This window comes from Photobacterium sp. CCB-ST2H9, assembly GCF_023151555.2.
Lineage (GTDB): Bacteria > Pseudomonadota > Gammaproteobacteria > Enterobacterales > Vibrionaceae > Photobacterium.
This window is the reverse complement of sequence record NZ_CP100426.1, coordinates 57672-115342: the sequence shown is the minus strand read 5'-3', so window position 1 is coordinate 115342 and position 57671 is coordinate 57672. Positions and strand designations below refer to the sequence as shown.

Here is a 57671-nt window from a genome sequence, read left to right as displayed (position 1 = left end):
AGTCCGGGATTCTGCGTCATACCAGACTGACAAAAAAAGGAGATGAACATTCATCTCCTCGATTTTTCAGGATAAAACCATCCTGAATATAGTTGACTTTAGCTGGTTCCAGACTCAGCCAAAATCAAAGTCAAATGTCTGGTAAAAGGCATTGCCTGTATCAGCAACCAGCCAAAGCAGAACCACCACATGGTGACCTTGTTTATGATCAGGTAACACCAGTTGATGATGAATTTTCGCAGGTAAATCATGCTCCCAATAAGGTGCTTCAGGGTAGATATCTTCAAAAAATGGCTTTGACTCCAGTTGGTTGCGGGTAATCACCTGATCTGAATCCCAGCCGTCTCTGGTAATAAAAGCAACATAGCCACGGGTTTTATGCGCCATGGTATAACGCCACTCAATATCAATCACTTTCGAAGCCGGAACCGTCAAGCGCGGCCAGGGCGTTTTGCCTTCAGCGATCAATTGCTGATCTGTATAGTTCAGTTTCTGGCGAACATCTTCATGACCACCACTCAAAATCAGACCATCAACCGGAGGCTGAAAGCTATTGACGTCGGTCGATTCATAAAATGCGGCACCACCTTCTTGCGCAGGAAAGTTTTTACCGCCTTCCAGTTCAACAACATGCCACTCCCCTAAATTCCACCAGCCTTGCTCAACCGCATAAGCACCGCGAGACGGCGGGTTAATGACATATCCATGTTTCGGTTTTAATTGATTAATATTCGAAACGGGCTGATTCATAAGTCACCTGACGTTGTTTGTGGATTTCTCTATAGGTATAGAACGCCAGAAAAAAATAAGCACATGAGCGCATACATTTCTTGAGGAAGGGTGAAGTGACTCGCAGCGCTTCAGAACTCGACACTCACCCTACGCTTATCCGTCTTTGCACATCAAAACCAAAGACGGCTGTTTTTTATTTCAGGGCATGGACTTGTTGCGTCAGGGTCTAGAGCTGAGCTTTTAAGAGTTTAATTTCCTCCGCCTGCTGACTGATCAATTTTCGGTTGTATTCACCGGCATATTCATTAGCGAGTATCATTTCTTGTACATTATCAATACATCTATCCGGAAATACAACGGCACCATTGCATAGCTTCATTTTGCCCCCACAACAGCAAAGGTATTATTCTCCGCCACTTCTTCTCTATGAATATCATGGTCGCGAGCAGGATCACCCACACTGATACCGACCGAGCTCTCTCCGGTGACGACCATATTAGTACCTATTGCCGTTGAGTTGATTCAGATGGCATGCGCGCCATCTCCCTCAAGCCGTAGAGAGCTTCTCTTTTGCATGACCATTACCCCAAGCAGTTGCATGATCCCCTTTCGCCTGTGCACCAAACCCTCAGGCTGTGGCAAAGGTTCCGGAAGCTTGAGCAAATCCCCAGGCGGTTGAACCATTGCCGGACGCAATAGCGCTTCTTCTGTTTAAACCAGCCGCTTCAAAACCTCAGGCTGTCGAATAGTCACCGGTCGCTTTGGCAAATATTCCCCAGGCCGTACTACCTTTCCCGGATGCAACGGTCGATGATCCTGACGCAGTACTCAATTCTCCGGATGCAATCGGCGCTTCATAATAATGATTATCCACATATGCATGACCAGAGAATGCAATGATGAGTGAAGCAAGCAGCGTTTTTTGATTCATTTTTCATCTCTTCGAATATGTCAAACCCATATGAGTAACGGCGTATATACTTATAGTCCCACGAACTCAATACACCAAGACGCATCTTTTGTTTTCATTGGCTGAAGATCGCTGATGAGGCACGGGAGCGGCGAAAAAATATCCAGTGAGTTTACGGGTTAAGTGAAGGGAGATTCGGGTGCTGTTGGTGGGGGGGAGATAAAAAATCACCGCCGGATGGCGGTGATTCCTCATAAGAAATAAATAAATTAATTAGTTACATTCACTATCGCTGTTGCTTCTTTAGTTAAATTTCCATACTCATCATCAAGACCTGCCGCAATTCCAATTTTATGACTCCCGGTAGATTTAGCATAATATGAGAATAATAAAGTCGTATTATTATTAATCCAGTCAACACTCGATGCTCTTCCACCATTTTCTATATATGTTTCCCAACTTTTAATTGGACGATTAAAAGTTACTGTACCTTGAATTGTCTCACCCACTTTCATTGAATTCTTACTTAATACAATTGATTTCATCAACGGGGAAGCAATCACATTGAGATTAGTGTTCTTTAATTTACCTGGCATTCCATCATCTTCAGCAACATAGCTTCCATTCTTTAAATAGATGGTGACATTGGTATCTTCTCCGCTTGGTGTCACATATTCGACATACCAAGTCATATTATTTCTACCACTGCTTACATTTTTGAAATAGCCATGCTCACTTCCTAGATCAGCAATTGCCTCAAAATCATCAACAGTAATATCCGTCACGGGCTCTGAGAATTCCATCGTCACCTCAACTGTTTGATTCCCTCCGACAACAGTGTTTTCAACATACATATTGTTAACAACAGGCACACTCCACGGCTCAACAACAACATTAGAGACCGGATTACTGACTTCATTTCCAGCATAGTCAGTGGCTTTAATCATCAAGTTATGAGTGCCCACGGCCGCTTTAAAGTCGAAGGTATAAACGCCACTCACTTCTGCCGGCTTGGTGTAATCAGACGGATTTGTGCCATCATCCAATGTCGCAACAACCATGGTGCTGTTCAGGTTTGCGTCCTGAATCTTGGCGGATAAACGGAAAGTATATTTACCATCCGCACCAGGCTGTACAGGTAGCTGTTCAGTCTGCACATCAAGAATGATTGGACTCGCCATATCAATAATCAGTGGTGACATGGTCACTGGCGTACTTTCCCCTTTCAGGGTATAGCTCGGCAGTGAACGGCCCAGATTATCCAGAATCGTCAGTTTCAAGTGATATGGCCCCTGCATACTCTCTGCCAGCGTCGCAATATTAGTTGCAGTTGTCAGACCTTTGAAATCACCGGTCAGGGTAATCGGACTCAGACCCGCAGCCTGTGGATCCAGTGTCACCACATACCCTTTCACTTTTGCACGAGAATTCGGATCCGTAACAGTACTAATATTGAACGTCTGCGTGTTACTAGACAGGACGATATTCGAGCCTTTCTTCTGAATACCCAGCAACTCCAGAGTTGCTTGCGGCTTGATAATATTGACGGTGAAATCTTTTAATGCCTTCTGACCCACTTTATCGTATGCAGTGAGAGTAACTCGGAAACTGTCATTATTACCCAGCAGTGCAGGGTCAAATGTCAGTTGCTCAATAGTGTCATCTCCAGAGTATTTATCTACAACGATAGTATCACCAAGTCCTTTTATTGCATATTTCACCTGACTGAGGCCACTTGCTTCGTCGGAAACATCGAATCTCATTAACACATTACCATTGCTATCAGAGCCAATACTATATGCATCTTCAATGACTGGAGGAGCCTGATCGATGCCTAGTGACAGCTTAGCCACAGCTAGATTTTCCCAAGAGTCACTCACCGTTACCAAGACTGGTACATCAGTCGCTACATAATCTGCTGGAAGTTGTCCCGTAAAAGTAGTGCATCGATAACTAGGATCATCAACACATTCATTTACATTGCTGCCAAAATTACCTGGCTCAGTATTGAAGTCAGTTTTAGTATTACCCGTGTTAGTTCCGCCTAATTCAACTACGACATTGCCGAGTCCAGCCTCAGGCCCTAAACCTATTTTCAAGCTGAATATCAATGTTTTAGAGTTAATATAATCATCGTTTTTCATATCCGTGATCACGACTGTTGGCATTGTATCTGGTACATACAATTTAATGGTTGAATCCACATCCAGAACTGCATTCCCTGCTATATCTTTCAGGCCATTGATTTTCACAAAATGTTCAATATCACCACCACGGACTAAATCATTATATTTGCCAGTAAATGTGTATGTAATCGTCTTATTGCCGTTACTGCGCTGAATAGCCGTCGGCTCGTACTCTTTCAAGCCTTTCAAAAGCTTCACAGATGCGGTGTCATCCATACCAGATAAGGTATCAGTGACCGTAATACTCAAAGAAAGCATTTTCACACCATCAACCGTATCCACAGCTTCTTTCTTCAGCATAAAGTTGTCTTTATTCGCGATCACTGGCGCATCAATATCCACCATATTGAACGAGAAGATTTGATCAACTTTGGCGTTATTACTCGCTGTGGTGAGCGTAATCAATACCGGATTATTCGCCATATTGCGATCAATGTTGTCGAACTGACACACTGGCGTAGCGGTATTGGTGTATACCTTGTAGTAACCCGATGTATCGTTCTCCGGAGCTTTGTCGCTGGTGTAATTTTCACGCAGCCAGCATTCCAGTTTATTCAGGACTGCACCTTCTGCATTCTGAATGCCAAATTCAGCTTTCAGGCTCTGACCAAACGTAGACGTACCGAAGTTCGCTGGTTTCAGAACGGTCAGGCTGTAACCTTCACGCTGAACGGTCAGTGGTCGTACTACGGTTCTTTTCTGACGTGGTCTGCCTTTGTTCACCTTCGTTTTGTTGTACACATCCACCACCAGATTATATTTACCATCGTTGGCAATCTGGGTATTCAGACTGGCTTTACGCTGTGTTTCGTTGCCTGCAACCGGACTGAAGACAATGGTTTCGCCCTGTTCAGTCCCCACGCGAAACAGTGTTGCTTCCACTTTATCAATGCCACTTTCCGGATCGATCGCATCCAGGTACAGATCAATCGTCCCGGCTTCAGTAATGGTCTGCGCCGGAGAAATTTCTTTATTATCGCTCTGATAGCGCGCGGTCAGCGAAGCATCAGGCGGTGTGGTATCGACCTGAATGGCAAAGGTTGTTTTATCCTGCAGATTGCCACGAATATCTTCAGCATTGATTTTCAGGGTGAAATCCTGCTGCATATTGGTTTCAATCTCATTTGGATTGGTTGGCTGCGTGCCAGCCACGCCCGGCGGTGGCGTTGTTCCGGTGTAAGTCCAATAAACGACTGAACCCGGTTTGATTGGATCTGTGCCCTCGTCCTGAACGGAAATACCGAACACATAGCCTGGCTCAACATAATCATTCACTTCATCAAAATTGTTCAGTGTGATTGCCGGACCTTCATTATCGAAGTAGGTGGAGACCGCATTTGAGCGGCTCTCGAAGCCATATTTATCCGTTGCTTTAACAAAGACTTTGATCTGATGACCTTCGCTGATATTGATCAGCGACGTATTCGCCTTTTGCAGATCAATATTGATATTGGTCAGCCCTTCCGGCTTGAACGGCTCCACCAGTTTGACGTCACTGGCGCTCAGTTCTTGCCAGAAGCTGATATTTTCCACACTGGAATCATCGGTAATGCTGGCAATATTGGCGATGAAATTCGTGCCCATGATATTGCCGGACAACTCAGGTGCTGTACCGTCTTTCAACGTAGGCGTCGCGATCGCTGGCCCCATTTTGTCAATCTTGAATGCAAAAGTGCCCTCACCCTGATTCGGCGGGTAAGCAGTATCTCTCGCTGTGATATACAGCGTGTAGGTTTTACCATGCTCGAGATTTTTTGCGACCAGCTGCATTTTGGTGTTGGCTTTCTCACCCAGCAAATAGGCCGGCACCGTTGAGCAATCCGTGCCACAAGGCGCCAGATCAATCAGTCCCGCACCGGTATGCAGTTTGAGTTCAATATCCCCCAATGCACTGACATTACCGATACCATTATTCAGCACTGCGAGTGGCGACCACTCGCTGTTACCGCCCAGCAGTTCCATATCAGAATCCAGCACTTCCGGTGCCTGATAATCGACATTCACCCGGAAACGTCCGACATTCGGATCGGTGGCAGGAATGAAATTGCCCAGTTTATCCGCACCTTCGGTGATCAGCGTCCACGAACCGGCATCCAGATGTACCGGCTTCGGAATTTCCAGATCATCGGCACACTGCGTATCCAGACACAGGTACATGGTGACGGTGTTACTCTCAGATTTTGATTCTTCCTGCGTCACCACACGCTCTTTCGTCCCGTTACGGAAAATGAAACGACGCTTGGCCGGATCCTCACCCACTCTTTCATCCACCTCAAACTTCAGGGTTTGTTTAAAGTTGGTGTTGATATAGGTGTTGTCCGGCAGATTGTCGGCTTTAAACGGCGGAATGAAGGTATATTTCGGCGGATCGTTATCGATGATAAAGATAGTCGCTTTTTTCGCCTGGCCATTATAGCCATGGCTGTTGCCTTCACGGTCAGTCGCACTCAGCAACAGATCCAAACGGGCAATGCCCGGATAATCGTTGGCCGTGTCTAAACCAAACTGATGCTTCTCTGTGTAAGCGTCGTTATCAATTTTATTGACCGTGATCCCGGTTGGCGTGGTCGCATTCGTCTCCGTGTCCAACCCCCAAAACAATTCCAGCTTGGTGGGTTGTGCACTTTTATCCAGGCCGGAAGGATCGGTCACATTCACAATCGCGCTCAGATCCCCACTCACATACCACTTATTGAATAACTGAATGGCATTACTGGCCAGCGGATCCAGACTGACCGCTGGTGGTTCCTGATCGACCGCTTCCACAGGCGAGTTAAAGACCTTCTGGCTTTGCAGCGTCGGGTCTGCTTTCGCGAAGCGGTTGGCATAGTACATCGCCACTTTATCATCGACTTTGCCGGTAAAGTTTGTTTTCACAAAGTCGTAGAAATGCTCGCCCAGTTTCTCGCGGTAATAATTTTCGCCCAATGGGTCATTGGCAAAATACAGCTGCTGACCGGCAGCATTCTTCCCATCCGGTTTCCCGTCTCCGACGATATCGGTGTAATACAGTTTTGCCAGATCCGTGCTGTTCTGAACCGCACTCGCGTTGGCAATATCACCCATGGCTTCCAGCAGGAAACGGTACAGATATTTATTGGACGGCGGGTTTGGAATCGTCAGCAACTCATCATTATTCGCGTAATAGGTAGTCGTTGGGTTGAAGCCAAAGAACTGACTGGTCTGCTCACCAAACATAGCATTCACATCAGAGAGAATACCCTGAGCAGTCCCTTGTGTTTTATTTGATTTATCAAACAGGTAATCAAAGAATCCGGACTGGAAGACCGACAGCTCCGTGACGATAAATTCACGGTCACCAGACTCGCCGCCAACAATGCCATAACTGCGCAAACCATGATCAACTGTCAGATCCAATTGAGTCAACGACTTCTTGTTCCATTTGTAGAAATCAGCTTTGCCTGTCACCGTGACCCGGTGAATTTCACCTGAAAACTGTGAGTGCATCTGGCAACTGGCCGTATCTTTCAGTGTACCGCCGCCTGATTTCGCGGGTTCAGCCAGCATGGTGCACGACGCAACGGACGCCCACTGACCGGAACCATTTAAACGTTCGACGACCGCATTTGCGTTAATATACGGTGACGTCACCTTGATCGTAGGCAGATTGAAGGTTGATTTAAACTGGAATTTATAAGGGACTGAGGTATTGCCAGACCCGTCTTCTGTAACAATGGTGATGGTTTGCGCATAGCCTTCATCAACCCGGGCAAAATCTGCCCCAAAAATTTCTTTGACGAACGGAATAAAATAGTGAGCTTCACTGATACGCCCGTCAGCGTCTGGTGCCGGGTAAACTTCATGCGGAATCTGGTTCAGGCTGCTTTTCACCGTTCGGGTGATTTTCGCCGACTCGCCAATCTTACCGGCTTCATAAGTCACGATGACATTCAGTTCTTCAGCCGAAGAACTGGTCACTTCTGAGTTGCCTGTTGCGTCAGAAACACTCAGCGTCAGATAGGGAATCTGATTCTGATCCAGGACCAGCGTCGTAAAGTCTGCAAAATCGACTTCCGGATGGACACCTTTCAGCCCTTGCTGGGCATATGCATAATTCAGGTTCAGGTACTGTTTTCCGTACAGATCCTGGAAATATTCTTGCGTCAGGTTGTCCTGATACTCGCCGGTATCTGCGTCGAAGAACTTCATTGCGACTTCAGGAAACGCGACGCTTTGCGTGGGTGCTGTCGTATCCGACAAAATCAGGTGCTGTTCCTGACTTTTATTCCCATTCCCATCCGTTGCGGTGAGGAAGAAAGTGGTCTGTCCGCCAATGAACAACCCCCGGTCGAAGTTTTGCGTAAATGCACAAACATCTTCCTGAGTGTCCGGATCTTTTTGCATCGTGCAGTTCAACACTTCCGGCGCACCGGCATTCACAGCGATCGTCGCGCTTGAAATCACTGAACCTGCATCTTTGATGGTTCCGGTCAGGGTATAGAATGCCTTGTTGACCGGGTTAAACGTCGCCGGAGAAGTTACATGAATCACCGGAGCAATATTGTCCCATTTGAATGGCACGTACTGTGCGTCATTGGCATTTCCCAGAACATCCGCCACTTTCAGGACCAGACGGGCTTCAACCGGTTCCGCCGACAATTTATCGATTTCCCGCGTGTTGACTTTTATCACTACCAGCGTTTCACGCACACCGCTCTCGATCGCTTCCGATTCCACACTGCACAATGCAGACACACCCGTCTTACAATTCTCAGGCTCTCCCCAGCCGTTTTCTGCCGTTTTGGTCTGTAAGAAGACTTCTGCATACTCAATCCCGATGAAATCAGTCACCTTCACAGAAACCAGACCAGCGCCGGACAGCACTTCATTGCCAAAGCGAGCCACTTCCGGTGCATCATCATCAATAGAGACAGGCGCACGCGGCGCATAAATACCACCCGAAGCATTGTTCAGGCGGTTGACCAGCAGGCTGTAATCACTGGAAGGGGTACCCGAGACGTTCAGGTCCGTATTGTTCACAACACGGAGTAAGTGCTGTGCCAAAGTGTTGGTATAGTAATCGACGGTCAGTCGCTGCAGACCGAAAGACAGCGCCGTCGGCAGTGCAGAAATCTCATCTAAAGACCAGCCATCCAACTGACCGGTTGCTCTGATGTCGCGATACTGTAAATCTGCCAGATTAAAGGAGGTATAAATGACCTTTTCACTGTCACTGCCGCCCGATTTCTGCAGCATCTCATAAGCCAGAGAAGAGTAAGCCAGCAAAAAAGCACCATACTGATGCCCTTGCGTGGCCGTCGCACTCCAATTCCCCATCGAGATGTCCAGAGGCTCCACAGAAAAGACATCAAATCCATACTGGCTGTTGACCGCTGCGTTTGCCGAATCAATTGCTGCTGCAGTCTGCTGACCTAAACGCTGAATATTATATTCAGCCAGACCTGCGGCAATGTTCGTTAAAGGTGTCAGCATGACATTTCGGCTTTGTCCTTCAACAAAGTTGACATACGCACGAAATTTCAGCGGACCCCGGTCATTCACAACAACCACATTTTTTGAATGGGGATCTAAATAGCCGCCACCTGCAGCTTCAATATACAGAGGCGCTGAACTGGAGGTCAGAGCAATTGAAAAGCGACCATCCGGATTGGTATTCGTGGCCGCTAATAAACGGCCCAGTTTGCCATTGTTAAATTCATAGACGCTCACCTTGGCATTCGATACCGCAGCATCAAACACCACACCACTGATAATGCCCTGCTGGCGATCTTTCGGATATTCCGGATAGGTTTTTTCTTCGCCACACGCAGAGAGAAATACAATAAGCAGAAATAGAGTGATTCGTCTAAACACAATAGCCACACTGAATTATAGGTCAATAACCTGACATTATATTCACTCCAGAAAACAAGACAATCCAGTAAAAACAACAAGTTATACTTTCACTTTCACTGGATCAACTGTCATAATGACAGGTATTTCATTCATAAAAACAGCCAGACCTGAACCTGAAAAGGCCAAAATGACGCTTTTCCTCAGATGGATTTCACGAAAAAGTAACGTATAAATCTAATTTTTGTGACATGCAACCAAGCGACAGTAATACTCCCTAATTTAGGTAAAACTACAACGCAAAGTGCAATGTCCATTAAGCGAAATCAATCTGTTTGAGTTTGCCTGATTTCATTCCGGCCAGATATGCATGTGTGATATTGATTCACAAAAACAAGGATGGTTCTTTGGCTGAAAATAAAAAAGCACGACTAAACAGAAATGAACCCTGTTCGTCGTGCCCTGAATTTTAGCGAAAGTTAAAGTTGTGATTCAAACCATCAAGGTTTTTTCTTCTCTTTCCTTTCACCGTCCGCATATTGTTCAGATTTATCTAAAATACCCAGCGCACCCAGTCCGGTGATGATATCCAGATTGGTCGTCAGCTTACCGCTGTCATTTCCGCCAAAGTAGTTTTTTGGCATTTCAATTTTATAGTTCTTCAGGTTTTGATACAGAGCGGTCGATACGTCCCTGTTCAATTCCGCCAGATAAACAGCTTTATTGGCGCCCAGTGCATCATACTTCGCTTGCAAGACTTCAGCTTCCGCACGGCCTTTCGCAAGGATTGCTTTCGCTTCATACTCTGCAGCAAGAGCATTGGCTTTTTGAATTTCCAGGTTCGCTTTCGCGATCGCCAGTTCTTTCTGTTTTTCGACTTCGGCTAATTCCTTTTTCTTCTGAACATCCAGAATTTTCCGGTCAGCGGCCCCCTTCGCAATTTCCAGTTCTTTCTGCTGAGAAATTGTCACTAACTCTTTGTTACGCACTGCATCCTGAACTGCGCGTGTCCGCTGAATCTCTTTTTTCAGCTGCTCTGTATCAGACAGCGCTTTGGAGGTTTCCTGCTCCTGAATGGCACGAATGCGCTCCGCCACCAGACGCTTTTTATCCGCCAGAAGTTTCTCTAACTGCTCTTCCGGTTTCGGATCTCCAATCGTGATTTGCGTAACCGCAATCCCATATTGCTGCAGCGGGTTTTCCTGACGACGCGGAACGCCTTTCTCATCCAGAACCGGGATCGTTTTCCAGACCAGTTGTTTTGTGCGCTGAAGCTGATTTGCATTACTCTGACTCGCACCTACCGGTGCCAGATCAGTCTCTTCAACTTCGACTTTACGTCGTTCCGTCATATAAATGCCGTTTCTGAGCTGATCATCCAGTTGCGTTTTAAACTGGTTCAGACCGCCCTGAAAAAATTCCTCGCCCGTGTACTGTGTCGCCGTAATCACGGTCACGTTTCTTGCGTTTTTGACCAGCAGTGCATCAATCAGATTGGTGTTGTTTCTGAATTCACGGTGCATTTTCTTGATCGCTTCCGGATTCTGCGACAGTTTGAACCTGAATGTCACAGGAATCATTCCGACATAGGTGTCCGCAAAACTTGCACGTACCGGAGGTAAGCTCTGCCGGGAATCTTCACCTAGATTATTACCATATGAGACCGTAATGACCTGATCATACATGGTGATTTTAGAAAGAAACGGCGTTCTGAAATGAATACCCGGGGTGGTAAAAACATCCAGCTCACCCGTCAGGTTGTTCTGATGAACATAGGTATAGCCCGCATCCGTCATTAAAATGGAACTATTAACCATGCCCGCAATGACAGCCAGACAGAGAACACCCCCAACGATTTTGGCGACGGACTTTTTCGTGTGTACATGTTCGATCATTTTGCTTTCCATGTTTCAAGATTCTTTAGAAGATCAGACCATGGTTAGATGCGACCAAAACCCAAATAAAATGAATAAAATCAATTATTTATAAAAACAAAAAGCGCGAACAAGTCGCGCTTCAACAAGCAGTCTTCTGAACATCAATGAATCGGTTTAACTCAGGATTTGATTAAACTTAAAGTCAATCACCCAGTACGTTGCGGCATACATCGCTGCCAGTAAAGTGACGGTCAGCCCGACAATCAGTTTGGGGGGAATCACTCGCCGTAGCGGTCGGCTGATGGAGGCCGCCTTCATATTCACTAACTGCAGCTTTTCCTGATCAACCAGTCGATCTTCTTTAATCAGCCGGTAAACCGTATCAGCAATATCGGCAATTTTTTCATTGCCTCGTTCGACACGACCAAACTTGCCTTTAAAACCAACCTGCAGCAGAAAATACAAAAACTCAATCAGATGCCGGTAACGTTTCGGATCCTGACGCAGTCTGTCCAGGATGGTGTAAAACTTATCGCCGCCCGACGTTTCATTATGAAATTCAGCCAGCAGGCTGTGCGTGCTCCAGTTACTTTTCTCGCCCCACTCCTGGCTGTATACGGCCTCATCCACAGCCGAGCATACGCAGTAGCGCATCACCAGCAATGAAGCGCGATCCGTGTTCGCCAGCAGGAGGCGTTTTTCCGCGTCCTGAATTTCACGGCTGATTTGCTCCCGCAAAGCTGTCGGGTCATCCAGCCAGGGAATTGATGGGATGCAGGTCAGGCAAGCCAGCACCCAGGTGAATTCATCCACCAGCTGGTTAATACCAAGTTTCTTGATTTCCAGCTGTTTCACCGCAATATTTCGCGGAACTTCCGGAGCGGGCATGACCTCCATCGGTTTGCCCGGCTCCGACTGAAATAATACGACCGTTACATCATCGTCTGCCGGACTCATAATCTAACCGCCCACAACTGCAGTTCCAGGTTCGGGAAATCTCCCGAAACATGCATCGCAATACCTGAAGAAGAAGACAGCGCTTTCCATTCTTCAGATGCCTTGTCCAGTTCGAAGTAAGTAAAGCCGGCATGATAAGGCAGCTGTCGCGGCACAACCGGCATTGGCTTAATTGCAATGCCCGGCAGCTGGAAGTTCACCAGATCACGGATATTTTCCAGGCTGCCCACTTTCACCTGAGAAACAAAGCGTGTATGCAGGACATCCAGCGTGACGTCTGCCTTCACGGCCAGAATAAAGGTGGTGGTTTCAATGATATCGCGATCGGCGATATTGGCCACCCGAACGCCATAGCCCTGCTCTTTCAGCACCAGCGGAATGGCACGCTGCTCAGACATCACGGTCAGGCTGCTGCGGTTCCGGCTGATCAGCGACCACATACATTCGGTCAGATCACCGTGGTTATAAGGCAGATAGGCTTCAGGACGACGTAAGGATGAGCACAGTGTTGCCAAATCACCTTCTGCCTGCAGCAATACACGATACAGCGCTTCAGGATGAACACCTTCCAGACTGCCGATATGCCAGAACAGCGGCTCTAATTTATTCACCGCCTGCAGCAGCATAAAGTCAGCAACAGAAGAAACGCCCTGCTGATCAACCACACCCAGGCGTGCCACAATGGATTCAGCACGGTGCTTCAGCAGTGATGCAAATTCAGTCACAAATTTAGTCAGTACTGCTGAGGCACGGATATCCAGACAAGTCGGGATAAACTTATCATCCAGAACGACTGTCCCGTCACTTTTCACTTCAGAGATTTTCAGGATTGCAATTGACGTGTATGCCGAGCGATCGTCGCTCTCCAACATCAGACGGAAATTCAGACTGCCGACATGAATCGTGGTGGTGTCTTCACTGTCATACAGGCAGTCCACGACCTGCTGTTCCTGAAGGCAATAACGTGCACCATCGCCGGCATTGGTATAGAGTTCGCCCTGTTCAGAAGGCAGCGGGCAGCACAGATACACAACTTTATCGACAGTCGACGAGTCCACTTCAAGCATTGACGGAGCAGGCGCTTCCGCCGGTAACGCAAACGGCGTACGGTCCTGCAGAATCCCCTCTGCAACCGTTACACCAATTTTGCCCATTTTCAGCAGTTCGTGGTTGATCTCCAGCCGGCTGATGCCCCAGCTCAGCGGTGAACTCAACGCCGTACACAAACTCATCTGCTGGGAATGAAACCGGTCCAGTTGCTGGAAGTGCTGCGGTTTCATAAACATGCCGTCTTGCCAGACCACAGGGTTATACAATGACATAATAACTTCCTTAGAAATAAATCTGTTCTACACCTTTGGTGCGTTCTACCGACAACACGTTATTCACCAGATTCACGTCCAGAAAATAGCTTTTACGCTCTTCTATCGTGTGAATGGTGCGCCAGCTGGTGCCGTTGATATCCCGGAATGCGACCGCAAATCCGACCGCACGCGTTTCCGGCTGAAGTTTCAGAAATTCGGTCAGTTCCTGTCCCGGTTCTAACTGGTATTCGTAGCGTTTGATGTATTCATCACCCAGCGCAGATTTGTCATTCTCAAACAGCGAAAAGAAATCCAGGCTACGAAACAGCACCGGCGAAGACAGTTCATAAATCCGCAAGATAGCCGGTGACGATGATCCGTTCGGCCGGACATTCAGACTCTTGTCCGTTGTGATGTGCACTTCAATTTCAGCCGTTTCCGGAATCAATCCGGCAGTATCTTTAAACTGTTCCCACACTGCACAACCAGACAAAGACAGTGCAACCATTAAACCCAACAATAAATTACGCATTTTGCCCCTGTAATAATTCCCTGTACTTGGTTGCCAGATTCGCATCAGCGCTTTCTTGCGTTTCAGACTGCATATCCGACTGCTGCTGTGCAAAATGGTCCTGATACGCACTCCAGAGACGCTGCTTCTTCAGCCAGCCGCCGCCTTTTTCCTGTTGTTCTGCTTCGAAAGCTGCAGGGGAGAGTGACGTCAGTTGCTGCATGAACAGCGATTTTCTGGCTTGGTTCAGACGAGCCCGATGCGTGGCCAGCTCTTCATGGATATGCTCAACAAGTTCAACCGGTTCAAGAATGGACTGCTGATAAAGCGACAGCATGCTGTCCAGCAAATGGGCCTGAGACTCATCGGCCTCACCAGCCAGTGCCAGTGACTGGCGCAGCTCGGATGTCATCGCATCCAGACAGCCCCGCAAACATAATCCCATCTGCCGGTACCAGTTTTCATCGCAAAGCTGTCTTTGCTCCGTCGACATCCCCAACCCGTCCAGAAAAGCAGATTCAGCCTGCCTGCCAGAGAGGGGCGACATTTCAGTGTGAGCCAGTAAACCCAGGGCAGCCGGCTCAGCAATCGGGGCTGGTTTTTCAGGTTTCGGCGGATGGGACGGGATGCGCTCGGCACGCATTTCAGGCTGAGGTGGTGCTGGTCGCTGTACCGGTCTCTGAACCGGTTTCGGCACGGACGCTACCGGTTCACCACCAAAATTCCAGTCTTCCGGAATCAGGTTCGGCACGTCCATTTCGGAATGAATACTTTCACTGTCATCCAGCATCTGCCGGTGCGGTGGTGTGTAATCCACTTCAGGTTTTGGGATCTCATCTTCAATCAGCGCTTCCGCTTCATCTTCTTCTTCCTGAAGATGGTACAAGGGCTCGGTGGTGTCAGCCTTTTCATCCGGCGGAAAAAAGAGCTCTTCTACGGTCCCTTCAGCAAACTCTTCGGCTTTGGGCGGCAAGACGACATTCAGTGATTCAACGGGGTCGCTGCTTTTCATCTCCGGCATAATGTCTTCTGCCAGATTGATATGCTGGATTTCATTCTCGAAGCTGACCGTCAGCTCATAACGCCCCAATGACACCGTGTCCCCTTCCTGCAACGCAGAAGGCTGATTTTTCAGGGCTCGCTTGTCATTAATGAAAGTCCCGTTGGTACTGATGTCATTCAGGTAGAACTCACCGTTATAGCTGGTAATGAGCGCATGAGTACCAGACAGATACTTGTTATGATCTTCCAGATGGAAAAAGCACTGAGCGCTGCGGCCGATGCTGCCCCCAAGACTGTCAAATTCCATTTTTTTGACCCCTGTATACTCGTCAGGGGCGCTGTTCACGGTGAGAATGAGCGTTTTATGCGTCATAAGCAAAAATCAGAAAAGAAACGATAAGGAAAATTCAACGCCGCCCAAGCCATTATTGACGGGAATGATCAGCGTTGCCTGAGGTACCAACTGCAAATGTGCATCAGGATTACTGCCAATTTTCAGGACGGTCCCTGCATTGAGCAACAACCCAGCCTCAAAGGCATTATTGTCCTGCAGCTGGGTGCCATATTTGAACTCATCGGAATCGACATACCAGCGCTCTGAATACTCACTGTATGCCAGTGAGATACCCGCCCCGATATAAGGCGTTAACCAGCTGGTGACGGGAAACGCATACTGAGGCAATACCCTGAATTCATAATTGTCCACTTCCTGATAGATACCATTCTGGGGTGCAGGAATATTGTCGGAGAGATAATTCAGGCCAAACCACCAGCGCCAGCGTGCGCTGTTATCATCAATGGGCCGGGTATGCACAAGCCCCCATCGCATACTTTGGTTTTCACCTGACTCGCCCTCTTCGGCACTTGAAGTGAAATCATAATAAGCAGCCGTGACACCAAAACGCTCGCCTTTGGATAAAGCCGGAGCAGAAAGTATCAAACCGATGAATAAACAGACTGAATGTTGAAGACGATTCATAATGTTCGCGTTCACTAAATTAAAAACATCTGAAAGATAAACGCATGAAATAATGAATTCAAGGGCTCAATTGGGCCGTCATGAAATTCAGTTAATTTAACTATGGATATTTTCATTTTGACTGAGATTGTTGTCGATTTAACACCCACTTCGCATCCGGAAATGAGCTCATTCAAAACTGATAAAGAAATTATGGTTTTTAATTAATGTGAAATTATTCCCAAAACACTCAAGTTGTTAACATTAAATATAAGCTCTCACATATGGAACAAAAGTCACAATAATATTTTACCTCTTCAAAAACAAGGATTTAATTAAGACACAAAATGCCTTTTCACTTTGTCAGAGGAATGTCAAAAACAAAGAAAACACAAAATAAAACCAATAAAAACAAACAGATAATCCATTATCATTATATCTTTTGTGATCTTAAGCCAGTAAACAAATCATCCACTTAGTTTCGTATGCCCGTTATGCTTAAAATATTCTCAATTCAAGGGGTTTCCGTGAAAATGAACCTCGATATTTTAAAATGGACTGCATAAAGCGACAAAACGTCTGTAGCAGAATGATGGAACAATTTTAAATACGAAAGGTATTAACAAAAAGACAAATTTTTCCGCCTTATAATTTAGTATCTACTAATAAATTAAACTTTAAGTAAGCGATTGGAAAAGGACTATCCAAACGTAAAACTTTCAGTTTCTATTACTTTTGAAGTTGGCTATTTACCATGAAATTCACTGATATTGCACTCAGGCCAATATCGGCGCAGTCGCCCGTTGGCCAGGATCCACGTACACTGGATCTGTTTTCTGATCTCAAAAGAAATGTAAACCGGCTGAGTAGTTTTGTATCCCCTGCACCATGGAAGGAGATCTATTCTACGGCCGAAACACTGTTAACCTCACACAGCAAAGACTTTCGGTGTGCGAGCTACTATTGCGTTGCTGCCTGCCGCATCGATGGCTTAAAAGGTGCCGTCGTCGGCTTAAATGTGCTGAACGATCTAAGCATTGTGTACTGGCATTCGGCTTTTCCAAGTGCCGACAAACCCAATGCCCGGGTTCAGTCTTTTGACTGGGTTGCTGAACAGCTTCCCACTGCGCTGAAAAAAATCAAAGTCAGCCTGAAAGACCTGGCGCTGGTTGAGGCCGGACATCGCTTTGCACTCAGTCTGGAACAGGAACTGCAACACCAGCTGGGCAAGCAGGCACCATCGCTGGGGCCTGTACGCAAACAATTCACCGAGTGGAAAGATCACCTCGAAGAACTGGCTGAGAAAGAAGAATCCCGCCAGCGTAAAGGTACTGCGCAGCCACTGGCTGAAACAGCCGAAGAGGCAACACCGGCGCAGGACACAGCGAAAGAAACTGAAACCAAACCCAGACTTCCCGCCTGGTGTTACTGGCTTGCAACTGTATTTATCCTGGGATGTCTTGTGTTTTCAATTGCTGCTGTTCGTCAGTATCTGTATCAGCGAGATATCCCGGCGGCTTCTGCAGTGCAGCTGGAGAAGATCACCTCAAAATTGATCCATGCGGAGCCATACTTCAAAAACCGCCTGAAGGAGGAAGTACTGACCCGTACCAGTGAACTGATGCAGGACTGGACCGCCTATCCTGAACGTGTTTACAACCATCAGGTGCTGGAAGCACTGGCGAATCATGTGAATTCACTTTATCCGGATTCCATTGCGGCTAAAACTGCGGTGTCTCAGTACCAAGCAGGAAAAACAGCACTGGCCAGTGACTATCAGGCCATAAACGACCAGTTCAAACGTGCACGGACGATTATTGCCAACGCCGCTTTAGTCGACGAAAGCGACAATATCACCGCGGCCTATAAATTTAGTAATACTCTTTTTCCGTTTCTTGGTCGCCTTGATTATTTGGAGAAAGGTCACATTGAGCGTGAGGATATTATCAAAGCGCAAAAAACGCTCAGCGCTTACCAATACCGCCTGATGGAAATATCAAACCAATTCGAACAACAAAACCAATAACAAAAACTGGCAGGTTATATCTTGATTAAAACACTCAAAACACCGAGGGTATTTATTATACTCTCTGCTGTGCTGCTCTCTGTATTGTACGGCTTATTCTCTTATTTCGTGATGGACTTACCTTTCAGTCATTATCTGACTTGGGGTCCGATTGCTCTGGTCTGTACAGCGGCGATCATCGTTTTGATCGGTTACGAGGTCAAAAAACGTAAGTCACGTTCAAACAGCGATATTGAAACCGAAGAAGAGACGCTGAAAGGTCTGCTTGCCTCTTTGCTGAAAGGGTCCAGCCATAAGCCAATCTACCTGATGCTTGGTAATAAAAAATCAGGGAAAACGTCTCTGCTGACTAGTTCGCATGCGATCAAACCCATTGATCAGAAAAACACGCTCCAGACGGATTATTTCCTCTGGTACGAATCTGATCAGGCGATTTTTATCAAACCGGCCCCCCGTTTGATCTATCAGGACACATCCAATACTGACCAGATGCTCTGGCAAGCGTTTCTTGATAAAATCATCAGCATCAAGCCAAGGAAGCCTTTCGCTGGCTGTCTGTATGTGGTTGATCTGGAATTTCTGATCACGCAGGAAGATACACAGCGTGAATATATTCTGGATATCATCAATACCCGCCTGAGTGATATTACAGAAAGAACCTACAGCGCCCTGCCTGCGTATGTGTTCCTGTCGAAAATTGATAAGCTGAAAGGCTTCAAGGAATTCGTTTCACTCAGCCCGCTGAAAGCCCAGTTAGAACACCTGACGATTTCTCTGAAAGATGCCAAGGGCACAATCAACGACATCTTCGACAATGGTTTTTATGCCATTCTGAGCAAGATGGAGCAGAGCACACTGGACTGTGCCGCCATGGAACGTTCTCTGATCAACAACAGTGCGCTGGTCACTTTTCCGAAACAGTTCGAGCTCTGCCATGGTCTGGTCCGGGACACGCTGAATAAAGTGCGGCTGGAAAAAGACGGCTTCCATATGGTGGATCTCCGGGGCCTCTATTTCACTTCCAGTCATCAGGGTGGCCGGAAATACAACCTGCTGGCCAAAGGCTGCAGCAACCATTTCAATGTCCCGATGATTGCTTCCGAGCATGACCAGCTTTCGGAATCGCCGCTGTTCACCCGTTTTATTATTGATGAACAGGTGCTGCCAGAGGCCAACTTTGCCGGTGAGAACAAGCGACATCTCAAGCAACTGATCCGCAAAAGCCGGATGACAATGGCTGCCTGTGTCACTTTGCTGGGTGTAAGTGGTTACTATTTCCTGACAACCACCCAACAGAACATTTCGATCATTAACCAGCTACTCGATGTTTCAGAAAATCCGACAGAAGATGACGCTCAGGCCAACCTGAAAAGGCAGCTGGCGCTCACATCCAGCGGGATTCAGCCGTTGTATCAGGCCTGGGTCGATGCCAGTCGTTTACTGGATGAGAAAATCATTGATATCAATGTCGATAAACTCGACAAAACCACTCAGATTGCTTATCGCCATCTGCTGGACAGTATTCATCTGCAACTGATGCCCCTGATTGAAAAGCATATCAGTCAGGAACTGGCACAGAGCCGTCTGTCTCATCAGGAGAAACTGCACCTGCTGAAGACGTATCTGATGCTGAGCGAAAGTGATAAACGCGATTACAGCTTTTTGCTGAAATCGATCTCCAGAATTGTTGCTGATGATTTTGGTACAGACGGCAGTTACGCCAACATCAAAGATTATCTGGCAGTTTATTTCAAAACCAATTTCCCGTCGCACAACATTAACTGGGATCTGGTGCGGACCACACGCCGTGAGCTGCTGTCTCAGTCGAAAGTTGATATTGCTTACAGCCAGATTCTGAACAGCGGCCGGGATGCCGACCTTGGCCAGCTCAGTATTCCAAGAGCAATCGGTTTTAACTTTGGTGAAATTTTCGACATGGAGAAAAATCACCAGGATGAACTGAACATCAACAAGATTTATACCGCTACCGGTTTTACAACCTTCTACCGCCCGCTGTCTGAATCACTGTCGCAAGACCTGATTGCCGATAACTGGGTGCTGGGGCTGTCGAATAATACCCAGCCGTCGGAAGAAGAACTGAAAGCATTTCAGGCGAAAGTTCGCCGTAAATATACCGATGACTACATTAACATCTGGCGGACAGCCATCAGTGATCTGCGCTTTAAGCAATTCGACAATATCGTCGATATGACCAATGCCATCGATATTATGTCCGGCCCGGCATCACCGCTGAGTACGATCCTGAATCTGCTGTATACCAATACAAAATATTCGCCGGATACATCTGCACTGGCACAGCTTGCGCCGAAAGATCAGCGTCTCAACCAGGCAGTTGATGCATTGAAAGCTACGGCAGAGAAAGCCATTGAGCCGGATTACGAATTGATGAACCGGGTAGAAAAAACCTTTGCCGTCATCAATAACCTGCAGACCAGTGAAACAGAAAACTCTCAGGCCCCCTGGGATCAAGTCATCAGTTCGCTCAGTAACCTCCGGGCTTACCTGAAGCAAATTACGGATGCCCCGAATGTGCAGCAGGCAGCTCTGGCGGCAGCGAAAGCCCGGATGCGTGAAACGGATGCGGATCCAATTGTCCGCCTGAAACAAATCGCACAGAAAACACCGGAGCCGGTGAAAAGCTGGCTGAACGAAATTGCCCATCAGGCCTGGGCCACACTGCTGACCGAGTCAGAGCTGGGGATTCAGGAACTGTGGACCAGTAACGTTTACAGCAAATTTGCCCTGGTCGGACAGAATAAGTATCCGTTCAGCAAGCAGGCAGAAACAGAGATCTCACTGACCGATTTCGAAGAGTTCTTTGCCGCACAGGGCACGATGGACGGCTTTATTAAAGATAATCTTTCTCCGTTTTACGACACCAACCTGTGGCAGGCGAAGCGTGTCGACGGTGAAACCCTGCGACTGTCGCAGGAAATGATCACCCAGATGAAGAACTACACGATGATCAAAAACGTCTTGTTTGACCCGACCTCGAACAAGTTCAACATTGATTTCAGTTCGCGCTTCATCGATCTGGATTCCAGCGCCATTCGTGCGAGTCTGGATTTCGGGGGGGAGTCACTGGATTACTACCACGGTCCGGCAAAAAGTAAGCAGTTTGCCTGGCCACCGGCAAGTAATGAGTTTTTCGTGAACGTAAACATTCAGGACATTACATCAAGCGGAGAACAACACAGAATCGCAAAAGAGGGATTTTGGTCTATCTTCCGGCTGTTGAACGAGGCACAACTCGAACCAACATCCGATGGTGGATTCAATGCTGACATTCTTGTCTCAGGGCGTCATATGACGGTGAAAGTCAAACCGTCAAATTCTAATAACCCATTCCTGCTGCAAGAATTATACAACTTCTCTGTCCCAGAACAGATTCAGTAAGTTGGTAGCCTAGGTTAATCAAAGTCGAGAATAAAGATAATGAGTACTTTACATAGCAACACCGTAGACCGGATTGATAGGAAGATATTATCGAGTCTGCTGATTAACGGACGAGAATCTATCGCGAATATGGCCCGCAGTGTGGGCCTTTCACGAACCGCAGTGGCTGAACGCATTTCCCGTATGGAGAAATCCGGTGTCATTGAAGGGTATACGGCGAAAATCGGGACACAGAAAAGCGCCAACCTGACCAGCTGCTACCTGCTGATTAAATGTAAGAATGGCTGGAAAAAGAAAGTGTGTGACAGCCTGAGAGAGATCCCTGAAATCAAGACCATCAGTGTCGTTGGCGGCGGGTTCGATATTATTACGCTGCTGGAAGCTTCTTCATTACATGTCATGAATGAATTGTGTGATGAAGCCGAGAATATTCCGGGTATCAAAGAGCTGCATACAACCGTCGTATTCCACAGCCCGATCTGCCGGTAAGTGTCATCCCGGCAAACGTTCGCGTTTGGCGAGATTTGATGAGAAAAACCACGACACCCGACTGCCCCTTCAACGCCGGCAGCCGGGTGTCGCTGTATCCATGCTCAGACAGCGCCAATGACGACAACCGTCTGCTTGTCACCCTGTACACTGCCCAGCCAGCTGACCTGACCAAGCCGGTTCGCCCCCTGCGCACCCAACACGCTGGCAGGCAGATCGTCGTTCATCACTTCCATTTTTAAATCCCAGGCCATCGGGTCGCGCAAGACGAAACGCATCAGTTCCTTCAGCAAAATATTCCCCTGCTCGCCGGGTAAAAAGTGGCAGTATTCCTCAAAACTCAGATCATGAAACACCAGGTTAAACTTCCCGGTAATATCGATCAGATGGTCACCCAGGTGATAATCGCGCCCGAGAACGCAATTCACATGCCCCAGACTGTTCAGTTGTGAGGGCGCAATTTTGACTCTGCGCGGCACCCACTGCTCAATGCTGACTTTTTTCAGATTAAAGCAGTGCGCCACCACCCCGGAAACCAGATTGGGTGACCGGGTTCTGGAGGACAGCTGGCCGATATAAGACAGCAGTTTTGCCCTGTCGAAATGAAAGTCACTTTCGTCACTGAGTTCAGAGGATATCCCAACCAGGTTAAACAGATTGCGGGACAACGGATCGACGGCACCGGATTCGTAACGCACATGGTATCTGTACTTTTTCCATATCCGGTAAAGGTGCGATAAATAACGGTGATGAAAGAAGTCGAAGAAATCTTTGACCGGATTATCCTCGCCGTCTCTGCCGGCCAGCTTCTCCGTGTATGCGGTTGGCAGCGGCGAACCGGTCCCGTGCAGTCCGCCGAAGTTCACCGTCAGGCTGGGCACCTCACGGTGACTCCATTGCACAGTTTCAAACTGCGCGATATCAGCGCGCGGAAATCCGAGTTCAGGAGAAATACGAAAGCGAAGAAACTCCTCAGACTGCGTTTTCGCCAGACCGGCCGATTTAAACTGTGCCGGCTCCTGCTTCCTGGCATTCGCTTCAAGCAGATAAACAGCCTGAAAAAAAGCAAACTCATGGCTGGCTTGTTGAATCTTGTCGATCATATCACTGCCTGCTTACCCTGATTGCCATTCCATCGGTAGATTTCACCGGTTTTGACATCCACGACTTCCAGCTCAGAAAAAGAATTGATACTGGAATACAGCGAGAAAAACTCATTCAGAATCGACACCAGCAAATACATGTCCCCTTCATTGGCAAACATGGAGGAATCCATTTGCAGCTCAATCAAATTCCCGCGAATAGGAAGCCCGCGGAAGATCCGCTCGACCGGCTTCATGCTAATGGCTTTAATCCCGTTTAACCGGTTGGCCGAGGCCCGCTGAGACTGACGGTCACTGCGCGAGTGGAAATCGTAAATACTCAGCATCATTTTCAGCACATCGGCATCAATCAACGACAAATAATTGAGCGACATATTGGCAATCAGCTGCCAGTGCAGGCTGCTGTCAATCTGCGGGCTGACAGACACCGTCGGTTTTGTCAGGTTTTTAAAGTCCGCATAGTTCGTTGACTTGTGCGTGGTAAAAGCAATATCACCCGGTGCCAGACGCTGCGGCAATTTACCATTGGTACAGGTCAGCTTGATGAGCACAGTTTCCGTCTCAAGATTCGCCACTCCGGCGTTATGATCAAAGAAGGAAATGTAATGAGACAACCCTTTTCCGGAAACATGTTCCGCCACTTTGACATTGTAGTAATGCTGCTGGCTGTCGATTCCCAGCTGGTGTTCAAAGGATTCAAACGGCAGGTAATCGACCTGACGGCGGTTTTCCTGACTCCAGCCCCGTACCTGATTCACGGAATAAACCTCATGATTTTGCTGTCTCGTGGACTGAGGCCGGACCCGGTATTCCGTTCGCTTGTGATCCAGGCGAATCGGGTCCGCATCCATCTCGAACAGGTTGGCAACGGGCGTACAGAACAACCGCAGGTTCTTCTCGCGAATGGTGACTTCCGAAGGCAGAGACCGGGAGAAATTAAACACCAGACTCATGGTGTTCTGATTCGGTACCCCTTTGAGCCATTCCAGTCCTTCAACATCAAAGAACATGAATTTATCAGGCATTGAGAAATACTCCTGAACCAGACGGTAACCGGAAAATGAATTCGGTCCGTATGGCAGCAGGGCTTCATCATCTGCAAAACCCACTTTCTTGATGCAGGATGCAGGCAGCCGTTTACTTCCGCCACCCGCCAGCTGCACATCAACACTGTCCAGGTACCGGAACAGCCACAAATACAAAATCCGGGAAACGTGCAACTCCCCGTGAATATGGAAACGCAGGGAGTCTAACCCAATACGTGATAGCTCTGAGCCGCTGTCTGTCGACAGTGTCACATTCAGGTGGCTGTTCGATCGTGTGTTTTGCTGTGTGACCGAGTTAATTTCCAGCGGAAACAGGTCAACATCGTAACAGGTCCGGAAAACACATTGCGTGTCATCCACTTGCCTGCTGGCCATTTCATGCCCGCGCGTAATCGTCGTCTTTTGCGACAGACTCCCCGCATGGTGGCTGAACTGAGCAATACACATCGAAGGCACTGAACGCAAATAGTGCGGCCAAAGCAGAGCGATCAGGGATTGAGTCAGTTCCGGAAGTTCATCATCCAGCTTCTGACGCAGCTTACCATTCAGAAAAGCGAAGCCTTCCAGCAGACGTTCAACATCCGGGTCGTTACTGCTTTCTGAGAGAAATTTGGTTAATTGCGGGTGACTTTTTGAAAACTCGGAACCCGCTTCTTTGAGAAACGAGAGCTCGTCCTGGAAATACTTGCTATAGGTCATTTTCGTCGTCTCTAAACAGAAAACTTACCGTCGACACCCACGGATAAGTCGATATTCATCATGGTTTTCTTATCGTTATGCAGCACTTCACCGCTGACAGCAAAATTCAGCTGCAGTGGGTTGTCCACATGGGGGATATACCGGACAACAACGGCGGATAAACGGGGTTCATATTTCTCAATCGTGCTTTTCACACTGTTTCTGATTTCTCTGACAATATTCGATTTGTCCGCCAGGACATCGTTAAAGTCCGGCAGCCCGTAATCGTTGGCAATCATGGCATTACCCGTGTGGGTATTGAGCAAATCTGCAAGGTGATTGTGAATTGATTCAATCAGGTGTTGCGTCGAGCCCACAGCATCGTAACTGTTTTTGGGTTCCCCCAGCTCGATCCGTTCCAGTAACCGGTAACCTTTATCCATAAATCATATCGAGCGGCCTGCTGGCGGATAAGCGAGATGCTTACCTGACAGCGACCGCTCGCCTTCAATTAGTTCTGATCCAGTTTGCCGACCAGAGACAGCTCAAAGCTTGCGCCCATGTATTTGAAGTGCGGACGAACCGCCAGAGAAACACGGTACCAGCCCGGATCGCCTTCAACATCGGAAACTTCAACTCTTGCAGCACGCAGCGGACGGCGGCCACGAACTTCTGCTGGTGGATTTTCCTGATCAGACACGTACTGACGGATCCACTTGTTCAGTTCAATTTCCAGGTCGGTACGCTCTTTCCACGAACCAATCTGCTCGCGCTGCAGCACTTTCAGGTAGTGCGCCAGGCGGTTGATGATGAACATGTACGGCAGCTGAGTGCCCAGCTTGTAGTTGGTTTCTGCATCTTTGCCTTCCGGAGAATTTCCGAAGAACTTCGGCTTCTGAACCGAGTTAGCAGAGAAGAATGCCGCGTTGTCAGAACCTTTACGCATGGTCAGGGCAATAAAGCCTTCTTCCGCCAGTTCAAATTCACGACGGTCAGAAACCAGCACTTCAGTTGGGATCTTGGTTTCAATGCGGCCCATGGACTCAAAGTTATGAACCGGCAGATCGTTCACCGTACCACCGCTCTGAGGACCGATGATGTTCGGACACCAGCGGAATTTCGCGAATGAGTCGGAAATACGTGAAGCCAGTGCGTACGCCGAGTTACCCCACAGATAATGATCGTGGCTTGCAGACACATTCTCGTTGTAATCAAATGCTTTGATTGGGTTATCTGCAACCGAGTACGGAGAACGCAGCATGAATCCCGTGGTACACAGACCCAGGTAACGGGAATCTTCGTGTTCACGCAGACCACGCCACTTGGTGTACTGCGGGCCTTCGAAGACCGACTTCAGATCTTTCAGATTTGGCAGCTCTTCATAGCTGTCAACACCAAAGAACTGAGGACCCGCCGACGTGATGAACGGCGCATGAGACATCGCACCCACGTTTGCCATGTATTCCATCAGCTTGATGTCCGGTGATGCAGCCGTCATCTTGAAATCACAGATCACAGCACCAACCGGTTTACCACCGAACTGACCGTATTCACGGGTATAAATTTGCTTATACAGACCCGATTTCACCACTTCCGGTGCATCATCAAAGTCATCAAGCACTTCATTTTTCTTCGCAGAAATCACTTCGATCTGGATGTTTTCACGGAAATCCGTCTGATCAACCAGATACTTCAGGCCACGCCATGAAGATTCAATCGCCTGCAATTCTTCTGCGTGCAGAATTTCATCAACCTGTGCAGACAGTTTCTGATCGATTTCAGCAATCATCAGATCAACCAGCGACTGGTCAACTTTGTCAGAGATGTTTTTGCTCAGCAGTTCAGAAATGAACGCTTCCACACCACGTTTCGCCACATCAAAACCATCTTCAGATGGCTTCAGACGGGTTTCGTTTAAAATACTGTCTAACAGAGAACCGGATTCAACCAGTTGTGCATCCTGTTCCGGTGTCATTGCTTCAGTTGTCATTCGGCACCTGCTTATTCTTCGTTATTCGTATTGATGCTCAGTTCGCTGAGCAGTTTATTGCGTGAATCTTCATCCTGCAGCACCTGCGCAATGCGCTTACGGAAAGCAGGTACGTTCCCCAGCGGACCTTTCAGTGCCACCAGTGCTTCACGAAGTTCCAGCAGACTGCCCAGTTCCGGGACCTGACGGGCAATCGCTTCCGGAGAGAAGTCCTTCATATTTTTGAAGGTCAGATCAACACCCAGTTGTGCGCCTTCTTCATCGCTCAGACGGTTGGCTACATTCACTTTGACGTTCGGTGCATGCGCACTCAGCACATCGTTGAAGTTGTCTTTGTCGATATTGATCGGATCACGATCTTCAATCGGTGTTTCATTGTCGCGGCCGGTGAAATCACCCACGACCATCATACTCAGGGGCAGCTCTACCTCTTCCTGGGCATCGCCGGTAGCGGGTACGTATCGGATATTAATTCGCTCTTTCGGAGCGACTGAACCATCTTTAGACATAACTTGTCCTTACTTAGCAGCTATATGTTAATGAACGGCTTTCAGCCATTCTCTGTACTTGCCGGGAAAGGCTTCTTCCCGTGAATAAATTTGAGTCAGTGTTGAAGACAGTAACTGCTCCAGTTCTGCATCCAGATGCGGTTCCCAGTAACTCAAATGAACCCGTTCTCTTTCTGGCCAGATGACTTCCAGATGTGGCAGCGCCAGACTGTGAAGACCATTGTTGTGCAGTAATTTGGCCAGTTGCAGATGTAAGAGAAATCTGGCGCGCCCGGACTGAGCGGCATCCAGTTGAGAAGAGGCTGAAACCAGTAACTGACCCAGCTCAGCACCTTCCAGATTGTCGCCGTCCAGATCGCCCAGTAATTCAGACAACCCTTCACTGACCGCACTGCCGGAACCCGCAGGTGCCGCAGCCAGCCATTGTTTCGTTGCCTCGTCGGCAAACGGGGTTGCGTCATCAAATGACAGGGTTTCCACGCCTTCCAGGCGGGAGATAAAACGACGTGTCTCTTCACGGACAGCCTCGGCTGCCTGAACAAACGCCATCTGCTTCAGCATCACCGAAATCAGACGGTGTCCGGTCAGCCAGAACGGCGTATTGCGAAGACTTTTCTCCAGGCGGCGATAATGTTCATCCACAGCTTTGGCTGACAGCGCCGCCTCATAATCACTGATGGTGTCCTGACTCACCGGCAGACGCAGCGGTGTTTTTCCGTCACCGTCATGTGGCGGCAACTCATCCACGGCCATCCAGGTCAGATACCGGCCAACCTGATAAGCCAGCGGCATTGCCGGGTCCTGGTGCAGCAGATGCTCAGCCATCTGCTCCAGCGATTTTTTATCAGTGTCACCACTCAGCGAGACACTCGGTGCCGCTGTCGGTCTGGATACCGGTCTGGCCGTTTTTGGAGGCGGCGCAACAGGTTCCGGCGCCGCTTCAGCTTGCTTCACAGGCTCTGCCGGTTTTTCTGTCGCAGCAGGCGCAGACTGTACCGCCGGTTGCTCTGCCGGTTTTGCCGGAGCGCCCATACTGCGGCTTTGGGTTGCCAAAGCATCCCGGGCACTCACCATTGAGACATCCGACCCTTCGAATACCTCGCCCATCGAGAAGCCGATGTCCTGACACAGCGCCGAACTCGTATCCAGATCCTCGTAAGACGAGTTCTTCAGTTTTGGCGCGACCAGCTCGATTTGCTTGTCCAGCCATTCAATGGCGCTATCCCGGGCTCTGGCCCGAGACGGATAAAGAGCAGACCCGAATTGTTCCAGAGCGGATTTCAGCAAGACCAGACCGGCTTTCAGGCCAGCACTGCCATAATGCTCCGCCCAGGCACGGGCGATATACGCCATGGCTTTCAGATCTTTACTGTGCTGCAGCAGAACAATCTCGGCCTGCTTCTCCACTTCCATCCAGTCAACTGTTTCACCAAACAATGAGCCGAACTTCTTCACTTCAGCTTCCATCAGCTCATAGCAGAGCTCATAGCGGGCATCCTCACCCACAGGCTGGTCCGCGCTGATTGGAGACAACAGTGCATCCAGCCGAGTATTTAAATCACTCATGCTTCCCACTCCCAATCCGGTAAAACAATCGACGTTACATTTTTGGCATTGATACTCAGCGCACCGGCTTTGAATCTGGATTCACTCCCCTGCGCAATTTCTTCTTTCAGCTGTGCTTTCACCTGCTCCAGTCGTTCCGGCGCAAACGTCTTCACGTCCTGATACGCCTGCTGAATAATGCTTTTATCCACGACTAAATCTGAGTGGAGCGACTGCTGGAGAATGTATTCCCCGCGGCGCGCATACAGTAAGGCACCCATCCGGCGGATATCCTTACTTTCCGGGAATACTTCCTGCGCACTTTCGATCAGGCTGGAGGCATCTTTGAACTTGCTTTCATCCATCAGGACAGAAACGCGCGACAGTACCTTCACGACCGTCTCATAACGGACTTCGTGCGAATAGTAGTAAGCCTGAGCCGTGGCCTTCTGCCAGGCAGATTCAAACGCTTTCCGGGCAAACACCGCATCGCCGACCTCCAGCAAATTCAGGGCTTCCTCAGGCGTGACTGCATTTTCACTGTATAAACTTTCGTTTTGCAGGAGCGCATTGATCCTTGCCTGAGCACTGGAGAGCTGTTTTTCAATGTGCACACTGTCGCCCGGCTGTCCGCCCTGCATCAGACGCCGAATGGTGATCAGTTCATTTTTGACCGCATTCAGTTCTTCACGGCGTGTCGTCTCAGCCTGACGCTCATCCTCAAACACCGGACTCAGGTGCTGATACAGCTGCTTTTCACGTTCCGACTTTTTCCGGTCATAGGCTTCAACCACAGAGACCGCCGTTTTCGAAAGCTCTGGTGTCTCAGATGTAAACTCATTCAGAAACTGGTAGGTAAACCAGGACGTATCATCCGGCTGGAAGATCTGACCGTCGTAGGTGAAACTGGCTGGCTGAACCGGCGTTCCTGAATTCATATCGAACGCAAAAGAAAAAACATTGCGAAGCACCAGGAAAGCAACCAAAACCAAAGTGGCGCCAATCAGGGTAATTTCCAGCGACTTCCAGCCCTCAATGGCACTGAATGCATGGACCTTTTTCTTACTCAGAACCAGATCGGCATTTCGCATGTTGTTGAAAATCGGTGCATTCGACAGCGGTGTATCTGTATCAATCTGACCCAGCACCTGCGCAAACTGAATCGGCGAATAGCCGTGATAACGGGGTTTGGTGATCACGGTTTTAATAGCTTTCCATGCATGCGGCGGAATCACCACCGGCCGCTTCTGGCCCTGAATAACCATGCCGATATCTGCACTGGCAGTTACCCCGAGGAACAGGCAATAGGCCATCACAGCCAGTGAATAAACATCATCTTCAGGTTGTCCGACTCCGGTACGTACATAATCAGGCGAGGCGTAGTTCAGACTGGCCTCGACATATTCGTTACTTTCACCGACATATTGCGCAGCACCAAAATCAACCAGACGAACAGCATCGTCTGCGCCAATCAGCACATTCGAAGGCTTGATATCCAGATGACACACACCTTGGGTGTGGGCATAATCCAGCGCACCGGCCAGCTGATAAATCAGCCAGGCAATGTGATCTGCACGAAAGCCACCGTTATTGTGACGGCTGACTTTCTGGGCCAGATTCTCGCCACTGACCCACTCCATGAAAAAATAAGGGGTGGTAAATTCGTGGCCAACCTTAATGAATTTCACAACATTCGGGTGCTGACAGACCTCAAGCTTTGTTGCTTCACTCAGTAATGCATTCTCTGCTGCTTCGTTTCCACGCTCGATGACGGACTTACAGCAAATGACTTTATTGGGATCATCTTTATCGGCCAGCTTGTACACAACCGTGCCGCGACCGGGCTTGGTCATTGTTTCGAGAATATCGAACCTGGCCCGCAGGCTTTCCTCAAGAGAAGGTTTGCTTGCAAGCTCCAATTCCTTTTGACGTTTCTTTTTTTTAATCAGCGCACGATGAATCACACTATCAATCGCAGACACTTTTTGATTATCAGACTCAGACAAAGGGAAATACCAGCCATAAAATGATTCGATGCGCTGAGTTTAGAATTCTCTTATAAAGCATTTCAATAGCCTATTTCAATTCCGACTTTTTGAGGGTAAATAAAGTCATTTTGACTATAAGAAAGCTCATAACGAAACACACCCTCAAGCCACGCCAGCAAAGGGCTGAACGAAAACCCACAACTTTATTTGACCTTCCTCACAAATATTAATGGCGAGGCTAAGTCGTTTTTATATCAGCAGTTTTTTAATATCAAAAAAACTGGCATTTAATATTTCCTCCGCATCGTCGCCTTATGTCTGAATGGCTCAAACTTAACAAAGTTAATTATAATTTACTTGCAGATATTTAAATAAAAAACATCTCTGACTCCGCCACCAGCCAAAATTAAAAACAAAACATTGAAAACAAAAAACGGGCTCAATTGAGCCCGTTAAAATTATGAAATGTTCGTTATACGATCACGAGTTCAACACGAACATTGCCACGTGTCGCATTTGAGTAAGGGCAAACTTCATGCGCTTTTTCTGCCAACGCCCTGGCTTCATCCTTCTCCAGATCCGGCAGCGAAATATGTAACTCGACATCAATTGCAAAGCCAACGCCTTTCGGATTTTCACCAATCCCCACCTGCGCTGTCACGCTGGGCTCATTCGGTAATTTGATGCCATCCTGTGCCGCTACAAATTTCATTGCTCCGATGAAACAGGCAGAATAACCCGCCGCAAAGAGCTGTTCCGGATTCGTGCCGCTGCCGCCGGCTCCGCCCAGCTCTTTCGGTGTGCTCAACTGCACTTTCAGTTTGCCGTCTTCAGTCTCCGAAGCACCGTCACGCCCGCCAGTAGATGTTGCTTTTGTGGAATACAGAACTTTCATCATATTTCTCCAGTCAGTAAATACTTGCTCTGGCAAGCTGCAATACCGGTTCGGATATGCCTGCCGTGTGTTACATACGCTTTTGCTCAGTGATTCTCGTTCTCTGCTGGTCTAACTGTAGCTGAGTCTTCATAGATTGGCGGAAGCTTCTGTCACGAAATCGGGCCAAGCTAGTCTGGCTTAATTTTCATAAAAACGATGCCCGGAAGAGAAGCATCAGCGCATCCTGCATCACGCGACTTTCGTCCGAACCAACAGCACAACCAGCCGTTGAAACCCATCACTATACGTTTCAAAGGCCCCGCCAATGCATGAATAAACTGAATAGTCAGTATTCGGAAAATAAATACTTTCGGGTTTCCGGCTGGATCTGTTTCTTATGATGCCGAAACGGTCGCAACTGCGCATGAAACACTGACTGAAGCTATATTTATGAAGGAAAAATCATCCCGGATCAGCCGGTGATTCATCACCTGAGGACATATGATGCAAACACCTGACTCTCTGATGAAACAGCTTGGCTATCTCGGCCTGCTGCCTTTTCTGATCACCCTGATGCTGGCTATGACGGATATCAGGCTGTTCAACTTGTCCGGCCAACAGATGTTCATCGCCTACAGTGCCGTGATTCTGAGTTTTCTGTCCGGAATTTTATGGGGCAACGCCATTGATCATATGGCTCACAAACTCAGCCGGAATGCCCTGATTCTGAGCAATCTGTTTGTTCTGCTGGCCTGGGGCGCAATTTTGCAGGGCAATAAGCATAGCGTGACAGCAGCCGGACTCCTGGCACTGGGTTATCTGGCTGTCTGGTTTGCAGAAAAACTGATTCGGCAGACGGAAGGGGAAGAGAAACCCAAAGCATATCAGCCGATGCGAAGCCGACTGACTGCAGGCGTTATCCTGCTGCATGCGGTGTTGATGCTGACATAACAATGGCCGCAACACCTTGCTCAGTCAAAACAACCACTGAAAGCCCGCCAGATTTGGCGGGCTTTCACGTTAAAGACGCTTCAGCCGTCCGGATTAATATTCTGATTCATTCTGAAAAGGTTGTTGGGATCATATTTTTTCTTGAGCTCGACCAATCGTGCGTAGGTTTCACCATAAGCAAATTCAACGCGATCGCTCTCATCCTGCGTCAGGAAATTGATATAGGCACCGCCACTGGCGAAAGGTTTTGATTTCGAGAAAAACTCTCGCGCCCAGGAAATACAGGCTTCATCTTCTTCAGGTGTTTCCCAACGGCCATGAACATTCATCACATACCGTGCATCACGACTTGAATAGGCCATTGCATCCGCTGCCACCTGAGTTGTCTGCCCACCGATCGTACCGATAAATATCTCGCAATGGGGTGACGGCAGCTTTCCGGCGTATTCAATCAGAACATCTAAGGCGCCTTCAGATAAGTGGGTAAAGTTATGTGATTTCCAGTAGTTCCGGGCGCCCGGGGTTAACAGAGGATCAAAGGCCTGCTGCCAGGCACTATAAGGCTGCACACCGACATGCTCACCGTATGCCCTTCCGAAACTGCGTAAAGGCGCAATCAGTTTTTCACCTTCAGCCGGGTCACCGAAATAACACAAAGCCAGCGCGACGATTTCTTTACCGTGAACTGCTTCAGGCAGGAATGGCAGTGGTGGCGCCTTACGGGTGACCATCCAGACATTCAGTGCCTCCGGCATAGACTCCGTAAACTCAGCGAACTGAGTCAGCACTGACTTCGCCTGATCAAACGGAAAGACAATCAACCCGCTCAGCACATCAGGGCCGACCGGATGAAGCTGAAACTCAAAGCTAGTGACCACACCAAAATTACCGCCGCCGCCCCGCACACCCCAGAACAGATCGGCATTTTCAGTTTCACTGGCTTTCAGCTGGGTACCGTTCGCGGTAACAACATGGACAGAAAGTAAGTTGTCAATCGTCATGCCGTAAAGCCGACTCAGCCATCCAAAACCACCGCCCAACGTCAGACCGGCAATCCCGGTAGTCGAGTTGATTCCAAGCGGTGTCGCAAGAGCATGTTTTTGCACCGCAGCATCCACATCGCCAAGGGTGCAACCAGGTTCCACAACCGCCCTTTGGGTATTCGGATTCACATGCACAGCATTCATCAGGGACATGTCAATCATTAAGCCGCCGTCACAGACAGCGTTCCCGGCAATGTTGTGTCCTCCCCCACGGACAGACAGCAGGAGATCATGCTCACGCGCAAAATTGACCGCCTGCACAACACATTCCGCAGAAATACAGCGTGCAATGATGGCTGGTTTCCGATCAATCATTGCATTCCAGATCTGACGAACCTCATCGTAATCATCATCTGAGGGAAGAACAATTTTTCCCTGAAAGTGCTTTTTAAAGCTCTCAATGGATACGGCCTCTAGCTGGCTCATACCTGCCTCCAATTGTGTTTTTACCCGCGCTGCATCCACCGTGACGCTGTTCGGAATTGATCAGCTAAAGCAATCTGAAGTCATTATCTTCATCAGACGCAGACTTCACATAGGTCGCCCGAACGACGATTCAACACTTGATTCTGGTGCCGCAGACACACCTACGGGAGCCAGACCCGGCCCCTGTTCCTCAACCTTTTTATGAGTAAAACGCAAACGCCGGGCTGGTGCTGTCCCTTATTGAGACTGGAGGCAAGTTACTGAGGTTGACCGGCCCCGACAGGGCCGAATCCTTTACGATTGTCTTAAACAGACGGCAAGCGGGCCTAATGAACAAGCGATGGTGTCACGGTAATCGTGATGACATCTTCATATTGTCCGGCAGGTTTTGATCTGACATTTCCGATCCGGAACATCATCGAGTACCGGTCTCCGACCGCGCTGGCCGGTTGCCTGAAACTCACGCTGTGTCCGCCGGCTGCCAAGGGTACGGACCGGTTGTTCACAAAAAAGTCGTAGTCCACATCCCACTTGGTATCCCCGGAACGGTGGCGAAGATGACCATAATTCTCAGACTGAAAATCAATGGAATAATCCGCCGTACTTTGAACCAGAAGCTGAGGGGCGATCTGAAGGGTTTTTCCCGTTTCCAGTTCACCAAAATCAACGGTGTACTGATGCCGGTCATTGGTTCCCCATAAGCTGATTTTTGCTGTTTTATTGACCCTGACTTGGAAGTCATGTTCCGTCTCGTCAAAAATATTGGTTCTGTTTAATGGGTGTTCAACGGCCGTGTAGTCAAACAGGTTCTGGTACTGGCCATGGGAAACATACTGACCCGAAGCAAACCTGAGCTGATAGGAAAGTGTTCTTTTTTCTTTGGGCTTGAGGTTTCGGACCACAATGGCTAAACCATTTTCGTAAATCGAAGCCGCATTTTTTGCCGCCAGAATCTGATATTCCAGCCGTTGTCCGCGCTGAGAGCCCGAAAAATAATTCTGCTTGGGCTGAATCAGCACCACGGTATCGCAGGTTAAATCACTACTATTATTTTTAATATCAATAAGATGATTCTGTATCAGTGAAAAACTACCGGCTTCAAAAATGTCATAAATCACATTCTTACCGGTGTTCTCCAGCCGAATGTTCTGCAGAGAAAGATTACAGTTCGGTGCAGCCCATGGACTGCCGGAAAATACTGCAAGGGCACACAACATCAAAAACGGTTTTAATTTCATCTTTTGACCCTTATATCACCCAATCGAATGATGTTGCCTGCATCATCAGGGATTGAAAGGTTAAATTCCTGCGGAGGTTTACTGTAGACACTGACCTTATAGCGGCCTGGTTTCAGTCCTGAAATGGCGAAGCGTCCTTTACTGTTCGTGAAAAAGTCTACCGCAGAAAAATCAGCATCATTCTGGTGGACTGCTTTACCTTCGGTTAACGGCACAGCTTTCCCTTCTGCATCATACAAATAACCCAGTGCTGTGATATTTGCATCAGAACCGATGGTTAAACTATAGCTGCTGCCATGCTCCGGATTAATGTTGAATCCGCCTTCACCAAGGTCATAACCCACGGGTAAGTCCTCAACGTCATAGTCGATCCGCTGAGGACGGTAGGAAACGATATCCGGTAAAAGCATCGGGCCCATGAAATCAGAGTGTACCGCATAACTGCCATCCACTTCCGGATTGACCATGACCGGACTTTCCCCCAGTGAATCATGGACCGAGATAATGGCGAAGGCATCACTGATCGGACGGCCGACCGCAACATGACTGCCGGTGAATGCAACCGCACCTTGCAGGCCCAGACGGTTGACGGTTGAATACTCACCGTCAATATCAACCAGACTGTCGTGATCAAGAGTCAGCAGATAGCGATTCCCCGTATAGTTCGCCGATAGGCTGCCGACAAAATCTTCATCCTGGTTATTTTCAGCCAATGCAAAAACACCAACACCACCCACCGTACCGGTGTTCTGATTATAGCTATACCTGAGCTGAGAACGCTGATCGACCGAGTCATAACTCGCGCTCATCTGATGGTTGGGATTCAGCCATGAGCCAATCGGTATCGAGGTTGAGACAAAAAATCGCCACTCATCCGTATCCGGATCTTCATCATCTTCATAGGTGACGCGAATATTCCAGCTTGCCGGTGTATCAAACCAGACACCAGCCATCGACGGCGTCAGGGCATAGTCAAAATTATTCCCGTACAAATATCGTGCATTTGCAGACATGCCGACAGACAACCGGTCTGATAACAGATAGTTATAGAACACATCAAAACGATGCTCGACACCGTTCGGGTTTTCTACAAAATTATCAATGCTGCTGTCACTGATGGTCGTAAATTTCGATGTAAAATATTCATACTGTGCATTCAGCGTATGATCATCGGAATCAAAAAAAGCATCATATTTCAAACGTAAGGCAAATCCGGTGTCCAGCACCTGATGCTGGCTGACTGCCCCTTCCACGCCAAACAACCCCAGGTCTGTCCCAAACCCCGTTGTCGCACCGAGCTGGAGAATGTTCTTTCTTGCCTGAAAATTTAATCCTGCCGTCCAGGATTCTGTAATCCCGTAATCTCCCCCGACAGAAAAGATATAATCATCGGTTTCATATTCTAATTGGTTGTCTGAAAGCTCGCTGTCGATCCCTAATGAGGCCGAATATTCATATTCCCCTGCAGCCAATAAGCTGATCCCGGTCGCGATACTAAAATTGATGACTTCTTGCCGTCCGGAAGGATCGGTGATCACCAATTGAATATTGTTGACCCCCGTCGTCAAAGGTAAGTCCCGGATATCGTAAGCGCCAGGAGCCAGACGAATACTGCGCATTAAGATACCGTCAATATACACATCGACAGATGACGTACGCTCCAGGACAAACTGCTGATTGGCTATCGGGCGGACGTTTTTCGTTGGAATCACCCCAAAGTCACGGCTGATATTCAGCCCCAGAATGCTCTCGCCACTTTGAAATCCGAAAGCCCTGAATGACAAATCCCCCAGGGTAATCCGCGTTCCTTCATCAGGAAAGTCATAAGTGAGCTGGGATAATAAACGATAAAAATCCGTTTCACCGTCATCAAAGTCCAATGAGAAATCATTAAACAGATTAAATTTCTGATAACGCAGACCTGTTTCTATCACATTGCTGGAAAACCAGTTATCTCCATTGGTTCCACCGGTCAGATAACTGCCAGACAAGAAATAATTCACAAAGCCACTGATATCATCTGCCTGCGCAGCATTCCCAACCGCTTCATCATTCTGAAACAGATAAAGCCCGCTGTCTTTCAGTAACTCTTTCGGGATTGAAATTGTCGTTTCTAAAGTGGTTGAGCTGAGATCAACGTTAATCTGATGCGTTGCAAGCTCTGCACTGTTCACATACCCGTCTTTGACTGAAGTTTGAACTTTTGAAAATGCCTCTTCATTCAGCTTTTGCTTCAAAAAGGGTTCAAGCGTGTCGTACTTGATAAACAGCTCCTTTTTGGGGGTGACCTTTACCATGACTTCCCCTACGGATTGGCCGTAAAAGTTCAGCAGGCTGGTAAAAGTGATGACTCTGGGGGTGACCAGATCCGTAGCTGCACAGACATCGGACACCCTGAAAAACAGTGTCATGATCGCGATGAAGCATGCACAGAGTCTCAACCTCATGGCAACCTCTTCTCAAGTGTGACCTGCTCAAACTGCCGGCCAGAAAAGAGAATATTCGGCAAGTGAATTTCAGTTGCCTGCTTCGCCGGAATAAAAACATCGTAATCACTGCCGGCAATCTGTTCGCCGGTCAACACATAAGGTTTTGAGCTTTGATTCTTTTTGAACCGGAGGTTGTAATTACTTAATTTGGTATATTTGGTGCCGAGGTTATCAACCGTAAAATTGACAAGATTATCAGATTTGCTGACGTGAATTGGCTGGGTTGAAATATTTGCAACATGTCTGGTGCTGGATACATGCACAATCACATTGTAATTAATCAGAATCGAAATATTGTTTTGCTGTGCTCCAGTTTTCTGGCTGAGCGCTGACAGTTGCACGCTGTAGCTGCGAGATTGTTTCAGTGACTGGCCGCCAGCCCAAACCACCATAAATGACTGAATCTGACCGGGTTCAAGTTTGAAGGCTGGTGGCGTAACGATAATTTCATCACCATTGACTGGAGCGGCCACAAAGCCGCTCTTGTCAAAATTTAACGCCATCACTTGTGCATCAACCAGCTGGGTATTGGCAGAATTATTCCTGACCGTGACCTTGCTGCTTCGCATCGGAGAATCGGACTGGATTTCATGGACCAGCGGGCCAACTTCCAACGCATGGCATACACCGGCGACGCTACCGAACAAAAGCGCGATGAAAATCCATTTCATTCCCATTCCCCTGCAAGCTAATTCGTGTTTTTCACTTCAAGCGATAATTGCTTACTAATGACTATGTCTTTGTTTAACTTAAATGTAGTCTTGGTTGAGCTCAGTGGTGGAAAAAAAGTTGCATCGATGTGATTCGCAATTTCCTTGCCCGGAATTGTCACAGGTCCCTTATCCGTCTGAATCACCCAATCCGCTTTGGTTGCCCAGCCATGTTTATTACCGGCATTCTCAATCAGGACTTCCCACTTCCCATTGCCTAACGATTTGGCACTGGCAAGTTGCAGGTCAGAAATCGCCTTATTCGGAGCAACAGTGACCACAGCATCATAACTGACAGCCATAGAAACCAGACTTCCGTCCGTTTGTTCAGTTTGACTGTTTTCCGTCATCACCTGATTAAACTGAATGACATAAGCTTTAGAACGCGATAAATCCGGCTCGCCAAGATATCTCACCATCACCGCCTGGCTGCTGCCTGGTTGAATCATTGCTGTGTCTGGCAGAATCAGAATATCTTCGTCTGCAGGGACTGCATGATAGGCGCCGTCCTTCCACTCTAACTGCAGCGGGACCACTTCGACCTGTAATGGTGTTTCAAACTGATTCGAAACAACAAATTTCTGCTGTGCTTTGCTGCCTGATGCGCCAATTTCCACAGTGACCGGCATAATACCGAAGGCAAAGCATTTAAAAGAGAGCAACAACAAAACGAGCCAACGCATACATCCTCCTTTTGAAAAAAGTGGGAGCAATGCTCCCACTGATTTTCAAGCCATGACGGTATTAGTAGTATTTCACTGGCGTTACTTTGAAGTAAGCCGTATCAAATTTATAACCAGGTTTTACTTTCTTGAAGTCATATGGTTTGCTTTGAATCACGATATTCAGGTAATCGCCCATGAAGTTGTTCGCAAACATCTGATAACCTTTGTGACCATCAGCGTTTGTATCAAATTGGTAGCCACCAGATTTGATAACGTAATCGACATCTTCATCACCGTAGTGATCATGGAGACCTTTCAGACCGTCGTTCATTGTTCTGACCTGAACATCTGCTTTACGTGTGTTACAGTAAATGCGCAGTTTTTTAGGCTGAGATGTCGTTGAGTGCCATGCATTCAATTTACCCAGGTTGACATAGTCATGGCCTTCGAATGAACAGAAGCATTTTTCTTCAACCTCTGCGATAATTTTCAAATCACACACATCACCATTACAGCTTCTTCCATCCTGTGGTCCACGAGGACCGTGTGAACTTTCACCAGCACTCACAGACATAGACAGAGAAGAAAGAACGATTACAGCTGCTGCAGATAACATGAACTTTTTCATAACATACTCCATAACTGCTAATTACATACATTAAGGATATTTTATTGTTTTTTACTGCTTTGAAATTATGAATACTCAATGGATACAGCACATTCAGCATTCATAAAAAACTTTTTGGATATAAATTTATTTTCAGTGTTTCCTGATAATGCCCAGACATTTCAAGCTTATCAATCAAACTGACCTTTATCTCTCCTCTGCTTTCGAAAGGAATTTTTTCCACATTCACAATCTTTGAGTTGATAACACTTTTCTCGCTATCACCGTAAATGCTTACTCCGGCCTTTGGAATATCCAAAGCGTAGTGATATCGAACCAAGTAACTCCCGTTTTTCAACCCACCATTCTGTGATGAAACTGAAATATCAAATGGTGAGTTACAGTAAAACTTAAAAGCTACAATTTTTGTTTCACTCTTAGACAAATCAATCAGGTCTGACATGTTATAAATACTGCATTTCTGACTGATTTTACCCTTCAAGTTCAATTTTACCGCTTCACCGGACATCGCTGTTGAAGATATTAAGCAAAGCAACAAAACCAACTTATTTTTATGAATTTTGATGTTTGCCATCTTCCCCACACCATCTCCCGTTCGCTTATTTTTATTTTAGATCGTTGTTCCCGAAACAAAGTATGAGAAAAGTATGATTTAAACCTGAACAAATAACGACCAAACCTAACAAACTGATTCATAAACGATTCACATCAAATATAAAGTTCGAAGTGATTTACACGTTAAAAATAAACTTTAAAATCAATAAATTAAAAATCAATCATTTGATACAAACAGAATTACAGACATAAAAAAAGGGAGACAAGCTCCCTTATTAAAAAACAAAAAAACTAATACTCAAACAATAATTGCTCTCGTGCCCAATCCCGGGCTTGCCTTCTATTTTTCACATCAATTTTCTTGAATGCATTATACAAATGTGTTTTCACTGTACTTTCACTCACAAATAAAGATTCTGCAATTTTTGCATTACTTTCTCCCTGAATGATTAACTTCAAAATATCTTCTTCTCTCTTCGTTAAACTCAGCGCTTTCCTTTCTCGTTTCTGTGCCTCAAAGTTTCCCTGGTTACGATAAGAGGCAATGAGGTCTGCCATGACCTTCCGCGTAAACCAAAATTCACCGGAAGCAACTGTACTTAATCCTTCCAACCAATGATGATAGCTGACATCCTGAGTCAGTACGCCGCAGCACTGAGGCCATTTTAAGACGTAGCGAAAATCATAATGGTCGCCCACATTAAACAAAACAATTTTATCTGGCCGTAGCCAGTGACTTTGAATCAGATGATAAATTGTCATTATTTCAGATGCTTGCGTATCAACAATCAGGATGACCTTCCCTTGATTTACAAGAGGTTCCAATTGCTGAACATCGCTGATTTGTAACAGCTCAAATCCACCACTTTTTCTCAATACATTACAGAGTGCATCGCAATGAATGCTTTTATCTGAAAACATCACTAACTGAGGATGACGACTCATGACTGCTTTCCTATATCACTCAATCCCTGTAATTATCTACCTGACAAATAAATACAGATATCTCAATTGTGAGAATATAAGACAACAGTAAGCAATTCATTGAATGGAAATAAAATTTAAAAATTAGGTGTGATTTTTTGTTGAATCGACAGTTTGCATTTGAAACAGAGAACACAAAAATGTTCACTCAAAATATCAATACTTTAGCGTTCGCTGTTATACACATCCCGCCTCTGACATTTTCATTCGCGATCATTGAATCAACAGCCGATCCGGTCAAGGTAAGCGCTCGACTCTCAACAGCTTATGCCCAAACCAGATAAGCGAACAGTGATTCAGAGAAGAGCGGATCAGAGTCCGCACGTCAGTGTTCACTGATTTCAGACGGCATCTTCCCCGGCATCAACGGAAGAATCGATTTGCAATTGGCTACACTTAGGTGGGATTCGCACTACAAGCAGCAGTCCAGCCAGGGGGTCAGTTATGTTATCCGATCAGCAAGGTAACAACTTGTCAGGCGCGTCGGTAGAAGCGGTACAGCTCTATGACAGGGCTGTGACGACTTTCAACCTTTATCGCGGTGATCCTTTTCATTTATTAGACCGTGCCATTGAGCAAGCGCCATGTTTTGGGATGGCTTATATACTCAAAGCGTATCTGTGCGCGATGGCGACAGAGCCCAGCTCGATAAGTGCCGCTCAGGGAATGCTTGAAAAAGCACAGGCACTACCCGTCAATGAAAGAGAAAAATCCCATATCAATGCATTGAATCATTTGCTTAAAGGCAACTGGAGCAAGGCAGCCACCCTGTTAGATCACCATAATATCACCTACCCACGCGACCTGATTGGCTTGCAGATTGGCCATTTGATCGATTTCTATCGGGCAAATTCCAGAAACCTGCGTGACAGAATCGCGCGTGTGTTGCGTCAGTGGTCTCCTGAGATACCGGGTTACGCCATCCTGCTTGGCATGCACGCCTTTGGGTTAGAGGAATGTGGTCATTATGCGCAAGCAGAAGAATCCGGACGTCAGGCGATTGAGATGGAACCCCTTGATTGCTGGGCACACCATGCCGTGGCCCATGTCATGGAGATGCAGGGACGTGTCCAGGACGGCATCGGTTGGATGACGACCAGAGAGTCCTGCTGGTCTGGTGAAGATAACTTTTTCAAAGTCCATAATTGGTGGCACCTCGCACTTTATTATCTGGATCTGGGTCAGTTCGACACAGCGCTTGCACTCTATGACGGACCAGTTCGTGAGGATCGCAGCAGTGTTGCCCTGGACATGGTGGACGCCTCAGCACTGCTGTGGCGACTGGAATTATTGGGTTGCAAGGTGGGTAACCGCTGGCAGGAGCTGGCGAATCAGTGGGATCAACATGCGGATGGAAAACTGTACCCATTCAATGACTGGCATGCCGTGATGGCCTATTTGGGGGCTGGGCGAGATGCAGACGTAGAACGGCTCCTGACCCTCTTCCAGTCACAGAGTCGCTCGTCGAAGGAGGTCGCAATATGGGCTCATCAAATTGGATTGCCTCTGATGAAAGGATTTAAGGCGTTTTGGAATGGGGACTATCAAGCCGCTGCAGAGCAGCTCTACAGTGCGCGTTACATCTCGAATCGCTTCGGTGGCAGTCATGCTCAGCGCGATATCATCGATCTGACGTTGACAGAGGCAGCTCTACGAGGCGGTATGAGAAATCTTGCGCAAGCTCTCGCGAACGAACGCTTGGCATTAAAGCCTCACAGCGCCATGAATCTGAATTTTCTTTCCAGAGCTGCAATGGAGCAGAACTTAATGTCAGACTAACGTATTCGCCTCATGAAAATGATGGCTGCTCTTCAGGCAGTCATTCACGATACGGTACAAGCATCACCCATGGCGTTGATATCATGGCTCTGACGAAGATTCAGACGAAAAAAAACCGCTGATAGTTCAGCGGTTTCTTTGAATGTGGCGGAGAGATAGGGATTTATCGCTCGCAAGCTCGCGCCCCTTCGGGCGTTGCCTGAAGGCAACGTGGTCTCGCTACGCTCGGCTGAACCCAACCAGGCTTCTTCACCCTATCTCTGTGTGCCGAAGTTCAGACGAAAAAAAACCGCTGATAGTTCAGCGGTTTCTTTGAATGTGGCGGAGAGATAGGGATTTGAACCCTAGATACGCTATTAACGTATGCCGGTTTTCAAGACCGGTGCTTTCAACCACTCAGCCATCTCTCCGTGAGTGCGGCGAATAATACGTGGTGATGGCCCGGCTGTAAAGTAAAAAAAGTTCAAGTGCTCAATAAGCCATCAAAACCTGTTTCCACTGCTGTGAATCAAACCTTTTTGCTAGGAAAACAGGCTACTTATCCAGATCGGAAGCTACAAAACCCTGATAATGGCTCATGCCTTCCCGTATCAACTCACGCAAGGCAACCGGATAAAGCTGGTGTTCATCCAATGCGCGAATCTCCGCCCAGAAAAACTCCAGATGCGCTTCTTTGGAATCAATCTGCATGGCCTCACAAACCCCAGCCAGTTCAGCCTGAAAAACAAGTGCAATTTCTGCCTGCTGCTGACCACTTTCCAGCCAGTCATTTTCAGCCATGCCAATCAAAGAGCCAACTATGGCTTTCATCCCGGTCTCTTCTTCAATTTCTCTGGCCAGCGCTTTCGCAGCAGCTTCCCCCAGTTCAACATGCCCGCCGGGCAGAAAACTCATCCTGTCTCCAACCCGTCTGACCAAAAGTATCTTATCCTGCACCTGAATCAGTGCACGGGAAGAATAATGTAATGTCACCTTCTCACGCCTGTCATCTTGCTCTCTGTGTGCACAGCTTAACGGCTTGGCGAGAGACTGACTACAGACTTGCTATAGTTGTGCTATCCGTTTGCCCGATAAGGTTCAGTGTGATGAAAATTTTCAGTAACTTCGAAAGCGGCAATATCCGTATCGTAAAGGCCGAACAACCGGATGACATCCGGCTTCAGATCAACAAAGATAACCAGTCGGAGTTTTACCAGTGGTTTTACTTCCGTCTGGAAACGCAGGCACAAGTCGAACACAATTTTGCATTACTGGATTTAGCAAAATCGGCCTATCCGGAAGGCTGGAAAGACTACGATGTCGTTGCGTCATATGATCGGGAAGAATGGTTTCGTGTGCCGGCCCAATTTGATGGCGATACCCTGCGCTTTCAAGTGATGCCTGAACAGTGCTCCATGTATTTCGCGTACTTTGCGCCTTATTCCTGTGATCGGCACCAGGATCTGCTCCATCAGGCCCAGATGAACTACAACTGCACTCTGGAAACTCTGGGCAGCACTCTGGACTGCAACGACATCAGCCTGCTGACCATCGGCGAACCTGCGGATTCAAAAAAGAAAATCTGGATCATTGGACGCCAGCATCCGGGAGAGACAATGGCGTCATGGTTCATGGAAGGTCTGCTGCAACGCCTGCTGGACGAAACCGATACAGTCGGGCGCGCCCTGCTTGATGAGGCCGTCTTTTACATCGTGCCGAACATGAACCCGGACGGCAGCATTCGCGGCCATCTGAGGACCAATGCCGCTGGGATCAACCTGAATCGGGAATGGCAGTCGCCAAGTCTGGAGCAAAGCCCGGAAGTCTTCCTGGTACGCGAACGGATGCTACGGACAGGGGTTGATCTGTTTCTGGACATTCACGGGGATGAAGCCATTCCGTATAACTTCGTGGCAGGCTGTGAAGGAATTCCGTCTTACGATGAACGACATGCCCGGCTGGAAAACAACTTCAAACAAGCGCTGCTGACCATTACACCGGAATTTCAGGACGACTATGGTTATGACAAGGATGCTCCGGGACAGGCAAATCTGAGCATGGCAACCGCCTGGGTCGGGGAACAATTTCACTGTCTGGCATTCACGGTGGAAATGCCGTTCAAGGATCACAACCTTCAACCAGACGCCTTCTATGGCTGGTCACCGGAACGCAGCCTGGCTTTCGGTCAGGATGTTCTGGCCGCTATCCGGCCGGTCATGGCGCAGTTGCGCTGATATTGCAGGGTTCAGGACACCGAGGAGCCAGTTTCATCACTGGCTTCTTTTGATTCAGGCCGACGATTTATTCAGCACGATAATCACAGGCCCGAATTGCGGAAGATACTCCGAAATGATCATCTGTCAAAGCAGTATTTTATCCTGCAGGCGACTTCATCTCGCAAATACGCTTTTGCTCACAAAGCACGATTTATCTGCTTTGAAGCGAGGAGAAAGCTCTGATAAAGATATGCTTGATCTCGACGCATAGTGCTTTTAGGAGGTAATTGTGTCTATCAACTCACTTGATTTTTCTGACATGGCTGATGCCACTACCAAGTGGGATCAGCAAGACGAAACGGCGACCCCGGCAAAAGCTACAGGGAACAAACAACAACAAGCTGCTGCCCGCCGACGTATTGAAATGCTCCGTGACATCCGCGAATGCGGGCTAACCATCGAAGAAGCAAAAGAGCTGGGTCTGCTCCACTAAGCCCGGTATATACAAAGGTTATTTATCCTGAGCTTTACTCATCAAGGCTAATGTACTGAAAAGGCATTAGCCTGTGTTCGCCTTCTTTATCCATTGATTTCCCCGATTGCACAAATTGTTGCATACCTCTTTTCTGAACCGCCTAAAATCAGTACATTGAGTTTATCCCAGCAAACAATGGAAACTTACAATGTCAACAATTACGACCCGATGCCCGCATTGCCAAGGACTGAACCGTCTTCCGGTTGAACGCATTCATGACAAAGCAACCTGCGGAAACTGTAAAGAATCCCTGCTCGACGGCAAACCCGTTGATGCAACCTCAGAAAATTTCCAGGCTTTACTGCAAAGTGAGCAGCCTGTAGTCGTTGATTTTTGGGCCCCCTGGTGTAACCCATGTGTCGGATTCACACCAATCTTTGAAGACGTAGCCGCAGAACGCAAAGATCAGGTTCGTTTCGTCAGAATTGATACGGAAGCGCAGCAAGAGCTGGCCGTTCAGTACCGTATCCGCAGTATTCCGACCATCATGGTGTTCAGACAGGGTCAACTGGTCGATACCCTGAATGGCGCATTACCGAAATCTCGCTTTGACCAGTGGCTGAATCAGGCACTGACAAAATAATCCGCCTATGTGGCACGGGCTCAGACCCTGACCGTGCCACTTCTTACCCTCTGTAATTCTTCAAAAATTCCTGACCTTTCCTATACTAGAAAACAGCATAATAAGAATATGTTTCGTGTATTAGGGGTTACGGCATGCAAAGGCATCTTTCTCTTGTGCTCCGCACATTCTCTTGCGCACTTATCCTTTCAGGCTGCAGCAGCCTGCCCGCATCACTGGGCTTTGGCAGCCAGTACAGTATGTATCGCACCACACAGGACTTTATCTCAGAGAGTGAAAGCCGTGAAAATGGTGCAGTCGTCGACAAAGGCATGTATTACCCGAAAAGTGCCTACTCATATACCTATCGCTATTGCAGCAATACACCGGCACAAGCCCACGAAGACATTGCCCAGTATCAAAACATGGTCAAACAGGTCTGCAACGCCAATCACGGCCGGATGATTCATCTGGACTCCGGCTCCTGGTGTGTCGCCGATGCCAACACGAAAGATGAACGCCCCTACTTTTACGCCAGCATCAGCAGTACGGAACAATGGGCTGATCTCTGTCTGGATGGCCCTTTCATTACTCTGAAAGTGATTGAAAATAACGGCGCCCCTGACAATGAATGGTATCTGTCTGCTATCGCACTGGGTTATCTGCCCTTTTCAACCGATCGTCAGCTGATTGATCTCCCTCCTGAAACAGTCCTCCTGACCAATACCCGCAAAGCACCCGGCACCAATGGGACCTGGACTGAAGAGAGTGAACATATTTATACCAGTATCGGTGAACGGGTATGTCTGTACGAAAAACCAGACAGAAACAGTCTGGGCTATACCTACCGGGGGACCGTACAAAAGGCAGACAAAGGAAAAGTCAGAGTGCTGATTAAAGAAAAATTCAAAGGCGATATCCGTACAGCCCCTTACCTGGAGCCACTGGATTGGCACGAGGAAGCGTACATCACAGCAAGCGCCAGCGCATGGTTTGTGTGCTCGTCTTAGATTCCGTCTGAAACACAACTTGCCACCATCAGCTCCTGTGAACCATGAGGGCTTCAATCCGTTGCGAGAGCATAAGCATCAGGTTGAAACTCTCAGTTTTATCATGATATTTTCAGCGCTTGCCCCATTTTCATCACCCAAAACAGAGCGCCTATGTCGACAGAAAATACATTTGTCTTTGCAAAAATCACCCCTCATGAAACGTTCTTTGAATCAGCCAAACGAGCACTCCTCGGTATGCTGGATGCGACACGTCAGGAACCCGGCTGTATCCGGTTTGATATCCATACGTCTGAATGCGGAAGATATATTTATCTCTACGAGGAATGGATCAGTAAAAACGCACTGGAAAACCATCATCAGGAAGCACATACACAAGCTGTCGCTCAAAAATTTACACAATGGCTGGCAGCGCCGACCGAAGTCTCACGGATGAAAAAACTCTGAGCAGCAGCTACCTTCAAACACACAAAACCCGGCATTTGCCGGGCTTTGTCCATCTGCAGCACAATCTTTTAAACCGTAAATTTCTTCATGGCCTGATTCAGGTCCTCAACCTGAGATTTGATGGACTGCGATGTCTGATTTGCAACACTGCAGTTACCGGACACGTCATCGGCAGAAGATGACAGCTGGTGGACTAACTCAGCCACCGACTGAGACACATTGGACTGCTGCTCAGTGGCGACGGCGATATCACTCACCTTCTGCGACACCTCTTCCATATACCGGACCGTATCTTTCAGCATCTCGTTAGCGGTTGCCGTGTGTTCCGTTCCGACTTTGACCAGAGACTGACTCTGCTCAATCACTTTCACAACATGCTGAGTTGAAGACTGAATCGCATCCACGATTGCATTGATTTCAGTGGTCGACTCCGTTGTCCGCTGTGCCAGCAAACGCACTTCGTCTGCCACCACCGCAAAGCCGCGCCCCTGTTCACCGGCACGTGCAGCTTCAATGGCAGCATTCAGAGCCAGCAGGTTTGTCTGCTCCGCAACGCTCTGGATCACGTCCGTGACATGCTCAATCCGGTCACTGTCAGCGCTGAGCTGCAGCACCATATCACTAGCCTGCGCCACCAGCGTATTCAGTTCAGAAACTGTCTGGTGATTTCGCATCAATGCCGCTTCTCCGTTGGCCAGCAACGAAGCAGAATGTGCCAGATCATCCGACGCTGACTGAGTATTCTGAGCGGTTTCATGGGCCGTCGCCGTCATCTCTTCAATGGCAGTTGCGACCGAGCTGATCCGCGATGCCTGATCAGTCACTTCGCCCGCTATATCCGTATTTGTCACCAGCAGCTTATCCATGCTGGCATTCACAGCCTGCGCTTTATCCGAGACCCCGGTCACCAGCCCTGACAGCGATACAGACATCCGGTTCACAGAACCTATCAGGGTTGCGATTTCATCCGAACCCTTATTCTCCATGGCCCGGGAAGAAAAATCACCGTGGGAAATTTGTTCTGCACGCTCAACCACCCGGCCCAGCCGCGACCCAATATCCCGGCCAAGCCAGGTCCCGATCACCAGAGAACACAAGCTGGCAATCACACTGATCGCGATCAGCAACATTACGACTTTCTGGACACTGCTGCCGATGGCTTCTCCACTTTGTGCGGCAACAGCCTGCTGCTCACGCACGACCGCTTCAATTGTCTGTGCAAGCTGTTCTACCGCCAGCAGGGTTTCAGTTTCCATCAGATAATTGGCTTTATTCCAGTCCTGCGCCTGCCGCTGCATCACCACATCTGTCGCCATCGGCAAATATAAGTCCTGCATTTCTTTAAACAGCGACCACAGCCCTTGCTGACTCTCTGTCAGGCTTTCTTTTTTGCGTTCAATTTCTGAAACTGCGCGATTGTGCGAACGCATATATTCTTCGAACTTGTCCAGATTGTCCTGATTTGCATTGATGAGGAATGCCCGCAACTCACCCAAGCCATTCGACAGAGAAGTATAAGCGTCGGTAAACAGCTTCATCAGACGCTTGCGTGCTTCGCCTTCAGCGATGCTTTCTTCTTCGTTAATCATCCCCTGAAGTTGATCCAGCGCCACTTCAGCCAAAGGTGCAGCCTCAAATTGCAATTGATGGTGCGCAGGTAAGTTTTCAGGCTGATGACTGAGCTCAGCAACGGCAAGTTCGCTGGTTTTGAGCGCATCCCAGTCAGCTTTCACCTGATCAAACTGCGCCTGTGACACATGGCTCTGCAATCGAACCAGTTCTTCATCGACTTTGGCAAAAGCATCATCAAGCTGCTGCCGGTATTTAGCCTGCCTTGTTTCATCCGCTGCCAGCATATACGCCCGCAAACTGGATAACGAAAATTCGGCATTTTGCTGTAATGAGCGGCTGGCATCGACCGTCGGTAAATCCACACTCAGCAGCGAGCTGGCATGGTTTTCAACCTTGGTGATCTGAAGGTAAAGCAGGATGGCTGCCGCAAGAAACAAGGCAGTCAAAAATAAGAAGCTGACCCGAAGCTTCCTTGCAATGGAAAGTTTCATCAGTGATAAGTCCGTTTACATCTCGGTCAGACCAATATAATAACAGTGATATAAATTGTGAACACTTTGTCATCAAAGTATGAATTTTTTCACCATCCCCTGCGGTAAATGTCTAAAAATCACACGAACCATTCAATCTATTGAATATCTATGCCGCCATAAGTATTTATCAAGGTCTTTCGCCAGGCCTCTTAAGACCTACCCTGCTGCTCAGCAAGTCCCGTCAGGCACTCACCGCAACCGCCTTTACCTTCTCTCCAACATTGTATTTCTCAGACCAAAGCCGGATCTGCTCAAGAATATCCAGAGCCGAACGACCAAACTCGGTCAGCTCGTAACTGACAGCAATTGGCCGGTCACTGATCACTTTGCGGACCACCATGTCTTCACTTTCGAGTTCTTTTAACCGCTGATCGATCATTTTCTTACTCGCCCCGCCCAGCATCCGGGCCAGATCATTAAACCGGACAGGTCCATCTTTCAGATGATAAAGAATTGTGCCTTTCCACTTCCCCCCGATCAGCCGCATCCCTTTCTCGACAGAACAGGGCTCCTTACATTCGTTGAGCACAATTTTTCTGCCTTTAGTATCTGTTTTTACTGAACTTCCCATAGAAAACGCCTCCGAAACAACAAGGTTACTAAAAGTATACTGGTTGATTAAAGTCTCATGGTTACCATAATAAACCACAAATCACACTGATTACAGAGAACAAGCCAGGAGACGTGACATGAGCAATATTTTGATTATCAATGCCCATCAGGCCTATCCATTTTCAGAAGGAAGACTGAACCGGACGCTGATGGACCGTGCTGCCACTTTACTCACCGCAAAAGGCCACCAGACCCGCGTCGTGACCATGGAAAATGATTACGATGTACAACAGGAAGTTGAGAACCACAAATGGGCTGACATCATCATTCTGCAAACACCAGTCTTCTGGATGGGCGTACCGTGGATCTTTAAAAAGTACATGGATGAAGTCTATACCGCCGGAATGGACGGCTCACTCTGTACCGGCGACGGCCGTTCCTCGGCGGATCCGAAGAAAAATTACGGCACTGGCGGCACGGTTCAGGGGAAAAAATACATGTTGTCACTGACCTTCAATGCACCTGCAGAAGCATTCGGCAACCCGGATGAATATCTGTTTCAGGGCAAAAGTGTCGATGACCTGTTTTTCCCGATTCATATGAGTTTTCGTTTCTTTGGTATGACGCCACTGGAAACCTTTGTCTGTTACGACGTCCTGAAGAATCCGGACATTGAAAACGACCTGACACGTTTTGACGCTCACCTGGAACGTTGTTTCTGAAAGATCTGAATATTTCCATCACACAGCGGACCGGGGCACGATGTCCCGGTATATCTGGAATCAATCCTGTCAGCGCCAGTGAGCTTCTTTTACAAAGACTTGCCAGTCAGCCTTCTCATAGCATGAGCGAATGAATCGTTTACAAATTGATTGATAAAGCCGGATAACCTCAATATGCTCGGTTCATCACCAGCTCACGAAAAAGAATCACCCACTTCAACATCATCTTCTTTGTTGGAGACCGCTGTTTCTTCCCGAACGGGGCTCTGAACCCTGCATCTTGAGGCCACTTGACGATATGTTAGATTTCACCTTACTCAGCGCATTTATACCGACTTTTTTCTTTGTCTCCATTACGCCCGGCATGTGTATGACATTAGCAATGACACTGGGCATGAGTATTGGTGTCAAACGGACACTCTGGATGATGCTGGGCGAACTGGTGGGCGTGGCACTGGTCGCCATTGCCGCCGTTATGGGTGTCGCCACAGTGATGCTGAATTATCCGCAGCTTTTCCATCTGCTGAAGTGGATTGGCGGCGCTTATCTGATCTGGCTGGGTGTCAGCATGTGGCGGAATCGCGGAAAAATGTCAATGAATCTGGATGCTCCAACCGAAACCCAGCGCGGACAACTCATCTCTCAGGGATTTATCACTGCAATTGCAAATCCTAAAGGCTGGGCATTTATGATTTCTCTACTGCCACCTTTTATCAATATTGAACTCCCTGTTGCACCTCAGATGGCCGGTCTGCTGAGTATCATCCTGCTGACCGAGTTCATCGCGCTGATGGTCTATGCAAATGGCGGTCGGAGTTTACGGCTGTTCCTGAGCCGGGGAGACAATCTTCGCTTCATGAACCGAATTGCCGGCACACTCATGATGGGTGTGGGGCTCTGGCTCGCTTTGGGATAATAAAAAACTACCGCCAGGATAAAATGCCAGAAGAAAGCCCGGATTATTTATGCAATCACTGAGTCAATATTTTGACAACCCCTTGTAAGCATCTGAATAAAAATGCTAATTTCCGACGATTTTAGTAACACTTTTTTGCCATTACCCTGACTTTTGCGAGAGACATCACTTTAATTTAGTAAACAAATTGCATTACAATTCGTATATCGTCAAAAAAACACGACAATAAGGACTAAATCATGTGTTGCGATAAGCCGAATTTAATGAGGGTAAAGCGTGGTATCTGGCAACGGATTACCTGCAAAGCGGTCTACTTATGCAAAAGCTGCCATAAAAAAACCAAAGTCTGAAACGGTTCTGAATTTCTATTTTTCCTTTCTTTTCAACCTGTCTATGTGTAGCCCAAGGGAGTATCAACTCCCGTTGGTCGCTCAACTTTCAGACAACCACTGACAATAAAAGCAATATTCCGCACCCATTCGTCAAGATGACGTCACGATAAAGTCAGCTTTATGTCACCCCTTTTTTGATAGTGACCGAAGTCACAAATCCACGACAGGTCTGGCTGTAATCTGCTGATTATCAAAATAAAGAAAAATGAGAGCCAATCATGTGCTGCGACAATCCTCAAATTTACCGGATAAAACGAACGCTTTGGAGAAAGCTCACCTGCCGTGCCCTCTACAAATGCAGGAGCTGCCAACAAACGTTCAGGATTTAACATCGGGCTCCGGCGACAGCTTGCAAAAACCTCTGGAATGTCATCTGAAATGATGGCGTTCCCCGTTAAGCTTCAACGCTCAAATTATGCTCAGCCTCAGGCCAACTGCTATGTTTAAACATAAATCCAGATCAGCCTGAGGCGGTATGCGAATCCTTTCTTACCTCTTTCTGGTAATGACTTTGTCAGCTTGTTCGCTGACGGACAGCTTTTCTCCGGACACCGTAAACGGCGTCACTAACATCAGCGTTTCCCAGGCACGCCAGGACAGAGACCAACTGGCCACAGCAAAACGTTATTTCACGGAAGTCCGAAATCTGCCGTCCCTGCCCTGTTGCGATGAGCTGCCCGTTCTTTTCCGGCTGACTCATGAAGATGTCATTATTGAGCTTTCTTCCGGCCGCAGCTTTACCAAGCTTATCAAATTGAGTCCGGCCATCAGCCGACAGGACCTTCTTCTCACCAGCCTGGTCAGCCAGACGGTCTTTCCACCTCAGGTACAGCTTTATTCTGAAGATTTTCTGCTGATTGACAGTCTGACCGCATACCGCTATCAGCCTTTCAGCGTAGAGGAACCTGACAGGCTGGAACTGGAAATTCCGTTATCGCGCTACAGCACGCCCGTCCGCTATCTGCTGGTTTATACCAGTTCAAAAGCCATGAGGGACTACACCCCGTTGCTGGACGCGGAAGCTCAGTACGAGAGCCGGATCGGCATGGATGTTACCCCCCACCCCTGGTTTCTGGCGCCGCATGCTCCGACCGGCAGTCTGATTCTTCGTCGCCGCTGATCACAACATCTTAACCACACGAATCAAGGTCATACCTGTGATTGGCATGCAGAATCACTGTGTGCATTTTCAGCCCTGTTATACCCGGGACAGACTTCCCCAGAGCCATCCCCTGACGGATCAATTTTCTGCTCACGGATTGAAACATTTAGTAATATTTACACATAATACGCAATACTTACTATTTGAGGCTGAGCGGATGAACCCGAATACCCTTGGTTTTGTCATGACCGATCTGACCCGTCTGATGCGGAAACTCTTTAAAAAGCGTTTTAAAGATCAAGCATTAACAATGGTTCAGGCCCGGGCGCTTTACTATATCGCCCGGTTTCAGGGCATTCGGCAGGTTGAGCTGGCAGACATGCTGGAGATCAAACCCATCTCACTGGTCCGGCTGATTGATCTGCTGGTCGATGCCTCGCTGGTGGAGCGCCGTCAGGATCCCAAAGATCGTCGGGCCTACCAACTGTATCCGTCACCGACGGCACAACCAATTCTTGATGAAATCCTCCGCGTGATTCAGAGCATTCAGAAGGATGCGCTGGCCGGGCTATCCGAGAGTGAGATAACCACCGTAGCGACCGCCCTGCAGAAAATGCGCGATAACATGACCTCGCTGTAACCAGCCGCTATTGACCGAAAGTTGGAGACTTCCATGAGCAACATTTCCCAAACAGAACAACTCAGCCCGCCACCCAAACGTTCTAAAAAACGCTTTCTGCTGCTTGTTGTTGTACCTGCCATTGCATTGCTCGGCGGCAGTGTTCTCTATCTGAAAGGTGGCCGGTATGTCGAAACCGATAATGCCTATGTCAAAGCCGACAAAGTGCCGGTGAGCGCTGAAGTGTCCGGTCCGGTGCTGCAGGTCCTGGTCAGAGAAAACCAGTCGGTTACTGCCGGTCAGCCGCTTTTTCGCATTGATCCGGCTTCATTTGAAGTGTCGGTCGCGAAAGCTAAGGCGGATCTGGCACAGGTCCGAACGGATCTGGCTGCTCTGAAAGCCAGCTACAAAGAAAAGCAGGCAGAAATTGCTCTGGCCCGAACCAAGCTGGCTTTTGCTGAAAAAGAACTGAAGCGGCAGAAAAATCTGGCGGTGAAAAACTATGTTTCGACGTCCAACTTCGATCTGGCACAACAGTCAGTTGACCTCGCGAATCAGGAAATCAATACCCTGTCACTGGATCTGAAGCGCATTGCAGAGACCATGGGCGGCAGTCTCGAGACGCCGATCGAGTCTCATCCGAAATACATGGCAGCCCTCGCCCAGTTAAACCGTGCCACACTGGATCTGGCGCGTACAACGGTCAAAGCTTCAGTTGACGGAATTGTCGGCCAGCCGCCGAAACCGGGGCAATACCTGAACCCTGGCGTTACCGTCATGTCGCTGGTTGCCAGTACTTCTCCCTGGATTGAAGCCAACTTTACAGAAACCGATCTGACACATGTCAGACCCGGTCAGCAAGTCACCATCCATGTAGATACCTACCCGGACACCCGCTGGACCGGTACCGTCGACAGCCTCAGCCCGGCCACTGGCGCAGAGTTCTCGGTGATCCCGGCACAGAATGCGACGGGGAACTGGGTCAAGATCGCCCAGCGCGTTCCGGTGCGTATTTCCATCACGCCGGATGCAGACACCCCTGCACTGCGTGCCGGTCTGAGCACAGTGGTTGAAATTGATACCGAGTACCACCGTAAATTCCTCGGACTGTCTCTATGAGTCAGCACATCCAGACAGCATCTGCTGAGCCTGCCAACCGGGGGTTCATCACCCTTGCAGTGATGCTGGCAACCATTATGCAGGCGCTGGATACCACAATTGCCAACGTTGCCCTACCGCACATGCAGGGGGCAATGGGGGCAACGCAGGATCAAATCTCCTGGGTCCTGACCTCCTACATTGTGGCTGCCGCCATCTGTATGCCATTAACCGGTTTTCTGAGCGCCCAGCTGGGTCAGAAGCGTATTTTTCTGTGGTCGGTCGTCGGTTTTACCATCAGCTCAATGCTCTGCGGTGCCGCACAGTCGCTGGAGCAACTGGTGCTGTTCCGTCTGCTCCAGGGCGTGTTCGGGGCCAGCCTGGTCCCATTGTCGCAAGCTGTGTTGCTGGATACGTATCCGACCGAACAGCATGGTTCAGCAATGGCCATGTGGGGCGTTGGCGTCATGGTGGGGCCGATCCTCGGCCCGTCGCTGGGAGGCTGGCTGACCGAATACTACAACTGGCGCTGGGTGTTTTACATCAACCTGCCCTTTGGTCTGCTGGCCTGGTTCGGAATTGCCGCTTACGTGAAAGAAACGGCTATCGACAAATCCCGGAAATTTGACCTGTTCGGCTTCGCCATTCTCAGTCTGGCGATTGGTGCCTTACAGATGATGCTCGACCGCGGTGAATCACAGGGCTGGTTCGACAGCCCGGAAGTGATCATCGAAGCTATTCTGACCGGAAGCTGTTTCTACCTGTTCATCGCGCATATGTTCACCCATAAAGCGCCCTTTATCGAACCGGGATTATTCAGCGACAGTAACTTCCGGATTGGCCTGCTGTTTATCTTTATCATCGGCATCATTCTGCTTGCGACCATGGCCCTGCTACCGCCTTTCATGCAGAGTTTACTGGGTTATCCGGTCCTGGATGTCGGCTATCTGCTGGCCCCGCGCGGTGTCGGCACCATGATTGCGATGATCACGGTCGGCAAGCTTGCCGGCAGGGTTGATCCCAGGTACAAAATTTTCCTTGGCCTGATGCTGACCACCCTGTCGCTGTGGGAAACCACGCTGTTTGATCTCAATATCAGTGGCTGGGACATTGTCCGCACAGGTGTGATTCAGGGGCTGGGGCTGGGCTTTATTTTCGTGCCTCTCTCGACCATTACTTTTGCAACATTGGCGCCCAAATACCGTAGTGAGGGGACCGCCCTCTTCAGCCTAATGCGAAATATCGGCAGTAGTATTGGCATCTCGGTGGTGATCACTTACCTGTCCCAGCAGACACAAGCCAATCATGCCGCCTTCGCCGATTACATCACACCATTCAACTTTGCCCTGAATCAGGCCGTTGATGCCGGGATATACAATCTGTCGACACCACAGGGACTGATGTCCATCAATGGTGAAGTGACGAAGCAGGCAGCGTTACTGGCTTACTTGCAGGATTTCCGGCTGATGATGTGGGTCACTCTGGCTGCCGTGCCGCTGGTGTTTCTGCTCCGCACCCCGAAAAAACAACCGCAGACCGAGAAAGCGGGAACGGAAACCGTAATGGAATAAAGGCCCACCCAACAGCAAACACGCCCCGCAAGTCATTCATCTTGTGAGGCGTGTTTTTTAAGATGTCTGTTTTTAAGATGCCTGTTCTGAGCGAATAGGTCTGCGATCAGTTATCGTAACACCAGCGCGGCGGAAAAGCCTGATTCATCACAAGTGAATCCCCCACCAGTTCAAACTGAAGTTTCGCTTCGTTTTCAGTCAGATGCTCGGTGAGCAAACAAGCCTGAAAAACAGACCAGCGAAAGTCCACGGTCACAGTGACCTTTACACCCTCGATCGCAATGCCTTTGATCATCATCGAGTCAGGCACTATCGTCATGTGGGGACCATCTGTCCAGGCCAGTTCATAAAACAACGGCTGGAACTGCTTCTCTGCCGCCTTCACCGCCGCGTTAATCTGCACATCACGATCCGGCAACTCAATATTCAATGCCAGTACCAGCGATAAAGCGTGCTCA

General features: G+C 48.3%; 46 protein-coding genes, 1 tRNA gene and 1 other RNA gene (1 of these 48 only partly in view). 16 read left to right on the top strand and 32 right to left on the bottom strand.

Features of this window, described 5'->3' with window-relative positions:
* Positions 1–114: 114 nt before the first annotated feature.
* The 9 genes from L4174_RS17050 to L4174_RS17010 form a co-directional block, all read right to left on the bottom strand.
* Positions 115–750, bottom strand: a complete 636-nt coding sequence (locus tag L4174_RS17050; protein ID WP_248142715.1) for a lytic polysaccharide monooxygenase auxiliary activity family 9 protein — start codon at positions 748–750, stop codon at positions 115–117.
* A gap of 715 nt (positions 751–1465) precedes the next feature.
* The gene (locus tag L4174_RS17045; protein ID WP_248142716.1) at positions 1466–1663 is read right to left on the bottom strand and encodes a hypothetical protein; all 198 of its coding nucleotides are present in this window, start codon (positions 1661–1663) and stop codon (positions 1466–1468) included.
* Between the two features lie 248 nt (positions 1664–1911).
* Positions 1912–9663 carry a hypothetical protein gene (locus L4174_RS17040; protein WP_248142717.1) on the bottom strand — a complete coding sequence of 2584 codons (7752 nt, stop codon included), beginning with the start codon at positions 9661–9663 and terminating at the stop codon, positions 1912–1914.
* Between the two features lie 479 nt (positions 9664–10142).
* Entirely contained in the window at positions 10143–11537 is a 1395-nt protein-coding gene (locus tag L4174_RS17035; RefSeq protein WP_248142718.1) for an SPFH domain-containing protein, read from the bottom strand.
* A 156-nt stretch (positions 11538–11693) separates the two neighbouring features.
* Positions 11694–12476, bottom strand: coding sequence for a type IVB secretion system protein IcmH/DotU (gene icmH / locus L4174_RS17030; protein WP_248142719.1), 783 nt, complete (start codon positions 12474–12476; stop codon positions 11694–11696).
* Positions 12473–13798 (bottom strand): type VI secretion system baseplate subunit TssK, encoded by a 1326-nt coding sequence (tssK, locus tag L4174_RS17025; protein WP_248142720.1) that lies wholly within the window; start codon positions 13796–13798, stop codon positions 12473–12475. Before tssK ends, icmH begins: the two co-directional genes overlap by 4 nt.
* Positions 13799–13808: 10 nt before the next feature.
* Entirely contained in the window at positions 13809–14312 is a 504-nt protein-coding gene (gene tssJ, locus L4174_RS17020; RefSeq protein WP_248142721.1) for a type VI secretion system lipoprotein TssJ, read from the bottom strand.
* Positions 14305–15600 (bottom strand): type VI secretion system-associated FHA domain protein TagH, encoded by a 1296-nt coding sequence (tagH, locus tag L4174_RS17015; RefSeq protein WP_248142722.1) that lies wholly within the window; start codon positions 15598–15600, stop codon positions 14305–14307. Before tagH ends, tssJ begins: the two co-directional genes overlap by 8 nt.
* Positions 15601–15675: 75 nt before the next feature.
* The gene (locus L4174_RS17010; protein WP_248142723.1) at positions 15676–16272 is read right to left on the bottom strand and encodes a porin family protein; all 597 of its coding nucleotides are present in this window, start codon (positions 16270–16272) and stop codon (positions 15676–15678) included.
* A 733-nt stretch (positions 16273–17005) separates the two neighbouring features.
* Here L4174_RS17010 and L4174_RS17005 point away from each other — a divergent pair.
* Genes L4174_RS17005 through L4174_RS16995 form a run of 3 tightly spaced genes read left to right on the top strand, consistent with a single transcriptional unit; the run spans position 17006 to position 22183 of the window.
* Positions 17006–18277: a type VI secretion system ImpA family N-terminal domain-containing protein gene (locus L4174_RS17005; RefSeq protein ID WP_248142724.1), complete on the top strand. Its 1272-nt coding sequence runs from the start codon at positions 17006–17008 to the stop codon at positions 18275–18277.
* 21 nt (positions 18278–18298) lie between these two features.
* On the top strand, positions 18299–21694 hold the full coding sequence (tssM, locus tag L4174_RS17000) for a type VI secretion system membrane subunit TssM (protein ID WP_248142725.1): 3396 nt from the start codon (positions 18299–18301) through the stop codon (positions 21692–21694).
* Positions 21695–21730: 36 nt separating this feature from the next.
* Positions 21731–22183 carry an Lrp/AsnC family transcriptional regulator gene (locus tag L4174_RS16995; RefSeq protein WP_371929434.1) on the top strand — a complete coding sequence of 151 codons (453 nt, stop codon included), beginning with the start codon at positions 21731–21733 and terminating at the stop codon, positions 22181–22183.
* Between the two features lie 104 nt (positions 22184–22287).
* Here the strand turns inward: L4174_RS16995 and tssG are convergent, their stop codons facing one another.
* From tssG to L4174_RS16955, 8 genes are all read right to left on the bottom strand, one after another.
* Positions 22288–23286 (bottom strand): type VI secretion system baseplate subunit TssG, encoded by a 999-nt coding sequence (tssG, locus tag L4174_RS16990; protein WP_248142727.1) that lies wholly within the window; start codon positions 23284–23286, stop codon positions 22288–22290.
* Complete coding sequence (gene tssF, locus L4174_RS16985; protein WP_248142728.1) at positions 23283–25031, bottom strand: type VI secretion system baseplate subunit TssF; 1749 nt, start codon at positions 25029–25031, stop codon at positions 23283–23285. Before tssF ends, tssG begins: the two co-directional genes overlap by 4 nt.
* 11 nt (positions 25032–25042) lie before the next feature.
* Entirely contained in the window at positions 25043–25453 is a 411-nt protein-coding gene (gene tssE, locus L4174_RS16980) for a type VI secretion system baseplate subunit TssE (RefSeq protein ID WP_248142729.1), read from the bottom strand.
* Between the two features lie 68 nt (positions 25454–25521).
* Complete coding sequence (tssC, locus tag L4174_RS16975) at positions 25522–27000, bottom strand: type VI secretion system contractile sheath large subunit (protein WP_248142730.1); 1479 nt, start codon at positions 26998–27000, stop codon at positions 25522–25524.
* 11 nt (positions 27001–27011) lie between these two features.
* A complete protein-coding gene (tssB, locus tag L4174_RS16970; RefSeq protein ID WP_248142731.1) occupies positions 27012–27509 on the bottom strand; it encodes a type VI secretion system contractile sheath small subunit in 498 nt (165 codons plus the stop codon).
* Between the two features lie 27 nt (positions 27510–27536).
* Positions 27537–29075: a type VI secretion system protein TssA gene (gene tssA, locus L4174_RS16965; protein ID WP_248142732.1), complete on the bottom strand. Its 1539-nt coding sequence runs from the start codon at positions 29073–29075 to the stop codon at positions 27537–27539.
* Complete coding sequence (locus L4174_RS16960; protein ID WP_248142733.1) at positions 29072–31060, bottom strand: protein kinase; 1989 nt, start codon at positions 31058–31060, stop codon at positions 29072–29074. The genes tssA and L4174_RS16960 overlap by 4 nt, the downstream gene beginning before the upstream one ends.
* 454 nt (positions 31061–31514) lie before the next feature.
* The gene (locus L4174_RS16955) at positions 31515–31937 is read right to left on the bottom strand and encodes an organic hydroperoxide resistance protein (RefSeq protein ID WP_248143344.1); all 423 of its coding nucleotides are present in this window, start codon (positions 31935–31937) and stop codon (positions 31515–31517) included.
* 486 nt (positions 31938–32423) lie between these two features.
* On the opposite strand from L4174_RS16955, the gene L4174_RS16950 reads away from it, so the two are divergent.
* Positions 32424–32870, top strand: coding sequence for a DUF3429 domain-containing protein (locus tag L4174_RS16950; RefSeq protein ID WP_248143346.1), 447 nt, complete (start codon positions 32424–32426; stop codon positions 32868–32870).
* A gap of 80 nt (positions 32871–32950) precedes the next feature.
* On the opposite strand, the gene L4174_RS16945 is transcribed toward L4174_RS16950, so the two are convergent.
* From L4174_RS16945 to L4174_RS16910, 8 genes are all read right to left on the bottom strand, one after another.
* A complete protein-coding gene (locus tag L4174_RS16945; RefSeq protein WP_248142734.1) occupies positions 32951–34339 on the bottom strand; it encodes an FAD-binding oxidoreductase in 1389 nt (462 codons plus the stop codon).
* 326 nt (positions 34340–34665) lie between these two features.
* On the bottom strand, positions 34666–35577 hold the full coding sequence (locus tag L4174_RS16940) for a hypothetical protein (protein ID WP_248142735.1): 912 nt from the start codon (positions 35575–35577) through the stop codon (positions 34666–34668).
* Positions 35574–38024, bottom strand: a complete 2451-nt coding sequence (locus tag L4174_RS16935) for a fimbria/pilus outer membrane usher protein (RefSeq protein ID WP_248142736.1) — start codon at positions 38022–38024, stop codon at positions 35574–35576. Before L4174_RS16935 ends, L4174_RS16940 begins: the two co-directional genes overlap by 4 nt.
* A complete protein-coding gene (locus L4174_RS16930; protein ID WP_248142737.1) occupies positions 38021–38737 on the bottom strand; it encodes a fimbria/pilus periplasmic chaperone in 717 nt (238 codons plus the stop codon). Before L4174_RS16930 ends, L4174_RS16935 begins: the two co-directional genes overlap by 4 nt.
* Positions 38738–38754: 17 nt before the next feature.
* Positions 38755–39459: a hypothetical protein gene (locus L4174_RS16925; protein WP_248142738.1), complete on the bottom strand. Its 705-nt coding sequence runs from the start codon at positions 39457–39459 to the stop codon at positions 38755–38757.
* Positions 39460–39520: 61 nt separating this feature from the next.
* Positions 39521–40069, bottom strand: coding sequence for a hypothetical protein (locus L4174_RS16920; RefSeq protein ID WP_248142739.1), 549 nt, complete (start codon positions 40067–40069; stop codon positions 39521–39523).
* 100 nt (positions 40070–40169) lie between these two features.
* Positions 40170–40643, bottom strand: coding sequence for a hypothetical protein (locus L4174_RS16915; protein ID WP_248142740.1), 474 nt, complete (start codon positions 40641–40643; stop codon positions 40170–40172).
* 272 nt (positions 40644–40915) lie between these two features.
* Positions 40916–41569 carry a LuxR C-terminal-related transcriptional regulator gene (locus L4174_RS16910; RefSeq protein WP_248142741.1) on the bottom strand — a complete coding sequence of 218 codons (654 nt, stop codon included), beginning with the start codon at positions 41567–41569 and terminating at the stop codon, positions 40916–40918.
* A gap of 483 nt (positions 41570–42052) precedes the next feature.
* On the opposite strand from L4174_RS16910, the gene L4174_RS16905 reads away from it, so the two are divergent.
* A complete protein-coding gene (locus L4174_RS16905; RefSeq protein WP_248142742.1) occupies positions 42053–43387 on the top strand; it encodes a tetratricopeptide repeat protein in 1335 nt (444 codons plus the stop codon).
* Positions 43388–43532: 145 nt separating this feature from the next.
* On the opposite strand, the gene L4174_RS16900 is transcribed toward L4174_RS16905, so the two are convergent.
* From L4174_RS16900 to L4174_RS16890, 3 genes are all read right to left on the bottom strand, one after another.
* Positions 43533–43660, bottom strand: a non-coding RNA gene (locus tag L4174_RS16900) — RtT sRNA.
* A gap of 46 nt (positions 43661–43706) precedes the next feature.
* Positions 43707–43797, bottom strand: a tRNA-Ser gene (locus L4174_RS16895).
* 124 nt (positions 43798–43921) lie between these two features.
* Positions 43922–44359, bottom strand: coding sequence for an NUDIX domain-containing protein (locus tag L4174_RS16890; RefSeq protein ID WP_248142743.1), 438 nt, complete (start codon positions 44357–44359; stop codon positions 43922–43924).
* Positions 44360–44472: 113 nt separating this feature from the next.
* Here L4174_RS16890 and L4174_RS16885 point away from each other — a divergent pair, with 113 nt between their 5' ends.
* From L4174_RS16885 to L4174_RS16865, 5 genes are all read left to right on the top strand, one after another.
* The gene (locus tag L4174_RS16885; RefSeq protein WP_248142744.1) at positions 44473–45600 is read left to right on the top strand and encodes a M14-type cytosolic carboxypeptidase; all 1128 of its coding nucleotides are present in this window, start codon (positions 44473–44475) and stop codon (positions 45598–45600) included.
* Between the two features lie 271 nt (positions 45601–45871).
* The gene (locus L4174_RS16880) at positions 45872–46075 is read left to right on the top strand and encodes a hypothetical protein (protein ID WP_248142745.1); all 204 of its coding nucleotides are present in this window, start codon (positions 45872–45874) and stop codon (positions 46073–46075) included.
* Between the two features lie 190 nt (positions 46076–46265).
* Positions 46266–46700, top strand: coding sequence for a thioredoxin TrxC (gene trxC, locus L4174_RS16875; protein WP_248142746.1), 435 nt, complete (start codon positions 46266–46268; stop codon positions 46698–46700).
* Positions 46701–46834: 134 nt separating this feature from the next.
* On the top strand, positions 46835–47689 hold the full coding sequence (locus L4174_RS16870) for a hypothetical protein (protein WP_248142747.1): 855 nt from the start codon (positions 46835–46837) through the stop codon (positions 47687–47689).
* Between the two features lie 153 nt (positions 47690–47842).
* Complete coding sequence (locus L4174_RS16865) at positions 47843–48136, top strand: putative quinol monooxygenase (RefSeq protein ID WP_248142748.1); 294 nt, start codon at positions 47843–47845, stop codon at positions 48134–48136.
* Positions 48137–48204: 68 nt separating this feature from the next.
* Here the strand turns inward: L4174_RS16865 and L4174_RS16860 are convergent, their stop codons facing one another.
* The gene (locus L4174_RS16860; protein WP_248142749.1) at positions 48205–50199 is read right to left on the bottom strand and encodes a methyl-accepting chemotaxis protein; all 1995 of its coding nucleotides are present in this window, start codon (positions 50197–50199) and stop codon (positions 48205–48207) included.
* A gap of 223 nt (positions 50200–50422) precedes the next feature.
* The gene (locus tag L4174_RS16855) at positions 50423–50812 is read right to left on the bottom strand and encodes a helix-turn-helix domain-containing protein (protein ID WP_248142750.1); all 390 of its coding nucleotides are present in this window, start codon (positions 50810–50812) and stop codon (positions 50423–50425) included.
* 118 nt (positions 50813–50930) lie between these two features.
* Between L4174_RS16855 and L4174_RS16850 the strand changes: the two genes are divergently transcribed.
* Both L4174_RS16850 and L4174_RS16845 read left to right on the top strand, forming a co-directional pair.
* A complete protein-coding gene (locus L4174_RS16850; protein WP_248142751.1) occupies positions 50931–51515 on the top strand; it encodes an NAD(P)H-dependent oxidoreductase in 585 nt (194 codons plus the stop codon).
* 298 nt (positions 51516–51813) lie between these two features.
* Positions 51814–52431: a LysE family translocator gene (locus L4174_RS16845; RefSeq protein WP_248142752.1), complete on the top strand. Its 618-nt coding sequence runs from the start codon at positions 51814–51816 to the stop codon at positions 52429–52431.
* Positions 52432–52924: 493 nt separating this feature from the next.
* On the opposite strand, the gene L4174_RS16840 is transcribed toward L4174_RS16845, so the two are convergent.
* Positions 52925–53155 (bottom strand): hypothetical protein, encoded by a 231-nt coding sequence (locus tag L4174_RS16840; RefSeq protein ID WP_248142753.1) that lies wholly within the window; start codon positions 53153–53155, stop codon positions 52925–52927.
* Between the two features lie 143 nt (positions 53156–53298).
* On the opposite strand from L4174_RS16840, the gene L4174_RS16835 reads away from it, so the two are divergent.
* The 4 genes from L4174_RS16835 to L4174_RS16820 all read left to right on the top strand — a co-directional run bounded on the left by L4174_RS16835 (position 53299) and on the right by L4174_RS16820 (position 57213).
* Positions 53299–53943: a MalM family protein gene (locus L4174_RS16835; RefSeq protein WP_248142754.1), complete on the top strand. Its 645-nt coding sequence runs from the start codon at positions 53299–53301 to the stop codon at positions 53941–53943.
* A gap of 199 nt (positions 53944–54142) precedes the next feature.
* Complete coding sequence (locus L4174_RS16830; protein ID WP_248142755.1) at positions 54143–54565, top strand: MarR family winged helix-turn-helix transcriptional regulator; 423 nt, start codon at positions 54143–54145, stop codon at positions 54563–54565.
* Positions 54566–54598: 33 nt separating this feature from the next.
* Positions 54599–55663 (top strand): HlyD family secretion protein, encoded by a 1065-nt coding sequence (locus tag L4174_RS16825; RefSeq protein WP_248142756.1) that lies wholly within the window; start codon positions 54599–54601, stop codon positions 55661–55663.
* Positions 55660–57213: a DHA2 family efflux MFS transporter permease subunit gene (locus L4174_RS16820; RefSeq protein WP_248142757.1), complete on the top strand. Its 1554-nt coding sequence runs from the start codon at positions 55660–55662 to the stop codon at positions 57211–57213. The genes L4174_RS16825 and L4174_RS16820 overlap by 4 nt, the downstream gene beginning before the upstream one ends.
* A 106-nt stretch (positions 57214–57319) precedes the next feature.
* Here the strand turns inward: L4174_RS16820 and L4174_RS16815 are convergent, their stop codons facing one another.
* Positions 57320–57671 carry the 3' portion of a hypothetical protein gene (locus L4174_RS16815; protein ID WP_248142758.1) on the bottom strand. Its footprint extends 5 nt past the window's final position, so the window shows 352 of its 357 coding nt (coding positions 6–357); its start codon lies beyond the right edge, outside the window — the gene reads right to left on this strand; it ends in the stop codon at positions 57320–57322.

Bases quoted from the DNA above. Each gene is read 5' to 3' on its own strand.
- L4174_RS17050 (WP_248142715.1), bottom strand. From the start codon at position 750: ATGAATCAGCCCGTTTCGAATATTAATCAATTAAAACCGAAACATGGA.
- L4174_RS17005 (WP_248142724.1), top strand. From the start codon at position 17,006: ATGAAATTCACTGATATTGCACTCAGGCCAATATCGGCGCAGTCGCCC.
- tssB (WP_248142731.1), bottom strand. From the start codon at position 27,509: ATGTCTAAAGATGGTTCAGTCGCTCCGAAAGAGCGAATTAATATCCGA.
- tssF (WP_248142728.1), bottom strand. From the start codon at position 25,031: ATGACCTATAGCAAGTATTTCCAGGACGAGCTCTCGTTTCTCAAAGAA.
- L4174_RS16885 (WP_248142744.1), top strand. From the start codon at position 44,473: ATGAAAATTTTCAGTAACTTCGAAAGCGGCAATATCCGTATCGTAAAG.
- tssJ (WP_248142721.1), bottom strand. From the start codon at position 14,312: ATGCGTAATTTATTGTTGGGTTTAATGGTTGCACTGTCTTTGTCTGGT.
- L4174_RS16820 (WP_248142757.1), top strand. From the start codon at position 55,660: ATGAGTCAGCACATCCAGACAGCATCTGCTGAGCCTGCCAACCGGGGG.
- L4174_RS16905 (WP_248142742.1), top strand. From the start codon at position 42,053: ATGTTATCCGATCAGCAAGGTAACAACTTGTCAGGCGCGTCGGTAGAA.
- L4174_RS16850 (WP_248142751.1), top strand. From the start codon at position 50,931: ATGAGCAATATTTTGATTATCAATGCCCATCAGGCCTATCCATTTTCA.
- trxC (WP_248142746.1), top strand. From the start codon at position 46,266: ATGTCAACAATTACGACCCGATGCCCGCATTGCCAAGGACTGAACCGT.
- tagH (WP_248142722.1), bottom strand. From the start codon at position 15,600: ATGGAATTTGACAGTCTTGGGGGCAGCATCGGCCGCAGCGCTCAGTGC.
- icmH (WP_248142719.1), bottom strand. From the start codon at position 12,476: ATGAGTCCGGCAGACGATGATGTAACGGTCGTATTATTTCAGTCGGAG.
- tssK (WP_248142720.1), bottom strand. From the start codon at position 13,798: ATGTCATTGTATAACCCTGTGGTCTGGCAAGACGGCATGTTTATGAAA.
- L4174_RS16945 (WP_248142734.1), bottom strand. From the start codon at position 34,339: ATGAGCCAGCTAGAGGCCGTATCCATTGAGAGCTTTAAAAAGCACTTT.
- L4174_RS16950 (WP_248143346.1), top strand. From the start codon at position 32,424: ATGCAAACACCTGACTCTCTGATGAAACAGCTTGGCTATCTCGGCCTG.
- L4174_RS16955 (WP_248143344.1), bottom strand. From the start codon at position 31,937: ATGAAAGTTCTGTATTCCACAAAAGCAACATCTACTGGCGGGCGTGAC.
- L4174_RS16925 (WP_248142738.1), bottom strand. From the start codon at position 39,459: ATGCGTTGGCTCGTTTTGTTGTTGCTCTCTTTTAAATGCTTTGCCTTC.
- L4174_RS16930 (WP_248142737.1), bottom strand. From the start codon at position 38,737: ATGAAATGGATTTTCATCGCGCTTTTGTTCGGTAGCGTCGCCGGTGTA.
- L4174_RS16845 (WP_248142752.1), top strand. From the start codon at position 51,814: ATGTTAGATTTCACCTTACTCAGCGCATTTATACCGACTTTTTTCTTT.
- L4174_RS16835 (WP_248142754.1), top strand. From the start codon at position 53,299: ATGCGAATCCTTTCTTACCTCTTTCTGGTAATGACTTTGTCAGCTTGT.
- L4174_RS16870 (WP_248142747.1), top strand. From the start codon at position 46,835: ATGCAAAGGCATCTTTCTCTTGTGCTCCGCACATTCTCTTGCGCACTT.
- L4174_RS16840 (WP_248142753.1), bottom strand. From the start codon at position 53,155: ATGTTAAATCCTGAACGTTTGTTGGCAGCTCCTGCATTTGTAGAGGGC.
- L4174_RS16910 (WP_248142741.1), bottom strand. From the start codon at position 41,569: ATGAGTCGTCATCCTCAGTTAGTGATGTTTTCAGATAAAAGCATTCAT.
- L4174_RS17045 (WP_248142716.1), bottom strand. From the start codon at position 1,663: ATGAATCAAAAAACGCTGCTTGCTTCACTCATCATTGCATTCTCTGGT.
- tssC (WP_248142730.1), bottom strand. From the start codon at position 27,000: ATGACAACTGAAGCAATGACACCGGAACAGGATGCACAACTGGTTGAA.
- tssG (WP_248142727.1), bottom strand. From the start codon at position 23,286: ATGATCGACAAGATTCAACAAGCCAGCCATGAGTTTGCTTTTTTTCAG.
- L4174_RS16855 (WP_248142750.1), bottom strand. From the start codon at position 50,812: ATGGGAAGTTCAGTAAAAACAGATACTAAAGGCAGAAAAATTGTGCTC.
- L4174_RS17035 (WP_248142718.1), bottom strand. From the start codon at position 11,537: ATGATCGAACATGTACACACGAAAAAGTCCGTCGCCAAAATCGTTGGG.
- L4174_RS16860 (WP_248142749.1), bottom strand. From the start codon at position 50,199: ATGAAACTTTCCATTGCAAGGAAGCTTCGGGTCAGCTTCTTATTTTTG.
- L4174_RS16940 (WP_248142735.1), bottom strand. From the start codon at position 35,577: ATGAAATTAAAACCGTTTTTGATGTTGTGTGCCCTTGCAGTATTTTCC.
- L4174_RS17010 (WP_248142723.1), bottom strand. From the start codon at position 16,272: ATGAATCGTCTTCAACATTCAGTCTGTTTATTCATCGGTTTGATACTT.
- L4174_RS16920 (WP_248142739.1), bottom strand. From the start codon at position 40,069: ATGAAAAAGTTCATGTTATCTGCAGCAGCTGTAATCGTTCTTTCTTCT.
- L4174_RS16935 (WP_248142736.1), bottom strand. From the start codon at position 38,024: ATGAGGTTGAGACTCTGTGCATGCTTCATCGCGATCATGACACTGTTT.
- L4174_RS16915 (WP_248142740.1), bottom strand. From the start codon at position 40,643: ATGGCAAACATCAAAATTCATAAAAATAAGTTGGTTTTGTTGCTTTGC.
- L4174_RS16825 (WP_248142756.1), top strand. From the start codon at position 54,599: ATGAGCAACATTTCCCAAACAGAACAACTCAGCCCGCCACCCAAACGT.
- L4174_RS16830 (WP_248142755.1), top strand. From the start codon at position 54,143: ATGAACCCGAATACCCTTGGTTTTGTCATGACCGATCTGACCCGTCTG.
- L4174_RS16865 (WP_248142748.1), top strand. From the start codon at position 47,843: ATGTCGACAGAAAATACATTTGTCTTTGCAAAAATCACCCCTCATGAA.
- tssE (WP_248142729.1), bottom strand. From the start codon at position 25,453: ATGGATAAAGGTTACCGGTTACTGGAACGGATCGAGCTGGGGGAACCC.
- tssA (WP_248142732.1), bottom strand. From the start codon at position 29,075: ATGAGTGATTTAAATACTCGGCTGGATGCACTGTTGTCTCCAATCAGC.